Below are 57671 nucleotides of genomic sequence, written 5' to 3' on the forward strand. Positions count from 1 at the left end.
ACGTGCCCCTCGCAGCCTTCAACACCATGTTTTATAAGCAAAATATCTCATTCAGAACAGCAAAATCAGCGGATTACTTGGGGAATGTGGGAAAAAAATCTTGCGGGAATGGAATTCTGACATCGAGAGCTTCGGGTGGGTGTTCTTCGCAAACCCGAAGCATATCCCCGTCTAAGTCTATATGGTATTAGCCATCTGCTCGTCGGTCAGCCAGAAAAGGTCGCTCATGTCACCACTCCATTTTCGAAGCCGTGAATCATGCCGCGCAGTGAATATCAATGCGTCCTGAGCCTAGAACGCTTTTTCGAAGGTTAATCCGATGGTTTCGCGTGATGCGCCGCCGATGTTTTCATGTCTGATGCGGAGCGAGAACAGTTGCAGCGCGTCGTTTGAGCTTGCGTTCCATTCCAGTTCGAGACCGCCACCACAATCCTTACTGGAGGTGTTGGTTTTGAGGTATTCGCAGGTCAGGCTGGGGGTTAGGCGCAGCGTCGTATCGTCGTAGACCCGACTGTTGGTTGCAATGGGGAACAGGAATTCCGGCTCAAAGCTCAGCCGGCCCAGGGATACGCTCCCGGCGTCCAGAGCCTCCTGCAAGGTGCTGGTGGTGGTCACGTTCAGCGGCACGCTGCCGATCTCGGTATGGCCATAGGCAAGGCTGAGTTCGGGGCGCAGATCAAAGGCCCGGTACACCCGGTACCCCGAGACAGCAAGGCCAACCTGATAGGAATAGGTGTCATAGTCGCTGTCGACCTGTGTGGTCGCATCGCTAATATCCAGATTGTTCCGCCCGGCGCTGACCGCCGCGAACCCGTCCCAGAACAGGTTCTCACTCAGCTGATCGACAAAATAGGCCCCCGCGGTCAGGCCATAACCTGTGCCATCGCCCGAGAACGACCCGTCGATGTTGGAATGCGAGGCGTTTGCGCCAATAAAATAGCCGAACAGAGCATCTTCAGACACCAGACGCTCCCACGCAACCCTTGCGGTCAGAAAGGCGGTGACATCACCACCGTCAAAGTGGGTCACATCGAAATCCGCAAAGAAATAGCGACTGCGGGCGTCACCAAGACCACGCGTGCCAGAGATCTGGCCCGCCAGATTGGCCATCTCTGCGGTGGCATTCAGGTCCCCGGCAAGGCCCAGCGGGGCCTGGTTCCGGCTTGCGGTCTGACATTCCGTTTCCAATTCGGCCAAGGCGGAAGGTGACAGGTCATCCCGTTCGCGCAGGTTGCGACACCGGGAATACTCTGCAAACCGGTCCCGCGCATTCCGGGTGATCCGCCGGTTTGTCTGCAACTCGGCCCTCAGATCCCGCACAGCCTGCTGCACGATGATGTTGCGGATCTCTTCGCGCTGCGCCTCGGTCAGGGCACCTCCCGCGATCGTCAACACCGCCGAGGCTGCGTTCATCGCCCCCGATGCGGCCGTCGCTACATTGGCGGGCAAGGACACGGTGACTTCGGCACCAGGGGTCGAGGGCGTCACCAGGATCGTGTAGACACGCGGACTGACCATCACCAACCGCGACGCCGTCCCGTTGCCAATCACAAAATCCCCAACCGAAACCCCCGAAACCGCCTCGGAAAACCGGGCCGTAACCGTGAAAGGACCAGCCTGAACACCGTCAGGGCCCGACAACTCAACCGTCGGACCCACGGCAGGCGGAAGCGCATAGCGTACAATAACTATGCCTGAACCGCCGTCGCCGCCATTGGTTGTGCGGGCGCCGCCGCCGCCACCACCGGTGCTAGCTAGCCCGTCCGTTGGAGGGATTTGAAGCGCAGTAGTTGGTGCACCAGACGGGTTCCCGGACATTGTTCCACCCGTTCCACCTCCTCCAGATCCACCATTGCCCCCTACGTTTCCACAAACCGCCCGTCGACCGGCGCTAGCTCCACCACCGCCGCCGCCAAAAATCCGCAATGAACCAGTAATGCTGGATGATCGTCCTGGTCCTCCATCTCCGCCATCCGTTACCAAACCGTTGTTACAGGCTTGAGTTGTCGGATCAGGCGTTTGCAAACCGGGTCCACCAGCCCCTCCTCCTCCGCCTCCAGAGCCACCCCCACCAATCGCAGAGTTAGGGTTGTTGCCTCCACCAAAACCCTGACCAGCGGTACCTGTCCCAGCAACACCAGCGAAAGACCCTCCACCGCCGCCGGAACCTCCCGCCAGACCGTTGTTTGCAACTCCACCGAAACTGGCACCGCCACCGCCGCCACCGCCTATTCCCGTAACAGTTCCAAGTGTTGAAGCTAAAACACTGTCTTGGCCATTCTGACCTGTCATCCCAGTGGTAGCGCCATTCCCACCCATCCCAACGGTCACTGTGATTGATTGCGCGGTTACGTTTGCGAATGCGCCCTCTAGAACGCCGCCACCGCCGCCACCGCCGCCGCCAAAATTGAAGGGACCAAGGTTACGGCCACCGCCACCTCCACCGCCAACGACCAAATATTCCAAGTTGGGAATCCTACCCGTGACATTGAGGGTTCCATTGGTTGTGAAGGTATGAACACGGAATTGCTGGCCAGCGACGGAGATGTCGCTCACCGTACCGCCGGTTGCAGAATAGCTTTGTGCAAATGCAGCGTGCGCAGAAATCAGAGTTACGACTGCACCCATAGCCACGAAAAAGGTTCGGGGAGCAAGTCCACTGAACGAGTTGGTGCGGCGCACTACGTGGGCACCATTTCTAATGGTCTCCAACAATCCCCCGATCATACCGCTCTCCCTCATGCACGAAATACTTCTTAGCCGACATTCCCCAAGTAGAACGCCGTTCGTTCCATGTTGCAGCCGTTCCTCGCACCGATCAAGGTTCTTGGGCCCATTGTGCCGTAGTTCTGGCAACGGACGCAGGAACTGAGCATGATTTATGGCCTCGACGGCCGGATTGATCCAGGTTTGGTACGGATTGGCACCCCATTGAACAGACCAGTCCAGCCGCTTTCCGGTGGGTTTTGCCGCTGACGTCATCATGATGGAACCGGTGGCGGACGCAACTGCTGAATGGCCGCGAAAATACGTCGGAACACGCCGCCGCTGACGGCAACCTCGGCAAGCTGGAAGGTGATCTTGCGGGCGTGTCGGACAACCCTTGCGCCAATCTTGATGAGCCGGGCCTGCAGGCTGGTCAGAGACCAGTCGGCCATCTCCTCTGGCAAGTCGGCACGCTGCAGGAAGCTGCCGAGATTGTAGGCCAAGGCGTGCAACTGAAGCCTGACCTCATTGTCGCGGAACCGCTTGCAGGACAGCCGTGTCCAGTTGATCGCCTGCTTGCCCTCCTTAATGTGCTGCTCGGCGGTACCGCGCTGATTGTAGAACTGGATGATCCACTCTGGATCCATCGGCAGATTGGTGACATAGAAATACCCTTCCGCTTCCAGCATCTCGTATAGCTCCGGAATGGCAAAGGCAGCGTCGGCCCGGAAGAAACGCAGCAGGTCACGGGGCTTGTACCGGGCAATGACGGGAGCCAGAACGTCTTTCCAGCCGTCGGCGCTGTGCACATTACCGGGCCGAAGGGCACAGCGCTCAAGGTGACCAAACTGATTAAAAACAAAGAGCGGGTGATAGCACATGCAGCCGAAATGACCGTTCCATGCGGTGCCCTCCTGAGCGCCGTGGGTCGGGCTGACCGAACTGTCCATGTCCAGTGTGATCCATTTGGGCGGCACCGCGGCATGAACCCGGTCGATCCAGTGCCCCGACAGATCAGCCAACGCAGCGCGATTGCCGGGTGTCGCCAGCACCTCGGTCTCGAACCGTCCCATCTGGCTGGCGGAGGCGGCATTGGCGTCAACGGCCCGTCCTCCCACCACCTGCCGCATCACAGGGTCAACCGCCAGCCGATCTGCGTCATTCACATCCTCGTATCCGGCCAACCGACCGAAGACGGACTGACGCAACAGGCCAACCAGAGAATGCAGTAGGTTATGCCCTGTCCGCGTGTCGCGCAACACACCGCCCGCAAGGTCATGCAGGCCGAGCACCTCATCCAGTTCCCGGAACAGCAGCAGGCCGCCGTCCGAACTGATCTTCGAGCCATGAAATTCCAACCGCACCCGACGGTCAAAACCAAGCCGAACAGCGCCCAGTTCGTCTGCACCCTTCAGGTGATCCATGAAGCCCCGCTCCCGACCGCTTTAACATGCTGAAAAATAACACGTTACCGAGCATTAGGGGCGAAAAAGTGTCAGGTTACTTGGGGAATGCGGGCCAAAAAATATCAAAAAATAACGGAAAATCCGCTATTTGCGAAAGCGCAACACAATTTGATAAATGTAGTTTTCTTAATTGGGCCATCTTGACAAATAACGCACTTGGAAGCGTTCAGATGTGATGTCTTGAAAACCCAATACGCTTTCAAACAGTTGGTCGTAGTGTGGGGCAACGCGGCGGGCGCTATTTTGGTCTGTGGACACAGCGTTGGGCCTGATTGTGGGGGGGATAGAGCGGAGCTGCTATTCGACCCGCATCTTGTGTGATCTACGCATCCGGATTTTGGTCAAACGTCCACTCGTGTTCATCAGTCTCAAAAAGGTGCCAGCATCGTAACATCGGTCGACCGAAAAGACACACAGCTCGGGCAGGCAATAAGTATGAACCTGATCGAACAACTAATAGTCGAAATTCTAACCCGATGTGGATTTCTTGGTAGGCCGTATTTCGGGGGGAAGAGGGGAAAATTAGGAATGTCGGTGTTGGATTCGTAGGACAACGTGACACTCAACAACCGCTAGGGTAACCTTTGCGCACATAAAGGTTTCCGATACACATGTGAAAGTGGGATTAAATGGTACGGAAATGGTACAATTGGCGCCACTGAGGTGCGTGCGAACCTACGGCATCTTCAAAGACTGTGTTCTTAAGGGGGAAATGGTAGCGGAGGAGGGACTTGAACCCCCGACACGCGGATTATGATTCCGCTGCTCTAACCAACTGAGCTACTCCGCCGTGAGTGAGAGGCGATGTAAGCGAGGGGCCGGGGAGGGTCAAGAGGGAAATCGCCCTAACCGGGGAATTCTTTCACGGGCTCTTTCACCGGGTCCTGCAAGGGCGTCTGACGGAATATCGTGGTGTCCACCGTTCTGCGGATAAACGCGGCGCATATCTCCGGTTCTGTGATCAGGATCATATGACCCAGACCGTCAAGCTCTTCATAGCTCAGACCATATTCGGTCATCGGCGGCCCGTGAAGGGCAGGGGACAGAAGCGCATCCTGACTTCCATACAATATCCCGCCGGGGACCGACAGCTCGGGGTATCTGGCCACCAGCGCATCGCAACTGGCATCCAACCCGATAACGTCCTGCGAGGCCGTGACAAAGGCCGACGGGCGCAGCCCGAGTGCACCACCCGCACGGTCCAGAAAGTCATTTGGTGGGGTTTCAGGATCAAATGCCACGCCCAGACTGTGCGGCGCCGTTATTGAGGCCATGGGCACTGCAATCGTGTTGGCAATCAGGCTGCGCAGCCATTTGGTCCGGATCTCGAGCGGTTTGAAGATCACCGGTGTTTCAGGCACCCTGTGCGTTACTGGTGCCAACAGAGCGAGGCCGGATACCCGCTCGGGGTGGTCTAAAGCCAGCGCCAGCGACACCGCACCTCCCAAAGAATGCCCCACCAGCACAACCTGATCCATACCCTTGGTTTCAAGAAACTCAGCAATCATCGCGGCCTGCTGCGGCAATTGTGCGAGCTCTGCCGTATCCCGGGTTGAATATCCGCAACCGGGGCGATCCAGCGCGATGACGTGGAAATCCTGGGCCAGTTGATCCGCCAACGCATAGGTAAAATGCTGTAACTGCCCAGCCAGACCGTGAATCAGAACGACCGTCTGCGCGTCCGGATTGCCCTTTTCCACATAGTGGATGCTGCCGCCCCGTACGGGCACGATCTGGCCCATCTGCGGCACGGTTTTTAGCCCCTGACGGGTTATCCGCCGGGTCCACAGAGCCATGGCCAGAAGAAAGACGGCAAAGGCCGCAATCAGGCTAAGAAAAAATGTCATCTAGCTGTCTCCGGTCCTTACGGGGTTGTATTGCTCCAATCCCGAATGTGACATGCGTTTCTGAAATTCGGCAACTGTTCCGGGCCAAAGCGTCGTGTTTTTCCCGTCCGCATCAATGTACCAGGATGTGCAGCCTCCGGTCTGCCAGACACTGTCCGCGTGACGGTCCTGCATTTCCTGTGTAAAGGCCGCCTGTTTCGCCGCATCGGGGGCGATCACCGACAGTTCCTTGCGTTGCATCTCGCTCAGAACCCGGCCGATATGCCCGACCTGGGCTTCGATCATCAACACGACCGAATTATGCCCAAGCCCGGTATGAGGCCCCAGAAGGATGAAGAAGTTGGGAAAACCGGCTATCGCCGTGCCCAGATGAGCAGACATCCCGTTTGTCCAGGCCGACCGCAGCGTTAGCCCATCTGTGCCAGTAATATCCAACCTCTCTACGACATTGGTAACCTGAAACCCGGTGCCCCAGATCAGCGAGTCTGCCTCTGCCCTGGTGCCATCTGACGCGAGGATGCTGTTGCCATCGATACTGGCCACGCCGTGCGGAATGACGCTGACATTGTCGCGGGCCAGCGCCGGGTACCAGTCATTTGAACTGAGAATGCGTTTGCACCCAATTCGATAGTCCGGGGTCAGAATGCGCCGTTCTTCGGGGTCGGCAATCGCGCCTTCCAACGATTTTCGCCACATCTTCAGAGCAAAGTTCATCGCGCGTTCCTCGCCCCTGAACACGCGGTGACGAAACTCGAAGAACATGAAAATCAGTTTGCGCCGGATGCGCGGAAGCAGGGGAAGGTAGGCATATAGTTTGCGCACCCAAGGTGCGATCGGGCCGTCAGGGCGCGGCATGACGTAAGGCGCGCTGCGCTGAAAAACGGTGACGTGGCCCGCAACCTTGGCAATCTCGGGCACGAACTGAACGGCTGACGCCCCGGTGCCGACAACAGCCACATGCTTTCCGGTCAGATCGACGGTGTGATCCCATTCGGCCGAATGAAAACAGGGGCCGGGAAAACTGCCCGCGCCAGGAATGTCCGGAATGCTGGGATGATGCAGCGCGCCGATGGCCGAGACCAGAAACCGGGCCGACCAGAACTGGCCATCCATGGTTTCGACCTGCCAAAGCGTGCCATCCCATTTTGCCGATTTCAGCGCCTGCCCAAAGTGGCAAAGATCATACAACCCTTCCTGATGCGCGACATTTTGCAGATATTTCTGTATCTCTGCGCCACCGGCATAGGCGCGGCTCCAGTGCGGATTAGGGTGGGTCGCCATGGAATACAGATGCGAAGGAACATCGCAGGCGACGCCAGGATAGGTGTTCTCGCGCCACGTGCCACCGATATCTTCGGCCTTTTCCAGAATGGCGATATCTTTGATGCCACGCTTGCGCGCCTCAAGCGCCATCGTCAGCCCCGAGAACCCGGCACCGATGATCAGCATCTCTGTCGTGTGGTGCATTGAAGCGCCCCTCCTGAAACAACTTTATGGATATCTGTTGCAGATGTCTGCACGTGATTGGCAGTGAAGTAGGTCACACAAGGTAAATTGACCGAACGACCTTACGTGAACAGACATGGCGAAAAACCGTCATCAGGGCGGTGTCGCTTCCTGCAAACACATATCGCAATCAGAGAGGTGAACGCGGCGTAATTCCGCCAGTCTGATTCAAAACAGGAGGATTGCCCCTTGTCGACCCGTACTCTTACACGCGCTGGTGGGCGTTCCGCGCGCCGCGCTCTTCGCACTGCGCCGAATTTTGACATGCTGCCGGGGCTGACACGCGGCATCCCGCATTGCGAAGTTATGGACGGAAGTCAGGTTGAGCTTATCGACAAGGCCGCCATGGATATTCTGGAGAACGTCGGTGTCCAGTTCCGCGACCCGACCGCAGTGGAAGACTGGAAGAAAGCGGGGGCAAAGGTCGAAGAAGAGCTGGTCTTTCTGGACCGCAACATGGTGCGCGAGCTGATCGCGACCATTCCGGCGCAATTCACCTATCACGCGCGCGATCCGCAAAAGAACCTCGCTCTCGGCGGCAAGCACTCGATCTTCGTGCCGATGACCGGCGCGCCGTTTCTTCGTGATCTTGACGACGTGCGCCGGAACCCGACGCTGGACGATCTGGCGATGTTTCACAAACTGTCGCACATGATGCCCGCATTGCACAGCTCGGCCCATCATATCGTCGAACCTTACGACCACCCGATCAGCCAGCGGCACCTGCGCATCACTTATTCGTCGATGAAATACTCGGACAAAACGTTCATGGGCATGACCACCTCGCCCCGGAATGCCGAAGACGTGATGGACATGTGCGATATCCTTTTCGGCCAAGGGTTCATTGATGACCACCCGGTTACAACGGGCAACTGCAATGGCAACAGCCCGCTGGTCTGGGATGAAACCATGCTGGGTGCAATGCGCGCCTTCTGCCGCCGGAATCAGCCGGTTTTGTGCTCGCCCTTCGTTCTGGGCGGTGCCAATACGCCCGCATCGGTACCCGCAACCGTGGCACAGCTAACCGCCGAGGCGCTTTCGGCACTGGCTTATACGCAGGTGATCCGCAAGGGCTGTCCGGCGATTTGGGGGCATTATCTGTCAACCGTTTCGATGAAATCCGGTGCGCCGATGGCAGGGACGCCTGAAATCAGTCTGATGAATTTCATGATTGGTCAGATGGCGCGCTTTTACGATGTGCCATGGCGCACCTCGAACACGCTGGGCGGGGCCAAGACGTTTGACGCGCAGGCCGGGTACGAATCCGCCACAACTCTGGGCGCTGTTCTGCATGCAGGGGCCCACTACATCTGGCATTCGGCAGGCTGGAACGAGGCGGGGATGCATTGTTCGGTCGCCAAGTTTGTTGTGGACGCGGAACAATGCGCGATGGCCTATCGGATGGCGGAGGGGCCTAAATGGCATGATTTTGACGAAGGCTTGGCCGCAATTCCGGATGTGGGTCCCGGCGGGCACTATTTGGGGCATCCGCACACCCAGGAGAATTTTCAGACGGCTTTTTTCATGCCCGAACTGTTTGACAACAACTCGATCGAACAATGGGTGGCGGAAGGTGAAGTTGAAATCACCGAACGCGCTCTGAAATACGCGAGGAAGCTTTTAGCCGAGTATCAGGAACCAAAGTTGGACGAGGCCAAGAACGACGCCCTTCTGGACTATATCGCCCGCCGTGAGAGGGAAATTCCGGCAGCAGATGAGCTAAACCAGACATACTGATGCAAACTCCCCGTGCTGGCCTGCCCGAAACACCGGGCGGGTTCTTTTTCGTTCAAGACCAAGAGACCAAAATGAAGATCGCCGAATTGCACATCTACAGCCACGACCTGTCGGTCAAAAACGGACCCTACACCATGGCCAATGCACAGGTCTGGTCCTTGGATACCACGCTGGTGAAAGTTGTGGCGGACAACGGTCTGGTTGGCTGGGGGGAAACCTGCCCAGTTGGGCCAACATATGCCGAGGCGCACGCAGCAGGTGCCCGCGCAGCGCTTGCCGAAATGGCCCCTGGCTTGATCGGGGTCGAGGTGCTGCCCCTGTCCCTGCATCGCCGGATGGATAGGCTGCTGAACGGGCATGCCTATGCTAAGGCGGCCATCGATATCGCGGTGCATGACCTGCTGGGCAAGCATCTGGGCGTTCCGGTCTGTGACCTGCTGGGCGGTGCGACCACGAACAAGGTACCATCCTACTACGCCACTGGCGTCGGCGCGCCCGATGACATTGCCCGGCTGGCAGGCGAAAAGCTGGCAGAAGGCTACCCCCGTCTGCAGATCAAAGTTGGGGGTCGCCCGGTCGAGATCGACATCGAAACCATCCGAAAAGTCTGGGATGTGGTCAAAGGAACAGGCATGCGACTTGCCGTCGACGGCAACCGGGGCTGGACCACGCGCGACGCCCTGCGTGTTAGCCGCGAATGCCCCGAAATCCCGTTCATCATGGAACAGCCCTGCAACACCATCGAAGACTTGCAGAAGATCCGGCCTCAGGTCGCACACGGTATATACATGGATGAAAACAGCACCAGCTTGAACATCGTGATTTCGGCAGCGGGCACCGGTTTGGTCGATGGGTTCGGCATGAAGGTCACCCGCATCGGCGGTCTGCATCCGATGCGCGCTTTCCGCGACATCTGCGAGGCGCGCAACCTGCCACACACCTGCGATGACAGCTGGGGAGGAGACATCATCGCTGCCGCCAGTACTCATATCGGTGCCACCGTTCGGCCCGACCTGCTGGAAGGTGTCTGGCTGGCTGCGCCTTATATCGAGGGAAACTACGACCCTGAAAACGGCATCCGGATCAAAGGTGGGCATATTGAACTGCCAACCGGGCCGGGGTTGGGCGTGGTTCCTGATGAAGGCCAATTCGGTGCTCCGGTTGCATCATTCTAACAATGGATGACTTTATGAACCTGAATGGAAAATCGGCTCTGGTCACTGGCGCAGCCGGTGGTATCGGGGCGTCAATCGTTCAACGCCTGCGCAAGGCGGGGGCGCGGGTCGCCGTCGCAGACCGGTCGGTCGGTGGCATCGAGGCTGAGGCACATCTGCCCGGCGATTTACTTGATCCCGCCTATTCTGATTGCTTACCTCAGGCTGCGGCTTCGGCGCTGGGTGGGCTCGATATCGTGATCAACAATGCAGGCGTCATCACGCGCGGGTCGGTCACGGAAACGTCTGATGCGGATTGGTCTCTGTCACTGGGGGTCAACGTTGAAGCGCCCTTTCGTATCTGCCGTGCCGCGATTCCAATCATGGCCGAAGCAGGGAGTGGGGCCATCGTCAACACCGCGTCCTGCTGGGGGTTGCGTCCGGGCCCTAACCACGCCGTGTATTGTATGACCAAAGCGGCCATTGCGTCCTTGACCCAGTGCATGGGCATGGACCACGCCCATCAGGGCATTCGCATCAACGCAGTATGCCCGAACGAAGTGAATACTCCGATGCTGCGCTCGGGCTTTGAAAAGCGGGGTTTTGATCCCGATTCCGCGGTGGCTTCTCTGGGCCAAACCGTACCGCTGGGCCGGATCGCCGAACCGGAAGACATCGCCGACGTGATCATGTTCCTTGTCTCGGACGCATCGCGCTATGTTTGCGGTACGTTGGTCGAGGTCAACGGAGGGAAGCCCGTTTCATGAGGCGTTTCGATGGAAAAGTAGCGCTGGTCACCGGCGGGCGTAGCGGCATCGGTCAGGCCATCGCCCGACGTTTGCAAGACGAAGGTGCACAGGTCTTTACCGCCCAACGCGGCGAGGACAGCGAATTCCATGGAATCGCTGCTGATTTCACCAATCCCAACAGCCCCGAGCAGGTGGTCGGCAATGTGATCGCTGAAGCCAAGCGTCTGGACGTGTTGGTCAACAACGCCGGCATGATGCAGGAAGCCTCGGTCGAGGAAATGAGCCATGAGGACTGGCAGCGTATCCTGACGGTCAACCTCACCGCACCGTTCCTGATGATCAAGGCCGCACTGCCCTACTTGCGCAAAACCAAAGGCACCATCGTCAATACCGGATCCATCGAAGGTTTGGGCAGCAATCCCGGCCACGCCGCCTACTGCGCGTCCAAAGCAGGGTTGCACGGCCTGACCCGCGCCGTTGCCGTGGATCACGGGGCCGAAGGCATCCGATGCAATGCGGTTGCGCCGGGATGGGTCGATACCGAGCTGAATGAGGATTTCATTGAATCCATGCCCGACCCGGCTGCATTCCGTCGCGACATTGCCAAAATCCACCCTGTCACCCGGACGGGACGTCCTGAAGAAGTTGCGGCGCTCGTCGCGTTTCTGGCATCAAAGGATGCAGCTTTTGTCACCGGGCAGGTCTATACGGTGGATGGAGGGCGCATGGCGAAGCTCAGCTTGCCTTGACCTCATTCCTTGCCTGACCGCCATTCTTTCCAGATCAGATAGCTGTTTACTCCAAACGAGGCGAACGGCTCGGGTGGCAAACGCGGCAAGTCCGGTTGCGCCAGAAAATGATCGGCGATGTCAGACTGCTGGTCCAACAACAGTTCAGCGATGCCCATGCCTTGCAGTGTTCCCCGTGCAATGCCCAGACCGTTCTGACAACAGGCTGAGTAGACACCGTCCTCAAGCTCGCCGAACGCAGCCGATCCATTGCGGCTGAGGCAAAGCATCCCGGCCCAGCGATGTTCCATCTGCACATCCGGCAGATGCGGGAAGCGTTCCCTAAACTTTCGGTCATGCACCCAGCCTGCATTGCGCAGTCGCATTGGACTGGTCTCGATTGTTGGATGAAAGCTGGAGCAGGTGCGGATCAGGATGCGATCCCCATAGCTGCCGGAAATGCGCCGTACTGACGTCCCCATCGGGTTCGCTGGCGTCACCGACCAGCGCGACTTCCCGCCTAGTGTCTTGATCTGCGCCTCGTTCAGCGGGGCTGTGAGCGAGGCGTAAAGGCAAATGTGCATCAATTGCCGCTGGTAGAACCCAAAGCTCTCCAGGTGGCCGTTATTGGCCAGAATTATCCGCCCGGTGCTCACCTTGGCCTTGTTGGTGCTGACCACCCAGCCTGCGCCTTGTTGTTCCAAACCGGTGACGGGTGAATGCTCGAACACTTCGATCTGCCCGGCCAGACGGGCGGATAGCGCACGCACATAAGCCGCAGGCTGAATCATCACTGTCCCCGGCGCATAAAGTCCCGAGGTATAGTGCGGGCTGCCCGTGACCTCTTGCATCTGCTGCTGATCTAAAAGCTTATGCGGCTCGCCCAGTTTGGTCAGGTGCGCGGCAAAGGCGCGGTTTTGCGCGTCGCCCGCTTTGGTGGCGGCGGCATTGTATTTGCCGCAAGGGTCGAACATTTCCTGTGGCAGCCCGCAATCGGAGGCCACTTCGGTCGCAAAGGCAATGGCCTTGCGGTTCAGCGCAATGGTGGCGCGATCTGCCTCTGATCCCTTGCCTGCGTAGTTGTCCGAGGCCAAGTCATGGGGCAGGTCGATCATAAACCCGGAATTTCGGCCTGCCGAGCTGTCCGCGAAGCGGCCGGCTTCCAGCAGAACGATTTTCAGGGAAGGATCCAATTGATGCAGCCGCCGTGCCGCGCTGAGCCCGGCAAACCCGCCGCCAACTATTGTGATATCCGCGGTAAGGTTCCGTTCCAGCACCGCCAGAGGTGTTTGGGGCGGCAGAATCGCGTTCCATCCCGACGGACCTGTCTGCCGGGGTAGCCTTTTGGCGTCATGTCGGCTCAACCGACAGCCTCATCCGCGTCATCGGCCAGATCGATCCAGATGGTTTTCAACTGGGTGTACTGATCATGCGCGTGTATCGAGTTATCACGACCCCCAAAGCCCGATTGCTTGTAACCACCGAAGGGTGTCGTGATGTCACCTTCGCCGAAGCTGTTCACTGTCACGGTGCCTGCGCGGATCATCCGCGCACCTCGAATGGCGCGTTTGACATTGGCCGTGAAGATCGAGGCACATAAGCCATAGTCGGTGTCGTTCGCGATCTGGATCGCTTCATCGAAGCCCGAGACTTCAATTACCGACAAGACAGGGCCAAAGATTTCCTCGCGCGCCAATGCAGCGTCGTTGCCGGGCACTTCGACCACGGTGGCCTCGACAAACCCGTTGTCTGCCTTGCCACCGATCACCACGTTCTCGGCCTGATCCAGATAGCCACAAACCTTGGTGTAGTGGTCTTCGCTCACCAGTGCGCCCATGCGGGTTTCGGGGTCGAGCGGGTCGCCGGTGTTCCATTGTTTGGCGTGATGCGCGATGCGCTCCAGCAGCTCGGCCTTCACTTTCTTATGCACGATCAGGCGTGACGAGGCCGAGCAGTTTTCACCCATGTTCCAGAATGCGCCATTGACGATATGCGCCGCCACCCTGTCCAGGTTTTCGGCATCGTCCATCACGATGGCTGGGTTCTTGCCGCCCATCTCCAAGACCACCTCTTTGGCGTTGCTTTCCGCCGAATAGGTCAGAAAGCGTTTGCCGGTCACGGTTGAGCCTGTGAAGGATACCATGTCGATATCCATGTGCCGCCCAATGGGTTCGCCCACCTCGGCCCCGCCACCGGGAACGATGTTCAATACTCCGCGTGGCAAACCTGCCTCCATCGCCAATTCAGCAAGGCGCAGGGCCGTCAAAGTGGTTTCAATCGCCGGTTTCACAACAACAGAACAGCCTGCCGCCAGTGCTGGCCCTATCTTCCATGCCAGCATCAGCAGCGGAAAGTTCCACGGCAGCACCAGACCGACGACGCCGATTGGCTCGCGCACCACCATAGCGATGTGATCGTCGCTGGCCGGCGAAACCTGATCGTAAATTTTGTCAATAGCCTCGGCGTGCCACTTCAGGCAGTGGATCGTCTCGGGCACATCAACAGTTTCGCAGTCAAAGATGGTCTTGCCGCTGTCGATGCTCTCCATCACGGCCAGTTCACGGGCGTTGCGGGTTATCAGCTTGCACAACCTGATCAATATATCCTTGCGATCAGACGGATGCAGCTTGCTCCAGCGGCCATCGTCAAACGCCTCACGAGCTTTCGCGACCGCAAAATCCACATCCGCCCCATCGCAGGATGCGATATCGGTCAGCTTTTCACCGGTTGCAGGGTTCTCTGTCGCAAAGGTCTGGCCCGAGAACGACGGACGGAATGCGCCGTCGATAAAGGCGCCTGTCGGCAGGTTCAGACCTGCGGCGATGGATTTGTATTCGTCCTGTGTCAGCAGATCCATGTTTGTCACCCCTCAGCCACGATGTCAGCGATTGTCTTCCTCAGCACGCGCGTCACCTGTTCCAGCGCGCGCTTGTCATCTTTGTTCAGGCCCTTCAGTGGAGGCCGCATGATACCCGCGTCGATCCCGTTCATGGTGACGCCATGCTTGATGGTCTGGATGAACTTGCCACCCTGTTCCAGCACCCGCATCAGCGGCATCATCGCAGACATGATCCGGCGCCCTTTGGCAAAGTTGCCTTCGATCACGCAGGCCTGATACAATGCCACATGTTCTGCTGGCAGGAAGTTCGAACCGCCGCAGACCCAGAATGGTGCGCCCCAGGCGAAAAACTCCAGTGCCTGATCGTCCATGCCACAGCCCAGCTGGATATGCGGATAATCCCGCGCCAACAGATGCACCCGGTTGATATCGCCCGAGCTTTCCTTGATGCCGCAGAAATTTCGGCTCCGACCTACGCGGTCAAGGAACTCTTCCCCCATCATTGTGCCGGTACGGTGCGGATAGTTGTAAAGCATCACCGGCAGGTCGGCGGCCTTGTCGATGGCCAGCGCGTTCAGCGCGTTTTCGCGATCCGTCGGTACCGAATAGGGCGGGCTGGCCAACAGGATGGCGTCCGCGCCGATGTCGCGCGCGCCCGCGGCCAACGCAATCGAGTCCGAAGTCAGCATCGCGCCCGTGCCAACCACCAAGGGCAACCGCCCTTTCAGGCGCTGATGCGTGAATTTGGCCAGTTCCAGCCGCTCCGCCACGGTCTGGGAATAATTCTCACCCGTGGATCCGCCGGAAATCAGGCCGTGCACACCATTTTCGATCAGGTATTCGATCACGTCGGACAGGGCGTCCCAGTTCACGCTTCCATCGTCGTGATAGGGGGTGACCACAGGGGTATATATCCCTTCAAACTTGAAAATCGGGTTCATTCCGTCCTCATGCGGGTTTCGAAAATGGTGGGATACCCATCGGCACATCCAGCGCGTCAGGCATCACGAACATCCCGATCTGATCCCGGGACAGGTTCCAGTGATCCTCGGCCAGTTTCGCCGCCGCGGCTTCATCGCGTGCCTCGATGGCTGCGATGATCGCGTCATGCTGTTGGCTGGCCAGCGACAGGTTTTCGGACATTTCAACTGTCTGTGGCCGGTAGAACGTCATGCCAATCCGTGCATGATCGATCAGCAGCCGGTTGAATGACGGCAGCAGGTAGACATTGCCGGACATCTCTCCGGTCACGTCATGAAAACGGTTGTTGGCAAGTGCACGATCTTCGGCCGACCCTGAACGAAGGGCAGCTTTGAATGCTTGCTGAGCCGCTTTCAGTTCTTCGATTTGCGCGTTAGTCGCGTTCACTGCCGCCAGACGCAGGATGGCCCCGTAAACCATCGGCGCGGCAAGGAAGAAATCTCGCAGCGTGGTGTAGGACATTTCCGAAACACGGGCGCTGCGGTTTTTCCGTAGATCCAGATAGCCTTCGCCAGCCAGTTGACGAAACACTTCGCGCAGAGGCGTGCGCGACAGGCCGAATTCATCGGACAAATGCGCCTCATCCAGATCGTCACCTGGACGAAGGCGCAGCGTCAGGATGGACATCTTCAGGTGTTCTCTGAGCGCATTTTTGCGCGACTTGGCTTCGTCTTTCATCCTTTGGCCTCACTATGTCCTGTGGCCGCTGCGTTCGAATCGCGGAGGTCACAGTTTTGTATTTCTAAAAAATACAACTTGTATACAAAAAAATCTCGTGCAGCATGGGTGTCTGCAAAATAGACTCACGTTCGGGCGTCGGCCCAGTTTGGAAATGGTCCTGCTCATGCCTCAGACGCAGCACTTCGCCTTCATTCTGGTCGAGGAGTTTTCGCACCTCGCCTTTTCCTGTGCGGTCGAGCCGCTGAGAATCGCCAACCTTGTAAGTGGCGAAGAGCTGTATCGCTGGTCATTTGTATCCGAACAGGGCGAGCAGGCCGTGTCTTCCAATGGGTCCGTCACCCTCGTGCATTCCGGACTTGAGGAACTGTCCAAGTGCGATCAGCTCTTTGTTTTGTCGGGCATTCACATGCGTGACCACGTGACCCGTTCCCTTCTGGCCACACTGCGGCGCGAACGAGCGCGTGGAACGCGGATCGGGGCATTGTGTTCCGGCGCGTGGCTGCTGGCCGAGGCCGGGTTCCTCAATGGTATGCAGGCGGCGATCCATTGGGAATACCACGACGCGTTCATGGAAGCCTTTCCGGATATCAATCTGGTGCGCAGCGTCTTTGTCGCCGACGAAAAACACATTACCGCATCAGGTGGGACCGCGACCGCAGACCTGATGCTGCATCTGATTGAACGCGACCATGGCGAAGAGCTGGCCACCGATGTTGCGGATCAAATGGTCTATAACACGGTGCGTAATGCGACCGCCAAGCAGCGCGTTTCGCTGCAATCGCGCAATGGAATGCGCAATGCCCATCTGGCAAAGGCGATAGACATTATGCAGGACAGCCTGGAAACCCCAGTTTCCCCATCCTTCATTGCAGACAAATTGGGTATTTCCACCCGTCAACTTGAACGGTTGTTTGGCAAATACTTAAACACTTCCCCTAAAAGGTACTTTATGGAAATGCGGCTGGAACGGGCCCGGAAGCTGCTTTTGCAAACCGAGGCGTCGGTCACCGAAGTCGCCGTGGCCTGCGGCTTCGAAAATCCGGGTCATTTCTCTAGGGTGTACAGATCCAGTTTCGGCATCACGCCGCACGCGCAACGCAACAAGATCAACTGAAAAAGATGGGTTGCTGGTTCGCGCTTACCGGCGGGGGTGCCGCGATCTGTTGGCCTCGAACTGGCCTGATCTGGCACCCCCTGATCCTGCCGGGATACCCCCTCGTTAAAAACTGGACTAGTCAACAGACCGGCAGGATTACCCACCAATAAATCTCGATATAGGCATAAGTATATCAAGAACTTGTCATCCAGAGATTTGTTGTGCCCTGTTTCGTTAATCTACCGTTAATTTAAGGCTCAGATTGAGGCTTTGATTGTGGGTAATCTGCAATATCGACATGCGGTCGCCGCAATCTGTTCAACCTGATGGCGTGTCGTGATTTGTGTCAGGCCTCAGAGGTTTCTAAAAGGAATCTGTTTCACGGTTCAAAACAAGTAGTGAACATATCACTGAGGTTTGGTCGACCCACGCTCGGACAACGCGCCTGCCGATCATCTTTGAAGGCAAAAAACGAACGAATCCAATCCAGGTCAGAATCAAGACAGCATTCGACGGGCAACTTGACGGGTTGTGAGGAAACCCAGGTCAAGATTGCGCGCCGTTGGAATATGGCTTTGAGGCCGTAGATTGTACGTATCTGGCATGCTGCGCTGACGACACTGATATCCAGTACGACCAGAAGCGATCGGAAGCCGTCAGTCCAGATGATAGGACAGAAACCGTTCTGTCCCGCCGGTACTATACCCCCACTGTGCTTTGACACCGAAAACTTCTGAAACGGTTTCCAAAGACAGGGCATGTTCGGGCGGGCCAAGAGAGACCAGCCGCCCTTTTGACAAAACAGCCACCCGGTCACAGGCCATCGCCTGATTCAGATCGTGCAGCGCCATCACTGTCGTCACTTTTAGAATTCGAACACAGTTCAGGATCGACAGTTGGTGATGAATGTCCAGATGGTTGGTCGGTTCGTCCAAAAGCAAGAGTCCCGGTTGCTGAGCCAAAGCGCGTGCGATGTGCAGTCGCTGGCGCTCTCCTCCCGACAATGTCGCCCATTCTCTGTGTGCCATATCGGCCATTTCCACGGTTTGCAGGGCTTTGTCGACTTGCCAGGTGTCCTCGGCGCGCCACGGCCGTAAGGCCGACAGCCAGGGCGTGCGGCCCAGTTCGACCACGGATCGTGCAGTCACGCGTTCGGCCGTATCAGCCTGTTGTTCAACGATGGCAATCCGTTGGGCAATTTGTCTGCGCGACAAATGCGAAACGGGATGACCCGCTATGACGACTTTTCCTGAAACCGGACGTACCAACCCCGCCAGCAGGCGCATCAGCGTTGATTTCCCTGAACCGTTAGGTCCGACCAAAGCAAGTGTTTCGCCGGGCTCCACGACAAAGGATACGTCTGACAGCAAAGTCTTGCCGCGAACGGAATATGTCAGGTTTTGCGCCTCGATCTTCATCGGGCGCTCCTCTGGCCGCGCACCAAAATTACGGCAAAGGCAGGCGCACCGATCAGAGCGGTGACCACCCCAATCGGCAGAACCTGACCCGGGATGATGATGCGCGACACGATATCTGCGCCGATCAGGAAGACCGCTCCGATCAAGGCGGAGGTTGGGATAAGCCTGCGATGCCCCGGTCCCACAAGGAACCGGGCAGCATGAGGGATGACCAGCCCGACAAAGCCAATGGATCCGACGATAGAAACCATGACAGCTGTCGTGAGCGCGGTCGCAAAGATCAGGGTTGCCTGCACCCGACGTACCGATATGCCCAGCGAGGCCGCTGAATCAGAGCCGAAAATAAAGGCGTCCAGTGCTCTGGCGTGAAAGCGGCAAATGAGCCAACCGACAAGGGCCACCGGAATGGCCAGATACACATCCGGCCAGCGCACGCCGCTGAGGTTTCCCATCAGCCAGAACATGATCCCGCGCGCCTGATCGGCATTGGCGGATTTGGCGATGATGAAGGCCGTCAGCGCATTGAACAACTGAGACCCGGCAATTCCCGCCAGGACGATCTGTGCCGTCGCAACCCGTCCGCCCCCTGCGCCAGCGGCTCGGGCCAGCAACGCGACAAAACCAAAAGCCAAAAGCGCGCCATTGAACGCGCCAAAAGACAGCGACAAAGCCCCCCCACCCAAACCAGCGATGGTTACAGCCACGGCACCCGTCGAGGCCCCGGCAGAAATGCCCAAAATGTAAGGGTCGGCCAACGGGTTTCGCAGCAAAGCCTGCAACACGACCCCTGCGACAGCCAGACCGGCACCGCAGGACGCAGCGACCAGAGCGCGAGGAATCCGGTAGCTCCAGATAATACCCTGATCAATTGGGTCGACAGGAAAGTCCGCTCCGGCCAGCTTGTTGGCCAGAACGGAGAGAACCAAATCGGGCGACAGAGAGGTTTCCCCGATCATCGCGCCCGCAAGAACCGCCGCAATCAACAATGGCACGGTAAGGCACGCAGCCTTGAAACCCTGCCGTAAGATTGCGGCGACCTCGTTCACAGGTTGTTTCCGATGGTATCCAGCTTCTCGGCCAGATCCTCCAGCGCCGGGATTGCGCGGATGGTGGCGTCCATGGCCTGCGCATCCATAATGACGATCCGGTCATTCTTGACCGCATCCATCTGGCTGGTCACCGGATCAGTGCGCAGGAACTCCAGCTTTTTCAGGTAGTCGTCCGCAGCAAAGCGACGGCGGTCCATCTTGGCGATAACAATCACCGTCGGATTGGCCTTGGCAATGGTTTCCCAGCCCACTGTTGGCCATTCTTCATCCGTCTCGACGACGTTGCGGATACCCAATTTACTCATCATGTATCCCGGTGCGCCTTTCTGTCCGGCCACAAACGGGTCGCTTTCCATTTCAGGAGAGGAAAACCAGAATACGGCTGACACATCGTCCAGCTTCACGGTTTGCGCCTTGGCGACGGCTGCGGCTTCGCGGGCCTTGTACTCGGCAACCAAGTCCGTGCCGCGTTCGGATACATCAAAGGCTGCCGCCAGTTCTTCGATACCCTGATACAGCGTATCGGTCGAGAACGCTTGCAGGCGGGTGCCATCGCCGCCGACTGTATTGTCTTTGCCGATGCAATCTGCAGGCATTACGTACGTTGGAATGCCCAGTTCGTGAAATTGCTCACGCGTGGCGACGATGCCCTCGGGTCCGACATGCCACTCATATTGCGCTGCGACCAGTCCCGGCCGCTTGGCAACAACGCTTTCAAAGCTGGGATCATTGTCTGCCAGACGCTCTACCTTGGCATTCACCTCGGCATATTCAGGCAGCACCTCGTTGAACCAGACCGAGGTTCCAAGAACCTGCTCGCCCAGACCCAGCGCATAAAGCACCTCGGTCGCGGCTTGGCCGACCGTGACTGACGACGTCACTGGCGCGTCAAACGTGACCGAGTGACCGCAGTTTTCGATAGTTAGGGGAAAGTTTCCTTCGGCGGCAGCGCTGGTAGCCAGCAAGGAAAGGCCAATCAGGCCAGTGCGTAGAAACATGACAATCGATCTCCATGTGTCAATGACCAGAGAACGGGTGAATGGGCATTTACCGAAGCAACAGACGCTTTACTGCCTGCCGTGAGCGCAGGGTAGAAAATAGACCGCCCGGCGCGTTTCTTCGGCAACCTCCCCGGACAACCCCGCCCGGTGTGTTTCGGTTTCATACCGGCAGGTCTCCTGACTGACGGGTCTTTGTCTGTCCTGTCTTCCCAGACCAAAATGGCCCAGTGACGGAAATGGACAGCGCTCGCCGCCTACAGTTGCGGGGGCAGTTCCGGTTGGCACCAAAAGGCACCTCGGATTCCCTCTTAGCCACATCGGGACCGGTAAAACGCGGGTACCTTAACACTTACCCTGCGGCAAGAAAAAACTCCGGGGTCTTTCCTATTTTCTCGCAAGAGCATGCACCTGCGCGTCTCAACATGGCGCTGATATCAGAAAAGCCGCTGAGAACGCGCCAAAATCCGGACCTAGATTCATAGTGTGTGATATTAGGGAAAATCATGGCTGGGGTGGTAGGATTCGAACCTACGATACACGGTACCAAAAACCGCTGCCTTACCACTTGGCTACACCCCAACGGTGAGCGGCTATCTACGATTGTTGATGGCAGGGTTCAAGAGCGTTTTGCAAAAAAAACGAGCGCCGTAAAATTTTTTTGAGGGCCTCTCATTTGGTGTCGATCAACACCGCTCCGGTACGGTTGCCTTCCTGTACCATCGCATGGGCGGCAGCGCATTCTTCCAGTGTAAAGACCTTATGTACGGGGCAGATCAATGCGCCATCAGCCAGTGCCTTGTGGAGTGTCTTTATTGCGGCGGCGCGCAAGTCTACGGGCAGCAGGTAGATCAGGACCGCCTCGAGTGTCACTGCCTTGAACATCATGGGTCCAAAGGGAAAGACGGGTGTCATATTCCGGGCAGATCCATATGCGTTGATACGGCCGTTTTCGGCGATGACGGCAATGTTGGTGTCAAGGTTCTGTCCAAATTCGACATCGACGATTCGACCAATTGCACGTCCATCATTTGCGTCGAGAATCTGATCCGAAAGGTGTTCACCGGAGTAGTCGAGAACGACATCTGCACCAGCTGCCTTGACCCGGTCAAAGCTGCGGGTGCTGGCCGTTGCGATCACTTTGGCTCCGGCCCATTTGGCAAGCTGGACAGCCAGATACCCGACAGTACCCGCCCCACCATGGATCAAAATGGTTTGCCCGCGCGGCGTGCCGCCCGAGAACACTGCGTGGCTTGCGGTAAGGCCCGGAATTCCAAGAATCGCTCCGGTTTCAAGTGACACCGTCTCGGGCAGTTCTACAGCCTGAGATTCAGGCAGGGTGATGTGGCTGGCAGCTGTACCGAACGCGCGTTGCCATTGCCCGTTCCAAATCCACACGCGCTGACCAATCCGCGTCGCGGGTACGCCATCGCCAACCGCTGTGATGACTCCAGCCCCGTCGCTGTGCGGAACGATCAGCGGAAACGGAGGTTCTGTGACACCCGGTCGGGTTCCCGCGCGGGCCTTGACGTCCGAGGGATTTACGCCGGAATAAGACAACTCGACCGTGACTTCACCCGGTCCAGGCGGAACTGGGGGAATATCCTGTATGCGCAAGACATCGACAGCGTCTCCGAAGGCTGAATAGGTGACTGCGCGCATAGGGTCCTCCGTTTAGGTCGAGTTAAGCGGCGATTGGGCCGGTAACTCAAACAGCTTGTCGCGCTTTTTCGGGGCGATGCGCAACCGCGGATACCGGAAATTGTCTTTCGCCTATTCCCGAATTTCGGAAGAATCGACGCCCCAAAGGTTCGATTTCAGTGTCCAGCCACGGTATCCGCCGGCGGTGATCCTGCACCAGTCCAGCGAACAGGCTCCAAGGCGCGCCACCACTCCGGTCTCGAAATGGGCATTCACGGGCGAGGTCGGGTCGGGGCGGGCATAAACAGGCAGCATCTCGGATTCGATCAGCACCGTTCGGACGCCAGACAACAAGGCATAGTGAACCCAGCCACCCGCGCCGTCGCGGTCTTGGACCTTGCGCCAGTTGCCGTATTCGGCAGTGACCTGCAGCGGCATGCCACGCCTTTTGAATACCCAATCGATTCGGTGGGTTAGGGATGGTCCGCGCCGCACGTTCCCTTCGGCTGCCTTCATCGACACATATCGGGGCAGGGGCAGGTTGGTGACCGATCCGCGTTTGACTTCGGCATGTGCGGCGTAGGCACCGAACATGACCAGAAATGCGGAAACTACCGCCAGAAATCGGCGTTTTACCGGTCGAATACCACTCACTGACTGCCCGCTCTTATGCCTGTTGATCCGGTTTTGAAAAAAGGTCGACTCAATGCCATTGGGGTTCTTGTGCCCCGCCTTATCCTGCGCCACGATGCCATGGCGCGCGTCCGTTTGCAAAGCAGTGGGAGAGCCGAGGTGCCAAGAGAACGTTTAAGTGTTGTTGTTACGCGACGGTTGCCTGAGGCAGTAGAAACCCGGTTAAGCGAATTGTTTAACGTGCGCCTGCGCGACGACGACACCCCAATGACGCGTGAGGAATTAGTAGCAGCGGTGCAGGATGCCGATGTGCTGGTGCCCACGGTGACCGATACCATTGATGGCGGGCTATTGGGTCAGGCGGGTGAAAAGTTGCGGCTGATCGCCAATTACGGGGCTGGTGTCGACAATATCGATGTGGCGACGGCGCGGCAGCGCGGCATATTGGTGTCCAACACGCCCGGCGTGCTGACCGACGACACGGCAGATATGACCATGGCCCTGATTCTCGCTGTGACACGGCGCATTCCCGAAGGGTTGAGCGTCATGCAGCAAGGCGACTGGACCGGGTGGGCACCCACCGCGTTTCTGGGTGGTCGCATTGGCGGGCGGCGTTTGGGTATTCTGGGCATGGGCCGGATCGGACAGGCCGTGGCCCGCCGCGCCAAGGCGTTTGGTATGCAGATCCATTATCACAACCGCCGCAGATTGCGCCCAGAGATTGAGCAAGAACTAGAGGCGACCTATTGGGAAAGCCTGGATCAGATGGTGGCGCGTATGGACGTGATATCAATCAACTGCCCATCGACGCCGTCGACCTTCCACCTGATGAACGCGCGCCGCCTAAAGCTGATGAAACCCTCGGCGGTGATCGTGAATACTTCGCGGGGTGAGGTTATTGACGAGAACGCTTTGACCCGGATGATCCGCGCGGGTGAAATTGCGGGCGCGGGGCTGGATGTCTACGAACAGGGAACCGGTGTGAACCCGCGCTTGCGGCAGTTGCCCAACGTGGTTCTGCTGCCGCATATGGGGTCGGCCACGCTGGAGGGCCGGGTTGAGATGGGTGAAAAGGTCATCATCAACATCAAAACCTTCGAAGATGGCCACCGCCCACCGGATCAGGTTGTGCCTGCGATGCTCTGACGCGTCGGAAAGGATCATGGATGGACGTGTTTGAAGGGGGATGCCGTTGTGGAAAACTGCGCGTCACGGCTTCGGGTTGTCCTCTTCGCGTCGGGATTTGCCATTGTCTGGACTGCCGCAAACACCACGGCGCGTTGTTTTATGCGGTGGCTATTTTTCCGGCGGATGCGGTTAAGATCACCGGAAATGTGAAAGGTTATTCCGACCGGTACTTTTGCCCTGATTGCGGATCTCCGGTATTTGCCCGAAGCGGTGCCGAAGTCGAAGTGCATCTGGGCTGTCTTGACGCGCCTGACCAATTCATACCGACATATGAATGCTGGACCAAACGGCGCGAGGCGTGGCTACCCGAATTTGCCGAGACAACCCGCTATGATCAGGATCGTCGCGCCGAAGAAACCGAACCGTAGGGGAAATGGCGAAACTTCGCTGTGATAACACGCTGCCATGCCTGATCGTTGCAGAGGGGGCAAAATCCTTACAGGATTGAAAATAAAGATTGTATTGGAGGGTTAGAACAGATGAGACATGTTTCAGCACTGCTGCTTACTACCGCACTTGCTATTTCGACACCGGGGTTCGCGCAGGAAACAGCCGATGCCGTTGCACCCGAAGCCGCGACAGAAGGGCAGGTTCAGGCGATGACCGACGAGGTTATTGCGGCCCTCGAAGCCAAGCTTGAGGGAGTCCCGGTCACATCCGAAAACTGGATGATAGCTGCGGCCAATCCGCTGGCGGTCGAGGCCGGGGCCAAAGTGCTGCGCGCGGGCGGGTCTGCCGCGGATGCGATGGTTGCCGTGCAGGTCGTGCTGGGGCTGGTCGAGCCGCAATCTTCTGGTCTGGGCGGGGGTGCGTTTCTGGTTTGGTACGACGCGGCCAGCGGGCAGATGACAACGCTGGACGGGCGCGAAACGGCCCCCCTTGCCGCTACCCCGACGCTGTTTCAGGATGAAAACGGCGAGCCGCTGAAATTCTTCGATGCGGTGGTGGGCGGATTGTCGGTGGGTACACCGGGTACGCCTGCACTGCTGGAAGAGGCGCATCGAAGATGGGGGCGCGCGTCTTGGCCCGGACTGTTTGCCGACGGAATCCGATTGGCGGATGAAGGGTTTCTGGTTTCCCCGCGTCTGGCCAGCCTTGTAGAAAACGATGCTGACCGCCTGTCGCGCTTTCCCGAAACAGCCGCATATTTCCTGCCTGACGGTCAGCCGTTGCAGCAGGGACAGCGGTTGATGAACCCGGATTATGCCGAAACATTGCGCATGCTGGCCAGCGATGGCGCTGCCGGTTTTTACGGAGGTGAGATCGCTGCGGATATCGTGCGAACAGTCCGAAACGCCCCCGGAAATCCCGGCGTTCTTGCGGGGGTGGATCTGGCGCTCTACCAGGTGATCGAACGAGAACCGGTTTGTGCCGATTACCGCGCCTACGAGGTTTGCGGCATGGGTCCGCCGTCGTCGGGTGCCCTGACCGTCGGGCAGATTCTGGGGATGTTGAACAGCTATGATCTTGCAGCAATGGGCGCCGAAAGTGCCGAGGCATGGCGCCTGATCGGCGATGCTTCGCGCCTCGCCTTTGCGGACCGTGGGCGGTACATGGCAGATAGCGATTTCATACCCATGCCCACCAAGGGGCTGGTTGATCCGGGTTACTTGTCCCAGCGGGCGGCGTTGCTGGAAAGCGAAGTGGCCTTGTCCGAGGTCGCACCGGGCCAACCGGAATTTGACCATGCTTTGATTTGGGCGGACGACGTGTCGCTGGAACTGCCGTCAACCTCGCATATCTCGATCGTGGACAGCTATGGCAATGTGTTGTCGATGACGACGACGATCGAGAATGGTTTTGGGTCGCGCCTGATGACAAACGGGTTCCTGCTGAACAACGAGCTTACTGATTTCTCGTTCAAGACACACAGCGACGGCGTGCCGATTGCCAACCGGCTGGAGCCGGGCAAGCGTCCGCGCTCATCCATGAGCCCGACCATCGTGTTGCAGGATGGCGAGCCGGTTCTGGCTATCGGGTCTCCGGGCGGCAGCCGGATTATCGGCTATGTCGCCAAGTCCATCATCGCCTGGGCCGATTGGGGAATGGACGTGCAGCAGGCGATTTCCCTGCCTCATCTGGTCAACCGGTTCGGAACATATGATGTCGAGGCAGCGACTTCGGCGGAAGGATTTACAGACGCGCTTGCTCAGTTGGGTTTTGAAGTCAACGCACGCGACCTGACTTCGGGGCTGCACGCCATCGAAATCGGTGACGGGCTGAGCGGTGGTGCCGACCCGCGCCGCGAAGGAATTGCGCTGGGCGAATAGACCCTCGGTATTAGTGGGGATTGCCTGCTTTCAACGGGCCTTTTAGTCATAGGCTGAAAGGCCTGAAGTGCTTTGGGGCAGGGGAGGATGACAATGGTGCAGGCAACCGCATTGCCAAGGAATGAAGCTGGTATTGAAACCGTCATAAGCATTCTCAAGCAGCGCTTTGGCGACAGGTTGCAAACGGGTGCCGCTGTCCGTGAACAACATGGGCACACCACGACCTGGATCGAAAACCAAAGCCCCGATGCCGTGGTTTTCCCGCATTCGACGCAGGATGTTTCGGACATCGTCAAAACCTGCGCGGCGCACCGGGTGCCAGTGATCCCGTTCGGAACAGGAACATCACTGGAAGGGCATGTAAATGCGCCGGCGGGGGGCGTCTCGGTCGATCTGACACAAATGGATAGTGTGCTTGCAGTTCATGCCCAGGATCTGGATTGTGTCGTGCAGCCCGGTGTCACGCGCGAAGCGTTGAATACCCATCTGCGCGATCTGGGCCTGTTCTTTCCGATTGATCCCGGGGCGAATGCGTCGCTGGGTGGAATGGCTGCCACTCGCGCGTCGGGCACCAATGCGGTGCGCTATGGGACGATGAAGGACAACGTTCTCAGCCTTGAAGCCGTGATGCCAGACGGTCAGATCATCCGTACCGGGCACCGGGCCAAGAAATCTTCGGCCGGCTATGATCTGGCCCGTCTTCTGATCGGGGCGGAAGGCACGCTGGGAATCATCACCGAGCTGACATTGCGGTTGCAGGGTATCCCCGAAGCGATCAGTTCGGCCCGGTGTTCCTTTCCGACTGTCGATGCCGCGTGCCGTGCGGTGATGATGACGATTCAGTATGGCATCCCGGTTGCCCGGATCGAGTTGCTGGACGAGTTGTCGGTTCAGGCCGCCAACGCCTATTCCGGGCTGAGTCTGCCGGATACACCGTTGTTGTTGCTGGAGTTTCACGGCTCGGAAAGCGGTGCCACAGAGCAAGCTGAAACCTTTGGTCAGATCGCCGAAGAGTTTGGCGGCACGGATTTTGCAGCGACTTCGACCACCGAAGAACGGAACAAACTTTGGCAGGCACGGCACGATATGTATTGGGCGTGTCTGCAACTGCGCCCCGGTGCGCGGGGCATCTCGACCGATGTCTGCGTACCGATCTCGCGTCTGGCCGAATGTGTGACCGAAACGCAGAAAAAAGCTGCCGGCCTCGGCTTGTTGGCGCCCATCGTGGGCCATGTGGGGGACGGCAATTTCCATACGCTGCTGCTGATCGACATGGAAAACGTTGAAGAAGTTGCCAAGACCGAGGCGTTTGTCGGCTGGCTGAACGACATGGCGATATCCATGGAAGGCACGTGTACCGGTGAACATGGCATCGGGCAGGGAAAGAGACCGTATCTGACCAGGGAACTGGGCGCCGCCACGCGATACATGGCTGCGATCAAGGCCGCGCTGGACCCAGACAATATCATGAATCCCGGCAAGATCTTGTCGGATGACACGTAGCCATATTCACCCCCTGGTCCGTATTTGCGCCCTCAAAACGTCCACATGTCATGGTTTCAAAGGGTTGATGACAGAGGATGGTCGACATGAGCGTAAAATATCTGGCGGGGTTTGTAGCCATCTGCGGGTTGGCCGTTGTAGGGCTGGACTATGTTCAGCAAGCCAAAGCATCGGAAAGTGGTTTGGGCGTGAAAGAATATCTTGCCTCGGTCTCCTCGCGTGTCGGTCTTTCTGACGGCTGGTTCACGGCAGAGGCGCAGCCTTCGCCATCACAGGAACCGGCGGTGAAGAATCCCTCGGAAGAGAGTGGCAAATTAGTTTGCGTCTCGGTCGGAACAAGCAAACGTTGCCGTTCCGGTGGTTGAGGGCAGCGGTCCAACGAATGAATTGCGACCCGCTTTCGATATTCGGGTCGTTTTTTTCATATCACTGGTCGGATGAATGTCGCGCTTTCCCCCTTAAGTGCGCCATATGGTGTCAACTGATTTCAAGGGGAGACGCCCGGTTATGAAAACCCAAGTCAAAGCATTGGTCGTAGGCGGCGGCGCCGTCGGGACCTCGATTGCCTATCATCTGGCCAAAGCGGGCTGGGACGATGTGATGTTGATCGAACGGGACGAACTGACGTCCGGGTCCACCTGGCACGCCGCGGGCCTGTTGCCGCTGTTCAACATGTCCTATGCGACGACCCATATCCACAAGTATTCGGTGGATTTCTACAAGACGCTTGAGGAAGAAACCGGCCTGAATGCAGGCTTCGCGGTTGTGGGCAACCTGCGCATGGCACAGACGCAAGAGCGTATGGACGAATACATGCTCTATGCCTCGACCGCCGAAACCTGTGATGTGAAATACGAATGGCTGACCCCGGACCAGATCAAGGAACGCTGGCCGCTGATCGAGACATCGGATCTGAAGGGCGCGATCTATCACACCGAGGACGGTTATATTAACCCTGCCGACGTGACCCAAGCGATGGCCAAGGGGGCCCGTCAGCGTGGCGTCGAAATCGTGCGCAAGATGCAGGCTGACGCCTTCCATTGGAACGGCACGCACTGGGAAGTGACCTGCACCAAGATGGTCGAAAAGGGCGGCAACCTGGTGCCTTCCGACGAGCAGGTCGTAATCACCGCCGAACATGTTGTGACCGCGTCGGGCAACCACGCGCAGCGCACTGCCAAGATGCTGGGCATCAAAATGCCTGCAATCCCGGTCGAACACACCTTTATCGTCATGGACAAAGACCCCGAGTTGGTCAAATGGCGCGAAGCAGGCAACCCAGAGCACCCCGTTGTCCGCGATGCCGACAACGAATCCTATGCACGTGAAGAACGCGGTGGCTGGATTCTTGGTATCTACGAACACGGCGCCCCTGCGCAGTTCGAATTCGGCGTTCCGGACAGCTTCCGCGCCGACCTGTTCCCGCTGGATCTGGACCGGATCGCCGAGCAGTATATGGCAATGGCCGAGCGCGTGCCGTCCTGTGCCGAATCCGGCCTGAAGGACGATTTCAACGGCCCGATCTGCTATACACCGGATGGCAACCCGCTGGTTGGTCCGGCTCCGGGTTTGCGCAACATGTGGCTGGCCGAGGGTTTCAGCTTTGGCATCACCGCTGCGGGTGGCACCGGCTATTATCTGGCACAGATGATGGTCGATGGCGAAGCCGAGATCGACATGGCATCGCTGGACCCTAAACGTTACAGCAGCAACTGGATGACCACCGAGTTCGCGGCACGCAAGAATGAAGAATGCTACGAGCATGTCTACATCCTGCACCACCCGGATGAAGAGCGTGAAGCCTGCCGTCCGCTACGGACCGTTCCGGCCTATGATCGCCAGAAAGCCCGCGGTGCTCAATTCGGCTGGGTCAATGGCTGGGAACGCCCGAACTATTTCGGCCCGCTGGACGCGCCCGAGAATTTCGACAAGGAAGCACGCTCGTTCCGCCGTGGCGGCTGGTGGCAATATGCCGTCGAAGAGGCCAAGGCGATCCGCGAAGGCGTTGGCCTGATCGACGCATCGGCCTTCACCAAGCATGTCGTCAAAGGCCCCGGTGCCACGCAGTTCCTGGATTGGTTCACCTGCAACAAGCTGCCCAAGGTCGGTCGTATCAACCTGACCTACGCGCTGACCTCGAATGGCACCACCCGCACCGAATACACCATCGTCCGCAATGGCGAGAACAACTACTACATCGTCTCTGCCGGTGCATGGACCGAGTACGACGCCGACTACCTGCGTAAAGCGGCCGAGGACAAGATGGAGGAGTTCGGTTACATCGAAATCCAGGACGTGACTACGCAATGGGGCGTTTTCGCCATCGCCGGACCCAAGTCGCGTGACGTTCTGAAAGAAGTCATCAAGGACGCCGATCCGGAAACCGCGCTGTCCAACAAGCGCTTCCCGTGGTTGTCGGCCCGTCAGATCGAACTGGGCATGTGCCCCGTGAACGCGATCCGCGTGGCCTATACCGGTGAGCTGGGCTGGGAACTGCACCATCCGATCGAGATGCAGAACTACCTGTTCGATTTGCTGGATAAAGCCGGTGAAAAGCACGGCATGAAACTGGTCGGTGCCCGTGCCCAGAACTGGCTGCGTCAGGAGAAATCCTATCGCGCCTTTGGCACCGAACTGGGCCGCGATGCGACCCCGCTGGAAGCCGACCTGCCGCGCTTTGTCGACCTGTCCAAGGACTTCCACGGCAAGGCCAAGCTGGAAGAGACCGGTGTGCGCGTCAAGTGCTGCACCTTGCTGATCGACGGTCCAGCGGATGCTGACCCGTGGGGCCGCGAGGCGCTGTATACGCCGGAAGGCGAGCGTGTAGGTCGACTGACCTCGGGCGGCTATTCTGTCGCGTTCGAGAAGTCGATCGGCATGGGCTATGTGAGGCCTGATCTGGCGGTCGAAGGCACCAAGCTGAAGGTCAAGATGCAGGACAAGTTGTGGGATGCTGTCGTGACATGCGACAGCCCCTATGATCCGAAAAACGAAACCATCCGCAAGGACGGCTGATCAATCTAAGGCCCCGGAATTTCCGGGGCCTTTTCTGTTGGTTACGCGGATAGTTCGTCGAAACATTCCAACGCCTTGGCAGCATACATCATGGCTGGTCCACCACCCATCTGAATAGCCATACCCAAAACGTCGGACACCTCTTCGCGCGTTGCGCCCGCTTTGACCAGCGCATCGGTGTGCAGGGTAATGCAGGGCTCGCAGCGGAGCGACACCGACATGCCCAACGCGATAAATTCCTTGGTTTTATAGTCGAGCGTTCCGCCTTCCTTCACAGCCTTCCCAAGCGCGCCGAATGCGCGCGAAGTGTCGGGAATGGCCCCGTTGAGGTTGCGCAAACTGGTGCGCGTCGCCGAGAGCTTTTCTTGCCAAGCCATATTGAGTGCCTTTTTCATATAAGATAACGGGAATATGTGCAGGCAGTGGTAATTTGACTTTGATCTCGATCAGTTGGCCGGGCGCTCGGAAACAAATGCAAGGTTATTTGCGGGCATGTCGATGGTTTTCAGCACGCGCAACCCTACGTCCTGAAACAGGCCAAGCATATCTTCGTCGTTCTTGTATCCAATGTCTGGATCTTGCCCGATCAGAGCCTCGTGAAACCTTTTGTCCCCGTCGCTTGTCAATTGGCCCGAGCGTTTGAATGGGCCGTACAAAACGAACCTCCCATTTTCAGTCAGGGACTGAGCGATTTCGGCGAAAATGGTTCTGGTGTCCTGCCAACTGATCAAATGTATCAGGTTGATCAAGACGATCAGGTCCTGCGAAGGAAAGCGGGTATGCCAGCCCGAATTCGTTGCGTCCAGATGTTCGGCGCCTGCCACGTTGGGTAAGGCGCTGGCATAGGCGTCGATGCTATTGCGGCGCTCAGGGTCAGGTTCGGTGGGATGCCACGTCAGATCGGGCAACAAATCAGCAAATCCACAGACATGCTGACCGGTTCCGCTTGCAATCTCCAGCGCGTGCCCGCGGCGCGGTGCCCAGTCTTGTAGCAACGCACAAAGCGCATCCAAGTTTCGCGTCGCTGCCGGGGCCACCAGTTTTCCATCCTCACCCGCGTTGGCGACACTCGCAGAGGGCGGTAGATTGCGTTTTATCATCTGTTCAACCTGTTTGGGGTCAGCGACTTAACACTGTCTGGATCCAGCACCGGCGTGTTTCCAACCACCAGATCACACAACAACTGCGAAGCTGCCGGTGCTGTTTGGAAACCATACCCGCCTTGACCCGCAGACCAGATGAACGATGGATCAATCGGGTCAGGCCCAAGCACCAAGGTTCCATCTGGTGCGAAACTGCGCAATCCTGCCCAGTTTGTTTCGACGCGTGTTACTGGTTCGGTCATCAATTCTTCATAGCGCGCCAGACCTTCGGCCAGCACCATATCGTCGGCATAGGCGTCCTGAGGTGGTACCGGGTCGGCTTCGGCAGGCGAAACAAGCAGCTTGCCCGCGTCCGGTTTGGCGTACCATGTTTCACCCGTGCCCAGCATCATGGGCCATCCGGATACATCATGGCCTCCGGGGGCGGGCAGCCGCGCCATGGATCGGCGGCGAGGAGTGATGCCGATAGGTGGTATCCTGGCAAGCATGGCGATCTCGTCCACCCATGCACCGGTCGCATTCACCAAATTGCGGGCTTCGAAGATTTGCCCGGCCTCGACCAGCCAATGCCGCTCTTTTCGAATACCGGTTACTTTGCTTTTCGTTGCAACGGTTCCTCCGTTCTGGCGAATGGCCCGCGCGAAATCCTGCAACAGGCGATCGGTATCGATGTCAAACGCAGCTTCACTGATAGCCGCGAAACCCACCTTGGCCGGGTTCAGGATCGGAACGCTCGAAACCGCCTGATCGATGGGAATTCTTTCCATGTTCAGATCCTTGCGGTCGGCTTCGAAAACCTCGCTTTGGTCAAACGAACCGATCAACATCAGTCCGCGCCGTGTCAGGTACCCACCGTTCTGTGTGTGCAGGAACGCGGCCCCAGCCGTGTTCAGCGCCACCACGGATGGCGGACCATAGCTTTGCTCAAACAGGGCTGCCGAGCGACCCGACGCGTGATACCCCAAGGCGTCTTCGGCCTCCAAAACCATCACGGTTCCATGTTCCGACAAGCGCGCGCCCGCACTCAACCCGGCAATTCCGCCCCCGATGACGAGGAAATCGATCATTATTTGTGTTCCTTCCGCAGCAGGTTCGCCACAAGTTTTCTGGGTTTCATTTAGCTCTCTGGGTCAAGCACTTGGCATTTCGAAGAATCTCCAAAATATATGCAGCCTTGAATTTGGGCTTCAACCCGTTCAAAGAAGTATCAAAACGAACAGGAGGGCAAGGTGACCGCAGCAGATCTTCATCCAATGGCCACTGGGCACATTCCCCGATACGTCGTCGCAGCTGACGGAAGCGATTACCTTTTTTCGGCTATGGTCGTCTTCTTTGTCATTCTCGTGGTGCTGATCGGTGTTGGGTACCTGACGCTTCATTCGGTTCCGGAAAAAATGGCGCACGAGAACAACCATCCGCAATTTCAGTTGGTGGGCATTCTGGCACTGCTGGCCCTGTTTACACATAACGGGATATTCTGGATTGCCGCTGTACTGGTCGCAGGATTCCAGTTTCCGGATTTCGCCTCCCCACTTAGAAACATCGCCGATGCCATTCGTTCTCTTGGAGGTGCAATTGCTCCGGAACCGGTGCCCGAGGCACCTGCTCCAACCCCTGGCGTTTCAGAAGTCACCGACGTGCAGGAGCAAAACACATGATTGAGACTCTGCTTTGCGCCCTGATCACGGTGCTGCCCGATTATCTGTTCCGCCGGTTTGTTCAGGGCAAACGTATCGGTCACGAGATCACCCTTTTCACCATGTGGTACGAATTGCGCTGGGGCCTTACGACCTGTGCCATTCTGGCGCTGACGGTAATCACCACGCTGTTCTATTTTCACCCAGCCAGTAAAACCGCAGCGTCCTATTTTCGAACCGTGACGATCCTGCCGCAACTTGGCGGGCGCGTTTCGGAAATATTCGTCAAGAATAACGAGTTGGTAACCGCTGGTCAGCCGATTTTCAGGATCGAAGATTTCAGCCAGGCAGCGCAGGTTCAGGCGGCAAATGCACAGATTGCACAGGTTCAGGCCTCGCTGCGCGTGGCTGAAACTGATCTGGCCGAGGCTGATGCCGGTATTGCCGGTGCCAAGGCGGCTTTGGCGCAGTCCTTGGACGATCTTGAAAGAAATACGACCCTGCGCGACCAAGGTTCAAGCGCTGTCCGACTGACCGAGATTGAGCGGTTGGAAAACCTTGTTGCCGAGCGTGAGGCGCAGGTTGTTGCGGCCGAATCCAGACGTGCGGCAGTTGAACAGCAGATCGAGGAGCTGATCCCCGCGCAACTGGCCAGTGCCATTGCACAGCTGGACGCCGCGCAGACCGAGTTGGACAAAACACTGATTGTCGCCGGTGTTACCGGACGGGTCGAGCAGTTTAGCCTGCAAGTCGGTGATTACGTGAGCCCCTTGTTGCGCCCTGCTGGCATCCTCGTTCCATCGCATACCGGACATGACCGTTTTCAGGCGGCTTTCAACCAACTGTCTGCTCAGGTGATCAAGCCAGGTATGATCGGTGAGTTGGGCTGCATGACCAAGCCTTTCACCGTTATCCCCACTGTGGTGGTCGAGGTGCAGGATGTCATACCGTCCGGCCAGATCCGTCCATCAGATGAATTGCGGGATGTACAGAACAATACTAATCCCGGATCAATTCTGGTCTTTATGGAGCCGCTGTATAAAGGTATGGCCGATGACATTCCTCCAGGCAGCAACTGTCTGGCCAATGTCTACACCGACAACCATGACCGTCTGGAACACGAGGATTTGGGCTTTTGGCAAGCTGCTTTCCTGCATGTGGTTGACACAATTGGCGTGGTCCATGCGGCAGGTTTGCGTTTGCGCCTGATCCTGATGCCGGTCAACACTCTGGTACTGACCGGGCATTGATCCGGCACCAGTAGAACAGTTCTTAAAGCGCCCGGCAGGTTCCTTGCCGGGCGCTTGTTTTTTTACAGTGCTGCTTTGAACAGCTGTGTCAGGTTTTCTTTGGTCAACTCAATCGGGTTCCCGCCGCATGAAGGGTCGATGATTGCGCCTTCGACGAGGGTTGGGACTGAGGTTTCGGTCACGCCGAGGTCTGCCAGCTTTCGCGGGATACCAAGGCTGTCGTTGAATTCCTGCACAAAGGCGCGGAAGCCATCGAACCCTCCGTTGATGCCCAGATAGGCGGCAGCGTTCTGGAACCGGTCGGCGATGGCGGGGGCGTTAAAGTCCAGCACGGCAGGCATACAGACCGCGTTTGTGGTGCCGTGATGGGTGTTAAAGTGCGCGCCAACCGGGTGGCTCATGGCGTGGATCGCACCCAGTCCCTTCTGGAACGCGGTCGCGCCCATGGCCGCCGCGCTCATCATCTGGGCGCGGGCCTCAATGTCGCTGCCATCTGCGTAGGCGCGCGGAAGATAGTCTTTCACCAAACGCATGCCTTCCAGTGCGATGCCCTGGCTCATCGGGTGATAATGCGGGCTCGAATAGGCTTCGACACAATGCGCGAAGGCGTCCAGGCCGGTGCCTGCGGTGATGAATTTGGGCATCCCAACCGTCAGTTCAGGATCGCAGATCACCACCGTTGGCAGGACCTTGGGGTGGAAGATGATCTTCTTGGCGTGGGTCTCGGAATTGGTGATGACACTGGCACGACCAACCTCGGACCCGGTCCCCGCAGTCGTTGGAACCGCAATGATCGGCGCGATTGCATCCGCGTCGGCGCGGGTCCACCAGTCACCGATATCCTCAAAGTCCCATACCGGGCGCGTCTGGCCGCACATGAAGGCGACCATCTTGCCCAGATCCAGCCCCGAGCCGCCGCCAAAGGCAATCACACCATCGTGCCCACCGGCCTTGTATGCCGCAACGCCCGCGTCGAGGTTTTTCTCATTTGGGTTTGGGTCCACATCACTGAATACACCGCGGCCCAGACCGGCCGCCTCCATGATATCCAGCGTCGCCGATGTGATCGGCAGATCGGCCAACCCTTTGTCCGTGACCAGCAGGGGTTTCTTCATCCCGGCTGCGGCACAGGCTGCGGGCATTTCCTTGATGCGCCCGGCACCAAATTTGATTGCGGTCGGATAGGACCAGTTTCCAACAAGTGACATGTCAGGTTTCCTTTGTGATTTGAGACCTGCTCGGGCGAGGGGGTCAGACCCGAGCAGGCCGTCGTCCTTAGCCCGTGACCTTCTTCAGGTGGTAGGATTTTGGACGGGTGAGATTGTGATAGCCGATGACCGAAAGACCACCGCCGCGTCCGGTATTCTTGCAACCGGTCCAGCACAGGCCAGGATCCAGATAGTCGGCCCGGTTCATGAAGACGGTGCCGGTCTCGATCTGGTCGCCCACACGCGCCGCTCGGTCCACATCGCGGGTCCAAAGGCTGGCAGTCAGGCCAAATTCGCTGTCATTCATCAGCGCGATGGCCTCGGCATCCGAGGACACTTTCATGATGCCCACCACCGGGCCAAAGCTTTCGTCCCGCATCAACCGCATATCATGGGTGACATTGGTCAGGATCTGCGGCGTCAGATACGCGCCGCCATCATCCTCGGGGAAGGGGTCGATATGTGCGACCGCGCCGGCCTCAACCGCTTCGGCAATTTGTGCGCGCACCTCGTCAGCGAAACGCACATTTGCCATTGGGCCTATCGTGGTTTCGGTGTCCAGCGGATTGCCCAGCTTGTATCCCTTCACGATGTCTACGGCCTTGGCGACAAAGTCGTCATAAAGGCTTTCGTGAACGTAAATACGCTCGATCCCACAGCAGCATTGGCCTGAATTGAACATTGCGCCGTCGATCAGCGTGTCAACCGCCGCGTCCAGATCGGCGTCGTCCATAACATAACCCGGATCCTTGCCGCCCAGTTCAGTTCCGACGCCCGTAAAAGTCCCCGCCGCCGCACGCTCCATGGCCTGACCGCCACCAACCGAACCGGTGAAGTTCACAAAGTCGAACGCGTTGCCCGCGATCAGATCATTGGTCACGTCGTGGCTGAGGAACACGTTCTGGAACACGTCTTCAGGCACACCCGCCGAATGGAACGCCTGCGCCATCCGCTCACCAACCAACAAGGTCTGGGTCGCGTGTTTCAGAACAACGGTGTTGCCCGCGATCAAAGCGGGGGCCACCGTGTTGATCGCCGTCATGTAGGGGTAGTTCCAGGGCGCAACTACAAAGACCACCCCATGCGGAATGCGCTTGATATAGCGTTTGAAGGTTTCATCCTCGCCCACGGCAATATCTGCCAGTGACGTCTCGGCGATCTTTGCCATATGGCTGGCGCGTTCGTTGAATCCCCCAAACTCGCCGCCATAGCGCACCGGGCGGCCCATCATATGGGCCAGTTCCGGAACAATCTCATCATTCATCGCGCCGATGGCCGCGACGCCCGCCATCACCAGATCAATCCGCTCCTGCAACGGACGCGCTGCCCATCCGGCCTGCGCCGCCCGCGCACGGTCAGCAATTTCAAACGCAGCATCCCGAGACAGTACTTCTCGTTCGGCAAATACCGATCCATCGATCGGCGAGACACATTGCAACATCTGCCCCATAGTCACTCCATCTCTAAAGAGAGCAGGATCCCTGCTTCATCTGGCCATAAATATCCCGGGGTGCGCGAGGGGCCGGCCCCTCGCTTCCTCCATCTCAAGCCCGCTCAAACCCGCGGGCAATTTCCCAATCGGTTACCACGCGTTCGAATTCCTCGATTTCGACCTCAGCCGCGCGGGTATAGTGATCGACAACGTCATCGCCCATGGCCGCGCGCAGCATCTGTGATCCGTGCAAAGCGTTGCGTGCATCCTTCAAAGTACCCGGGATCTTTCCCGTCTCTCCCTGATAGACATCGCCTTTGGTCGGCGGCTGCAACTCCAGCCCTTCTTCGATCCCCGCGATCCCGGCCGCCAGCATCCCTGCAATCGCCAGATAAGGGTTCATGTCCGATCCCGGAATACGGCACTCGACCCGTATCGCCTTGGTGCCATCCCCGCACAGGCGGTACCCTGCCGTACGGTTGTCTACCGACCAGATGATCCGCGTCGGCGCAAAGGTGCCCTTCATGAACCGCTTGTAGCTGTTGATGTACGGCGCCATGAAATACGTGTAATCAGCGGCGTATTTCAGCAGGCCGGCCATATAGCTTTTCATCAGCGCCGACATGCCCAGTTCATCCCCGGCATCATAGAAGGCAGGTTTGCCATCCGCCCAAAGCGACTGATGCACGTGCGACGAGCTGCCAACCCTTTCATGATGCCATTTCGGCAGGAAGGTCGCCGCATGACCCTGCTGCCAGGCGATCTCTTTCACCGCGTTCTTGGCGATCGAGTGATACTCTGCCGTGTCCATCGCAGGCGCGTATTTGATATTCAGTTCTTCCTGTCCGGCCTCGGCTTCACCTTTGGTGTTCTCGACCGGAATACCCGCATCCCACAGGTGGTTCCGGATCGGACGCATCACATGCTCTTCCTTGGTGGTCTGCAGAATGTGATAATCTTCGTTATACCCCGAGATCGGCTCCAAATCGCGGAACCCTTCCTTGCGGATCGCATCAAAGCTTTTCGCGAACAGGAAGAATTCCAGCTCGGTGGCGCACATCGCCTCATACCCCATCGCCTTCAGGCGGTTCACCTGCTTTTTCAGGATCGAGCGCGGCGCATGTGGCACTTCCTCATGGGTGTGGTGATCCAGCATATCGCACATCACCATCGCGGTGCCCTCCAGCCAGGGCACCGGGCGCAATGTGCTCAGGTCTGGCTTCATCACATAGTCGCCATAACCCCGCTCCCAACTGGTCGAGGCATACCCATCCGGCGTCGCCATCTCGAGATCCGTGGCCAGCAGGTAATTACAGCAATGGGTCTCTTCCCACGCGCCAGCCACAAAATGACCTGCATGAAAACGCTTGCCCATCAACCGACCCTGCATGTCAACCATGCAAACCAATACAGTGTCGATCGCGCCGTCTGCGACAAGCGATTTCAGGGTTTCGAAAGTCAGAGTTGCGGTCATGAAACAAACCTCATGCGTTGAGTAGGGGCGCCGCATGACAGCGCCCCTGTTTTGATATCAATCGAATGTGTAAGGAGCGCCGGCCTGGTTGATGACCGAGTTGTACTCACGGAAGATGCCAACGATCTTCTGGTGAATTTCGCCTTCCTGTGCGACCTCGTCCCAGAATTCGATAGCGGCATTTTCCACTTCTTTCCATTCTGCCGCCGGAACCTGTCGCAGCTGCAGTTTGTCACCATTCGCGCGCAAGGCCGCTTCGCCGCCCCAATACCACTGGTTACGATAGGTGTGGCCTGCTTCGACACCTGCCATCACAACCGATTTCAGGTGGTCAGGCAACTCGGCCCAGCGTTCCTGGTTTGCAAACCAGGACCCGATCCACGCGCCTGAGATGTTGTTGGTCAGGAAATAGTCGGTCACATTGGCCCAGCCAACAGTGTAATCTTCAGTGATGCCCGACCAGGCCATTCCGTCCAACTCACCGGTTTGTACCGCCACTTCCGCGTCTTCGTAAGGGATATTGACCGGCACAACACCAAACTTGGCCAGGAAACGCCCGGCCGTCGGGAAGGTATAGAGCTTCAGCCCATCCAGGTCGCCAAGGCTCTTGATTTCCTTTTTGGTGTTGAAGTTGCAGGGGTCCTGACCCGCTGCCGACAGCCACGTCACGCCAACCTTCTCATATTCCGAGCGCCAGATATCAGCCAGACCGTACTGGTTGAACAGCACCGGAACGTCCAGAATATGCTTGGTGGCGAAGGGGAAATAACCACCGAACTGACGCAGCGGAGTAGGCGAAGCCATGGAATCGTCGTCTGAATGCACACCGTCAATCGTGCCGCGTTGCAGGGCCTGGAACAGTTCACCTGTCGGAACGATCTGGTCCGCATAGAACAGTTCGATCTCAAGTTCGCCATTGGCATTGGCGTTGATGTAATCGATGGCTGGCTTGGTCACATGTTCGCCCAATGCGCCACCGGCATAGGTCTGGAACCGCCACTTGATGGCGGATTGCGCTTTGACGATCGCAGGAGATGCCAGTGTGGCGGCCCCCGCCAGACCGGCGGAACTTAGAAATCTGCGTCTTGTAGTCATTGTCTTTCTCCTCTGTTTAGTCTTGCTGAACTTCGCCCCTTGCCGGGGTCTTGTGACTTAATTTCCATAGACATAATTCGGCAGCCAAAGCGCGATTTCAGGAAAGATGATGATTATGGCCAAGGCGCAGACCATCACCAGAACAAAAGGAACGATCGAACTGTAGATATCGCGCAGCGAAATCTCCGGGGGGGCCATCGCGCGCATCAGGAACAGGTTATAGCCGAATGGCGGCGTCATGTATGCGATCTGCGTGGTGATCGTATAAAGCACGCCGTACCAGATAAGATCAAAACCAAGCGCACCCACCAACGGAACGTAAAGCGGCGCGACGATAACCAGCATGGCAGTATCGTCCAGAAACGTACCCATCAGGATAAAGCTGAGCTGCATGAGAACCAGGATCATCCACGGGGAAAGACCCAGTTTTTCGGTGAACAGGCTTTCGATTGCCTTGACCGCACCCAACCCGTCGAAGACAGCGCCAAAAGCCAGAGCCGCTAGAATGATCCACATGAACATACACGAGATGCCGAGGGTGTGCCGAATTGAATTCTCGAAAACCGTGCGTGTCAGCCGTCCTTTCAGAAAGGCAGCCAGCATGGCCGTGGTGGCGCCGATGGCGGAGGATTCCACCAACGAAGTCCAGCCGTTAACAAAAGGGACCATCATCACCATGAAAATGCCCAAGGGTAACAATCCGGCTTGCAACAGCAGCAGCTTTTCTCGCAACGGAATGTCGCGGTCTTCCGCGGGCAGGACCGGGCCGAGCGACGGGTTGATGCGGCAACGGATGACAATGTAGATGATGAACATGGCCGCCATCATCAGCCCGGGTATCACTCCGGCAAGCCATAGCTGGCCAACGGGTTGCCGCGCGATCATGGCATAAAGAACCAGAACAACGGATGGTGGCACCAGAATCCCAAGGGATGATCCGGCCTGAATGACGCCGGTCACCATGCGCTTGTCATAGTTCCGGCGCAGCAATTCCGGCAAGGCGATCGTAGCGCCGATTGCCATTCCTGCAACGGACAGCCCGTTCATTGCCGAGATCAAAACCATCAGCCCGATGGTTCCGACAGCCAGACCACCGGACAAGCCGCCCATCCAGACATGGAACATCTTGTAAAGGTCATCTGCGATCCGACTTTCGGAAAGGATGTATCCCATGAAGATGAACATGGGCAGTGTCAGCAGCGGGTACCACTTCATGACTTTGATCGCAGCGGCAAAACCCAAGTCGTAGCCGCCCCTATCCCCCCATAGGAACAAGGCTGAAACCACAGCGACACAGCCGATTGCACCAAAGACGCGCTGGCCGGTCAGCATCATAAGCATCATTGATGCGAACATCAGCAAGGCAATCATCTCGTATGACATCAGATTACCTCACGCGGGATATCGTCGCCGCACAGGCGCAAGATATCCTTAAACAACTCGGAAACGGCCTGCAGCAACATCAGGAAGATGCCGATAACCATGATCAGCTTGACCGGCCACAGGTAGGGCCGCCAGATCGTCGCGCTGCGCTCTCCACCATATTGGAATGAATACATCAGGCTGTCCCATCCACCCCACAGCAAGATGAGCAGATAAATGATCAGGAATACAACCGTGAAGGCATCCGTCCAGGCCTTGCGGCGATGAGACCATTCACCATAAAGCAGGTCCATTCGCACGTTCGACCCCATCTGGATCGAATAAGGGCCACCAAGCATGTAGTAGGCCACCATGGCGAACTGAGCCATCTCGAGCGTCCAGAGCGACGGCACGAAAAAAGTTTTCGAGACCGAAGACCAGAACAGAATACCCATCATGACGAATATGCCGTACATGACGACGCGCCCGATCCAGCGGTTCGTTCGGTCAATGACCGCCACGTAGCCCCGCAAGAACTTCATCTCGTTACCTCAACTCTCATTGTTTCGCCTCTGTGTGCGAATACGCATTAATGACCGTTTGCAGGATCGGCGTCAGGATCCCGGCAATGCGGTCTACTCCCGTTGGAGTGTCGATGAGATCGTTTCGAACCTCGACCATGACATTCGGAAGCCCCCGACTGATCGCATGTTCCTGCAACGTATGCGTGACGCCATCCGTGGCAGAGTAAGGTTCGTTCAACGCGGCTTTCAGACCCGAGCCCTTGGCACAGCGCAGCATAAGTTGGGCCGCCCTGTCGTCTTCGTCATGAAGAATGCCCAGTTCGACTGATCGTGTTTTTCCGTTGTAGACGGGCGTGAAGCTGTGCATTGTGACTACGACAGGCGGTCGGTCCCGCGCGTCCAGAGTAGACGACAACAGTTGTTTGAACGGCTCATAAACCTCGCGGATCCTTTGGGCACGTTGAGCGTCCGTCAGGTTTTCGTTGCCGGGAATGGAAAATACTTCGCTTACCTCCGGCATTGCATCTGCACGTTCAGGTGAGCGGTTGCAGTCGTAAACAAGTCGGCTGATGCCGGAATGAACCAGCGGTGCGTCCAAGGCCCTCGTCAGTTCGACCGAAAGCGCCAATGCGCCGATATCCCAAGCGGCATGAGACAATGCGGCGTCCTCAGTCAGGCCCAATCCGTTCAGTGACGCTGGGATGAATCGGCTAGCATGTTCGCATACCAAAACGCATTGTGCCCGACCGTTGGCGTTCTGCACGCGGGCTGCCGGAGCTTCGGTTGGTAGTAGCATTGATGTCTCGGAATCGTGGTGCATAGGTAGCATTTGTTACAGCAACCTCAGACCTGTCAAGAAAATTACTGTAGACAAAATTACAAACGAACATATCCTGTAGAAAATTTGAGAAACGAAGGTGCCGATGGCCACCGTTGCGAAACTTGTCAAACAGCGGATCCAGGAAGAGCTTGACGATCTGACACGGTCAGAACGGCAGCTGGCCTCGGTACTTTTGCAGGATTACCCGATGACCGGCTTGCAATCGATCACCAAGCTGGCCGCTGCGGCGCAGGTCTCGACCCCGACGGTCATACGTATGGCACGCAAGCTGGGTTTCGACGGTTTTCCCGCCCTGCAGGATGCCCTGCGAGAAGAGGTTGCGGCACAGATCAAAAAGCCGATCTCGAAACGGGATGCCTGGGTTGTGGATGACGAGGCGGAACATCCCACAACGCGGTTTGCGCAGGCCGTTTGGACAAATATGCGCCACACGCTGGAACGTCTGGACAAAGAGATGTTCGACACCGTTGCCCAGCTTCTGGCAAACACGGATCGCCATCTTTACGTCGTGGGCGGGCGTATCACACGTTCAAATGCGGACTATCTGTTCAATCACATGCAGATTATTCGACCCAATGTGACGATGCTGGGCAATTCGGCAAACGTTTGGCCGCAGTACCTGCTTGATATGGATGAAACCTCGGTTCTGGTGATTTTTGATATCCGCAGATACGAGGCCTATCTCGAGAAGCTGGCGCAGGTCGCGTCCAACCGCGGTGTGACGGTTATCCTGTTCACCGACCAGTGGGGATCACCGATAGGCAAGACCGCCAATTACACCTTTCACGCACTGGTCGAGGCACCATCCAGCTGGGATTCAACAATTGCATTGCAGCTGATATCGGAAACCCTGATCGCTGAAGTGCAAGAGGCACGGTGGGAAGAAAGCAAGGAACGCATTGAGGAACTTGAGCGGTTTTTCTCCTCGACGCGGATATTCCGCAGTCACGATTGAAGGCCGTACATCCACCGGGAAATATCACGGTTTTGGTCGCGCGAATTTTCACACTTCCCGCTTGACGCGCCCCGGCGCATGACTTAACCAGCGCAAACCATTTGCGGGTATAGCTTAATGGTAAAGCCCCTGCCTTCCAAGCAGGCTATGTCGGTTCGATTCCGTCTACCCGCTCCAATCCCCACTGATTTCTGCGTCAAATGGCCCTTATGGCTGGCTGTTTTTGGCAGGAATGCTTGACCGGAACGACGGCTGAGGCCAAGAAAGCGTTCACTTTGTAGCGTTCAATTCACAAGGGCCGGACATGGCAAGACAGACCGCCAATAAACCAGCACAATCAGCGGCTCCTGGCGCTAGCGAAGAGCGGGCCCGCTCAAGGAAAATCGGGGTGCTGGGGTCGCTCTGGCCCTTTATGAAGCCTTACAGGTTATTGATGATCGGGGCGACACTGGCTCTGATCCTGACGGCCAGCATGACGTTGACCCTGCCATTGGCCGTGCGACGCGTGGTTGACAATTTCCGCATTCAGGACGGTGAATTGCTGGACTGGTACTTTTTGGCAGCGTTGGGCATTGCCGCTGTTCTGGCTGCGGGAACCGGTATCAGATATGCGTTGGTCACACGGTTGGGGGAACGTGTGGTTGCCGATATCCGCAAGGCTGTGTTCGATCGCGTGATCGGCATGAGCCCCGAATTCTACGAACGTATTATGACCGGTGAAGTGCTGAGCAGGATTACCACCGACACGACCCTCATCCAATCGGTTCTTGGCTCATCTGTTTCCATCGCGCTGCGCAATATGCTGATGTTTATCGGCGGGCTGGTTCTGATGCTGTTGACCTCGGCCAAGCTGACCGGGCTTGTCTTGCTGCTTATCCCCGTGGTGGTGGTGCCGATATTGATTCTGGGTCGGCGTCTGCGCGTGATCAGCCGCGAAAACCAGGATTGGATTGCGGCGTCATCCGGAAACGCGGGCGAGGCATTGGGGGCGGTACAGACGGTGCAGGCCTTTACCCACGAACAAGCCAGCCGCCAGCAATTCGATGAGATGACCGAGATGTCCTATACTGTTTCACTGCGTCGGATTCAGACCCGTGCAGTGCTGACGGTGATTGTGATCTTTCTGGTATTTTCAGGTATCGTCGGCGTTCTGTGGATGGGTGCAAATGACGTGCGCAACGGTGTGATGACCGAAGGCGTTTTGATTCAATTCGTGATCTACTCGATCATCATGGCGGGTTCTGTTGCGGCCCTGTCCGAGATTTGGAGCGAGCTTCAGCGCGCAGCCGGAGCCACCGAGCGTCTTGTCGAATTGCTGAATGCCGAAGATACGGTTTCGGACCCCGTTAACCCCGCTCCTTTGCCAAAGGACGTCCGAGGCGAAATCCGGTTCGAAGATGTCAGTTTTCGCTATCCCGCGCGCCCTGATACAATCGCGCTGGATCACTTGTCGCTTCAGGTAAACCCGGGCGAGACCGTTGCCTTTGTCGGACCGTCAGGGGCGGGCAAGACGACGATCATTCAATTGATTCAACGGTTTTATGACCCGAACTCAGGCCGGGTGATGTTGGATGGCCATGATCTGCGGGAATTGGATCGCACAGATTTCCGGAAGTATATGTCTTTGGTGCCGCAGGATCCGGTGATCTTTGCCGCCTCAGCCCGCGAAAACATTCGCTTCGGTCGTCTGGACGCAACGGATGCCGAAGTAGAAGCCGCAGCCCGTGCCGCCATCGCACATGATTTCATTGCCGCCTTGCCCGATGGGTATGACAGTTTTGTCGGCGAACGCGGTGTCATGCTGTCGGGTGGGCAAAAACAGCGTATCGCAATCGCTCGCGCCATTTTACGCGACGCACCTGTGCTGCTGCTGGACGAGGCGACCTCGGCCCTTGATGCGGAGAGTGAGCGTGCGGTGCAGGGCGCCGTGGATCAGATGCGTGCCGGCCGCACGACCCTGATTGTTGCGCACAGATTGGCGACCGTAAAGAAAGCCGACCGTATTGTCGTGCTGGAAGAAGGCCGTATCGTGGCGCAGGGCAGTCATGATGATCTGGTGTCCCAAGATGGGCTATATGCACGCCTTGCACGACTGCAGTTCACAGATGGCGTTGCGGCAGAATAGGAGTGACGCGCGGGCATTTGTCAATTCGCCGTAGCGTCATTCTACATTTTACCCCCTTTGAAGGCTAAGGCCTCGCTTGCGCGAGGGTTGTTTTGCTTCCATCTTGGTTGCGAACAACAAGCTCGTGCAAAAACACGGGAGAAAAACGGGAGGAACCACATGGCCTTTGTGGGATTGGAAGACAAGACGCGCATGGAACAGGAAATGTCGTGGGAGGATCGGGATCTGCCTGTCACCTTCCATCAGCTCCTGTCGCGCACGGCGGGGAAGTTCCCGAACCACAATGCCATCAGTTTTCAGCTTTTTTCTGGCCCCAATGACAAAGCCGAAACCCTGACCTGGTCTGAACTCCTGGGCAAGGTCAATCAGGCGGCAAACCTGTTTCGTTCGCTGGGTGTGGGTGAAAAAGACGTGGTGGCCTATGTGCTGCCAAACTGTAACGAAACACTGATTACCATGATGGGCGGTGCAGTTGCGGGGATTGTGAACCCGATCAATCCGCTGCTGGAGCCCGAGCAGATTGCGGCGATCCTGCGTGAGACAGGCGCCAAAGTGGTTGTTACATTGAAGTCTTTCCCGAAAACGGATGTTGCCCAGAAGGTGGAAGAGGCGGTGCGCCACGCGCCCAAGGTCAACACCATTCTGGAAATTGACCTGAATCGGTACCTGACGCCGCCCAAATCGTGGCTGGTTCCCTTCCTGCGCCCCAAGATGGGCGAAAAGGAAAAACTGGCACATGCGGACTACAAGAGTTTCAACAAGGAACTCGCTAAGCAACCAACGACGCTGACATTCGAGGACAGCAAGGACGATCGCGTTGCTTGTTTCTTCCACACTGGTGGGACCACCGGGATGCCCAAGGTGGCGCAGCATAAATACTCGGGCCTGATCTACAACGGCTGGCTGGGCAAAACACTGTTGTTTGACGAGAATGACGTCATCATGTGCCCGCTGCCGATGTTCCACGTCTTTGCAGTGCATGTGATCGTTATGGCCGCCGTGTCGTCGGGTGCGCATGTGATATTCCCGACACCTGCAGGTTATCGCGGTGACGGTGTATTCGACAATTTCTGGAAGCTGATCGAGCGCTGGAAGGTGAGCTTTATCATCACTGTTCCAACCGCGATATCAGCCAAGATGCAACGCCCGGTGGACGCAGATATTTCAAGTGTGAAAACCGCCTTTTCGGGTTCGGCGCCGCTGCCGGTGGAGTTGTTCCGCCGCTTCGAAGAGGCGACGGGCGTCACCATCGTCGAAGGCTACGGCCTGACCGAGGCCACCTGTCTGGTCTCGTGCAACCCCGTGGATGGCGAGAAAAAGATCGGTTCGATCGGTATTCCGTTCCCCTATACGGATGTCAAAATCCTGCTGGATGGGCCGGATGGGCCGACAGAGTGCGGCACTGATCAGATTGGTGAGATCTGCATCTCGAACCCCGGTGTGTACGCAGGCAACACGTATACTGAGGCCGACAAGAACATTGGTCTTTATCACTTTGACAAATACCTGCGTACGGGCGATCTGGGACGGTTTGACGAAGACGGCTACCTTTGGATCACTGGTCGCGCCAAGGACCTGATCATTCGCGGTGGTCACAATATCGATCCTGCCGAAATCGAAGAGGCGCTGCTGGGTCACAATGCGGTTGCCTTCGCGGGGGCGATCGGCCAGCCGGACGCGCATTCGGGCGAAGTGCCCTGCGCCTATGTCGAATTGGTCGATGGGGCGTCGGTCACTGAAAATGAGCTGCTGGAATATTGCAAGGTTCACGTGCATGAGCGTGCCGCGCAACCCAAGCACATTACCATTCTTGATGAGTTGCCGAAAACAGCCGTCGGCAAGGTGTTCAAGCCGGACCTGCGCAAACAGGCCATCACCCGCATATACAATGGCGCTCTTGAAGCTGCGGGCCTCGCTTCGCGGGTTGTTCTGGTGATCGACGATAAGAAGCGTGGCCTTGTCGCGCAGCTTGACGCGAACGGATCTTCGGAAGACGATGTCGCGAAAGTCCTGGGCGCATATACCCGACCCTGGGAGTGGTCCGAATAAGTTGGAGGAACAATGGACTATGAACGCCTGATCGACGAAGAAACCTGGGCGTTCATACGCCGCACGGCTGAAAGCTATCCCGATGATGCGGTCGATTTGTCCATCGAGGACCAGCGTCGCGTCTATGACGCGATGTGCAAGAAATTTCGCCAACCGCGCCCTGCCGGTGTCGAAACTCAGGACCTGTTCGCCGATGGGGTGCCGGTCCGCCATTATACATCCGGGCAACCGACCCGAACGATCGTCTATTTCCACGGCGGCGGGTTTGTTGTTGGCGGGCTGGACAGCCATGATGATGTCTGTGCCGAGTTCTGTGCCCAAACGGGATACCGCGTCGTTTCAGTTGACTACAGGCTGTGCCCTGAACATGTGCATCCGGCGCAGTTCCGAGATTGCTGGACGGCTGTGAAATGGGCGGTGGCTGAGTATGGCGACCCGCTTGTCCTGGCCGGGGATAGTGCGGGAGGAAATCTGGCAGCAGCTATCGCCCACCATGCGCGCGGGCGGCTGGACAATATACTGGGGCAGGTGCTGATCTACCCCGGTTTTGGCGGAGACCAATCGCGCGGTTCATATCTTGACCACGCCCATGCTCCTTTACTGACACTGGACGATATTAAATTCTACGAAACCGTCCGATACGCAGGTACCCCGCCTCAGGGCGATCCGACTTACGCGCCCTTACAGGACAATGATTTCTCGGAACTGCCGCCTACTGTTGTGATTACCGCTGATTGTGATCCGCTCCGTGATGACGGGAAGGTCTATTGCGAGCGGATCAGTGCAGCTGGTGGTCTGGCCCATTGGATCAACGAACCTGGCCTTGTCCATGGGTACCTGCGCGCGCGAACCTCGGTAAAGCGCGCAGCAGACAGTTTCGAACGGATTTCGATCGCAATCGAAGCGCTTGGGCAAGAAATCTGGCCCTACGACTGACGCCAGCCAGTTACTTCAGGAAAGGCTTAGCCTTCATCGTCTCTGCGAGGGGCGCACCCAAACGGTTCAGAATGGTCGGGGCCAATTGGACCTGATCTATCACGGTTTCAGCGTCAGGCCCGTCGGCATCACCGAAGTAATACAGCGCGGTTTCCTGTTGCAGTGGGCTGCGCCCACCGTGGTGTCCGCGCTCGTCCTGACCGTGATCGGCGGTGACGATCACCTCATACCCTAGTTGGCGCCAGCGTGGGATGAACGGGGCCAGCATCTCGTCTGCAACAAAACAGGCATGATCCATTTCCTCGCAGTCGTGATAGAAACGGTGACCCATGCTGTCCAGTGTGCAGGTGTGCAGGATGCCATAGTCCAACCCAAAGCGCAGACACAGATTGGTCAGGGTCGCAAACAGATCGACGTCGGACGGGGTCATCTGATTGTCTTTGCCGTAACCGGTCATGCTGTGAAAGCGACCGTGATTGATGGTCTGGCTCTCTGGCTCGTCATATTCGACGTCGCGGACATAGTCGAACGGGTGGCGGTTGAAGAACTGCGACCAAAAACTGTGCGTTACTGCCCCTGTCACGCCGCCGGCCTCACGTACCTGGCTAAAGATATCCTTGTGGCTCAGGCGAAAAACGTTGCCGTTTCCGGTGCAGCCGTGTTCTTGCGGGGTTACGCCCGTATGGATCGATGCATAGCAACTGGCCGAAGTTGAAGGCAGCACCGCGCGGTGCTTCCACACCCGAGCTTCGCCGCTGTCGACCCAGCCTTCGAGGTTGCCGAACAGGCGGCGGAAATTCCGGTATGGTACTCCGTCCAGGATGATCAATAGTAGTTTACGGTCCATGGTTCGGCCTTTTGATCTGAGTATTTCATGCGGACGATACGCGAGTTGAAACCATGCGCCTGCCAAATCGCGTCCCAAATAATAAATTCCCGACGTCAACCAAGATGCAAAACGCCGGGAATCCATTTCTTCAAAGTGATGTTACAGGCGCAGAGATCAGTTCCCCGCGCTTTCCATTTTGCGATGGGCAACGACCTCTTCCAGCCAGCCCAGATGCATCTCGGGCACCGAGCTCAGCAGAAGGTCTGTATAGTCGTCGAATGGCGGGCTGAGCACCTGGCTCTTTGGGCCATAGCGCGCCACGCGTCCCTGATACATCACCGCAATGCTGTCGCTGATCGCCCGAACCGTCGCCAGATCGTGGGTGATAAACAGGTAGGCCACATCCTCGATCTTCTGCAAATCCAGCAGCAGCTTGAGGATACCGTCCGCCACAAGCGGGTCGAGTGCCGATGTCACCTCGTCACAAATGATCATCTTGGGCTTGGCCGCCAAAGACCGCGCGATACACACGCGTTGCTTCTGGCCACCGGACAACTCGGCTGGGTAACGGTCGATGAACTTCTCGCCCAACTCGATCTCGTCCAGCAACTCGACAACCCGTTTGCGTTTTTCGGCACCGCGCATGTTGAAGTAGAACTCCAGCGGGCGCCCGATGATCGTGCCGACGGTCTGGCGCGGGTTCATTGCCACGTCAGCCATCTGATAGATCATCTGCAACTCGCGCAGGTCCTCGCGGGATCGTCCGGCAAGATCAGGCGAAAGCTTGCGTCCGGCAAACGTAATCTCGCCATCGCGCGGCGGCAACAGGCCGGTGATCACCCGGGCGAGTGTCGACTTACCAGAACCGGATTCGCCCACAACTGCCAGCGTCTGCCCCGGATGAAGCTCGACATTGACGTTGTGCAGCACGTCGAAATTCAATCCCTTGTAGCGCGCGGTGATACCGTCTACGCTCAGCAGCGGTTCCGCTGTGGGCTGTTTTTCCTCGTGCTCGATCGAACGGACCGAGACCAGAGCTTGCGTGTACTCTTCCTGCGGGTTGTTGATGATCTGATCGGTTGACCCGTATTCAACCGTATTTCCCATCCGCAGAACCATGATTTCGTCGCTGACCTGCGCCACGACCGCAAGGTCGTGCGTGATGTAAAGAGCAGCAACACCGGTATCGCGAATGGCTTCTTTGATCGCCATCAGCACGTCGATCTGCGTGGTCACGTCCAGCGCCGTGGTAGGTTCATCGAACACAACCAGATCGGGTTCGGGGCACAGCGCCAGCGCAGTCATGCATCGCTGCAACTGTCCGCCTGAAACCTGGTGCGGGTAGCGGTCACCGATATTATCCGGGTCGGGTAGGCCTAGTTTGGCGAAAAGTTCCCGCGCGCGGCCTTCGGCCTCTCTTCGCGAAAACTTCTTGTGCTCGACCGCAGCTTCGACAACCTGATCCATGATCTTCTTGGCCGGGTTGAACGACGCGGCAGCGGATTGCGACACATACGCAACCTCACCCCCGCGCAGATTGCGGATATCGCCATGTGACGATTTCAGGATATCGCGCCCATTTACCCAAACCTCGCCGCCGGTGATTTCAACACCACCCCGGCCATAGGCCATGGAAGCGAGGCCGATGGTGGACTTACCGGCACCGGATTCTCCGATCAGCCCCAGCACCTTGCCGCGTTCGAGGTCAAAACTGACCCCGTGCACGATTTCGATGTCATGGGGTTTTTCACCCGGTGGGTAAACGGTTGCACCGATCTTGAGGTCACGGACCTTGAGAAGGGTATCACTCATCCCCGGCCTCCTTTCAGCGATGTGGTTCTGTTCAGGACCCAGTCAGCAACAAGGTTGACCGAGATCGCCAGCGTCGCGATGGCCACAGCCGGGTACAAAGCTGCGCCGATGCCATACACGATGCCGTCCTTGTTTTCCTTCACGATGCCGCCCCAGTCGGCCAGCGGTGGCTGAACGCCCAGCCCCAGAAACGAAAGGGTCGAGATGAAGAGGACCATAAAGATGAACCGCAGCCCAAACTCGGCCACCAGCGGTGACAGGGCGTTCGGCAGGATTTCACGGAAGATGATCCAGGCACGGCCTTCGCCGCGCAATTTGGCGGCCTCGACATAATCCATCACGTTGATGTCGACAGCAACCGATCGCGACAGACGATACGGGCGTGTCGCGTCCAGAAGGCCCATCACCAAGATCAGGATCGGGACCGTCACCGGGACGATGGCCAGAATGACAAGTGCCAGGATCAGCGTCGGGATCGACATGACCAGGTCAACCGCCCGGCTGAGAACCTGATCAGCCCAACCGCCCAGAACCGCAGCCAGCAAACCCAGCGACGTGCCGGTTACAAAGCTGAGGATCGTAGCCGCAGCCGCAATGAAGATCGTCGTGCGCCCGCCGTAGATCATGCGTGTGAGCAGATCCCGTCCAATATTGTCTGTGCCCAACAGATGTTCTGCGCTTGATGGCTCCCACACATCGCCAACCACTTCGGCCATACCGTATGGTGCAATCAAAGGTGCGGCCAAGGCGACAAAGAAATAGAGACCTGTGAAAAACAGACCGATCATCGCCGAAATTGGAATATTCTTCATCATTTCGGATGCCTCAGTCTTGGGTTGGCCAGGATCGATACGATATCGGCCACCATGTTCAGCCCGATATAGACGGCGGCAAAAACCACACCACACGCCAGCACGACCGGCACGTCACGCTTGGTCACCGAGTCCACCAAGTATTGTCCCATGCCGGGATAAACGAACACCACTTCGACCACGACAACACCCACGACCAGATAGGCCAGGTTCAGCATCACCACGTTTACAATGGGTGAGATCGCGTTCGGAAAGGCATGTCGCGCAATGACCTGAAAGTTCGACAACCCCTTCAGTTCCGCCGTTTCGATATAGGCCGACTGCATCAGGTTGAGGATCGCTGCGCGGGTCATGCGCATCATCTGCGCCAGAACCACCAGTGTTAGCACGAATGCGGGCAACGCGATCGCATTGAGTTTTTGCCCGAATGACATCGAGTCATTGATCATCGCAAGCGAGGAAAACCAGCCCAGCTTTACCGAGACATAGTAGATCACCACGTAACCGATCAGAAATTCGGGGATCGAAACCGTCGTCAATGTGATGGCAGAGATCAGCTTGTCTGGCCAGCGGTTGCGGTAGCGGACCGCCAGCAGGCCCAGAAAGATGGCAAGCGGAACCGAAACCACGGCTGCGGCACATGCCAGAAACAATGTGTTGCCCAACCGTTTGCCAATGCTTTCAGCAATGTCGAGCTTGTTGGTCAGGGACTGACCCAGATCACCCTGAACGATACCACCCAGCCATTCGAAATAGCGGGTCAGGGCAGGCCGGTTCAGGCCCATTTCTTCGCGCAGGTTTGCAAGGGCCTCTGGGGTTGCGGACTGCCCCAGGACGGCTTGCGCTGCGTCTCCGGGAAGGGCTTCGGTCAGGCCAAAAATCAGAGCCGAAGCGCCAAACAGCAATAGGAGTCCCAGCGCAAGGCGCTGGGAAACCAGTTTGATGATAGGATGCATGATCCGTGGCCCGTTTTAGACGAACCACATTTTGCGGGACATGTTGCCGTTCATCATCTCTTGGTTCGGGTCTGATTCCCAACCATCCAGCTGATTACTGACGCCTTCAACAAAGTTGTTGAACATCGGGCAAATCAAGCCGCCTTCGTCGCGGACCATACGGCCCATCTGGCTATAGATGCCTTTGCGCTTTTCTGCATCCAACTCTGCACGCGCCGCAAACAGCAAGTCGTCAAAGGCCTGAACTTTGAAACGAGTGTCGTTCCAATCCGCAGTTGACAGGTAAGCTGTAGTATACATCTGGTCCTGTACAGGGCGACCACCCCAGTACGACGCACAGAAGGGCTGGACGTTCCAGACTTCGGACCAGTAGCCATCGTTGGGCTCACGTTTGATTTCCAGTGGAATACCGGCCTGCGCGGCCGTCTGCTGGAACAGGGCAGCGGCGTCCACCGCACCTGGAAACGCGCCATCTGCGACACGAAGGATGATCGGCGAACCATCATGGCCGGACTTCTTGTAGTGCTCGGCTGCTTTTTCGATGCTGAATTCGCGCTGCTCGATTGTTTCGTCAAACAGTGGGTAGGCCGCGTTGATCGGCATATCATTACCGATCGAACCGTAGCCTCGCAGAACCTTGTCTACCAGGTCTGCCCGGTTGATGGCGTATTTCAGCGCGGTGCGCAGTTCATTGTTATCAAACGGTGCCGTGTCGCAATGCATGATGAAGACGTAGTGACCGCGACCAGCGGTTGAATGTACGGTCAGGTTGGGTGCGCGGCCCAACAGGTCGGCAACTTTGGGTTCCACGCGGTTGACCGCATGGACCTGTCCGGATTGCAGGGCAGCGGTACGCGCAGTTGCGTCGTTGATGACGATGACTTCGACACTGTCGAAATTGCCGTAATCGCTGTTCCAGTGGTTTTCGTTCTTTGTAAACAAGTGACGCACACCGGGTTCGTCAACTTCCAATTTGTACGGTCCAGTCCCGATACCTGCCCCCGGATTATCCATACCGCCATCAGGCTGAATGATCAGGTGGTAATCGGCCATCAGATAGGGCAGGTCGGCGTTTGGCTCGGTCAGGGTGACCTGGAAGTTGTCGCCGTCAGCTTTCATTGACTCAATGCCCTTCATGATGCCCAGGGCACCGGACTTGGAGTCTTCGTTCGAGTGGCGCTGCATGGTTTTCAGCACGTCTTCGCTGGTCATAGTCTTGCCGTTGTGGAATTCGACACCCTGACGCAGCTTGAAAGTCCAAACCTTAGCGTCGGCGCTGCCTTCAACGCTTTCCGCCAGACGCGGCTCGATCGAGCCGTCTGGTGCAACTTCAACAAGCTGGTCACCAAACTGTTTGCCGTTCTGGAAGGGAACCGAGCTTGCGTAGGTCGCTGGGTCCAGAGAGTTAGTGGATTCACCACCCTGAAGACCAAATTTCAAATCACCGCCCTTTTTCGGCCCAGCAGCCCGAGCGGCGTCCGCGAACATTGTGCTGGCCATCGCAGCCGAAACACCCAGAGCCGCGGCTTTCCCCATGAATTCGCGGCGGGTCATTTTTCCGGCTGTGACCTGACCGGCCATATGCGTGATTTGTTCGTTCATCGATTATTCTCCCTATCGAGTGGTTTTAACCCTTTTCGGGTTTTTGTTGACGCATGAGTCAACGTTGGCTTATTTCGGCGGACCGGGCAAGGGTATTTCTCCTAGATGCCGAAGGCCGAAGCGCAAGTAACCTTGTTTGGCGCGATGCCCTTTCCACAAGAATACTATGATACAATTCTGTTTCAGGCCAGTTTCCGAGCCTTTGCGGTACGGCGCGGTGCGATATGCGTCAATTCATCCACGTATTGCGACAACCAGGTCCATGACATTGGTGCCGGTTGGCCCGGTTGTCAGCAAGGCTTGGGCTTTTTCCAGAAACGATCCGCTGTCAGCATTTCGAAGGGCGGTTATCCCGCTTTCGCTCCATGTTGCGCCGGTAATGATTCCCCCTGCCGCATTGGTCGGCCCGTCTGTGCCGTCCGTGCCGCCGACAACAACTGTAAGGTTTGGCTGCCCGGCAATCTCCTGCGCCAGTGCAAGTGCCAGCGCCTGGTTTCGCCCACCGCGCCCAGGGTGATCGGGCAAGACCACTGTCGGCTCTCCGCCGAAGACCATCACGCCCTTTTCCATGCCGCGCAGCAGTTGGCCGAGATGTGCGGCAACCTTCAGATAGTCGTCATGCAGCGCCTCTTCATCGGCCCAAACCTTTAGCCCAGCCGCTTCGGCGGCTTGTACAACCGCACTGCGGGCATGGGCGTTCGAGGCCACGATCCGCGTGACGGCCTCAAATGTGTGGCTGGAAGGCAAAGCGCCGACACCCGATCCAATGACATTGAGGTCGTCGCCCGGTACGTCCGAGATGGCCAGAACGGTCGCGCGCGCGCCCGCAAAGTGCGACAGCAACCCCCCGCCTTTGATGCGGGACAGTTTGCGCCGCTCAGCGTTCATAGCGCCGATGTCCATTCCCTCTGACAGTAACTTGCGGTTCAACGCTTCAAGATCGCTCAGCGATTTTCCGGGCAAAAGGTCCTCGGCCAACGAAGACGCGCCACCCGACACCAGAAGCAGCACATGTGATCCGGGTTCCATCTGCTCCAGCGCAGCACGCAGAGCGCGCCCGCCTGCAAGGCTGCGGTTGTCCGGAACCGGGTGCGAGGCTTCGATCACCTCGACAGTGTCCGGCAAGTCACGGCCGTGATCGTCCTTGGTCACAACAAGCGTGGGAATCGTGCCGAACCGCGCCAACGCCGCCCGTGCCATGGCGGCGGCGGGCTTGCCTACGGCCAGAATACGGTCCGGTTTCGGGATGTCGTGCAGGGCGGCCTCGGTGGCGGTGTATCCGTCAACGGCCTCAACCCCGGCGCGCCAAAGTTGAACGGCTTGCTTTTCAGTATCCATCAAGTCTCCACCCAGATTGTGACCGGTCCGTCGTTGACAAGTTCAACGGCCATGTCGGCCCCGAATTGTCCAGTTTCCACCGCTACACCTTGCGCAGCAAGGTAGTTTGCGAAGGTATTATACAGATGCTCGCCAAGTTCGGGCGGTGCTGCAGTTGAAAACCCCGGCCTGTTACCGCTTGTTGTATCTGCCGCCAATGTAAACTGGCTGATCACCAAGGCTGACCCTTTTACATCCAGAAGCGAGCGGTTCATCTTGCCCGCATCGTCCTTGAAAATCCTGAGTCTGGCGGTTTTCCGGGCCAGTTTTTCAGCCTGGGCTTCATCGTCCCCCTGCATGGCGCAGACAAGAATCAAAAGCCCCGGACCGGATGCGCCAATGACATTGCCATCGACCGATACTTTGGCTTGCGAAACTCTTTGCAGCAATGCGCGCACGCGGTTCCCCCCCCTTGGCGATTATCTTGCCTGAGCGATGGTTTAGCCGCGCCAGTCGACAAAGTCACCCAGCGCGGCACGATCTGTGCGAAAGTTATTTGCGGGATGCTTTCTGTCTGAATACCCAAAGGAAATCGCGCACAGGATCAGACGGTCTTTCGGGATCTGAAAATATCTGTGCAGGAACGGGCCATACGCAGCTAATGCGGCCTGAGGAATGGTTGCCACGCCCAACGCCTGCGCTGCCAGCGAGAAAGCCGTAACAAACCCTCCGCAATCCATTGCGCCATATGGCCCAAGTTCCGCCGGGCTTGAGACGATGGCGCAATGCGGTGCATCGAACAGAGCGAAATTGCGCATCATTTGTTGGGCCGATCCTGCCCGGTCCCCGCGTTCCACACCGACTGCTTCATAGAGCGCCCAACCGCACGCGCGGCGGCGGTCTTGATAGACGCCTGAATATGACGCGGGAAACGGAAGATCGGGGGCCGGTGCGCCTGTTTCAGCTTCGTTTTGCATCGCCGCGCGGAACCTGTCGGTCTCTGCGCCGCTTGTGATCACCAATTGCCACGGCTGCGCGTTACACCAGCTTGGGACCCGGGCCGCGCTGGCCACGATTTGTTCGATCTGCTCCTTTGGTACAGGGTCGGGCAGGAAGGCCCGGCAGGATTGGCGTTTCTCCAGAAGGT

At 57.6% G+C, this 57671-nt stretch carries 47 protein-coding genes, 3 tRNA genes, 1 pseudogene and 1 riboswitch (1 of these 52 running past the window's edge); of the genes and pseudogenes, 18 read left to right on the plus strand and 33 right to left on the minus strand.

Annotated features, from left to right (window positions below; all coding sequences use genetic code 11):
- Positions 1–291: 291 nt before the first annotated feature.
- From ACR0M9_RS06230 to ACR0M9_RS06250, 5 genes are all read right to left on the minus strand, one after another.
- Complete coding sequence (locus ACR0M9_RS06230; protein WP_480773117.1) at positions 292–2556, minus strand: glycine-rich domain-containing protein; 2265 nt, start codon at positions 2554–2556, stop codon at positions 292–294.
- Positions 2557–2981: 425 nt separating this feature from the next.
- A complete protein-coding gene (locus tag ACR0M9_RS06235) occupies positions 2982–4130 on the minus strand; it encodes an IS1380 family transposase (protein ID WP_480773118.1) in 1149 nt (382 codons plus the stop codon).
- A 755-nt stretch (positions 4131–4885) separates the two neighbouring features.
- Positions 4886–4962: transfer RNA gene (locus tag ACR0M9_RS06240), tRNA-Met, on the minus strand.
- 55 nt (positions 4963–5017) lie between these two features.
- Positions 5018–6019 (minus strand): alpha/beta fold hydrolase, encoded by a 1002-nt coding sequence (locus ACR0M9_RS06245; protein ID WP_480487708.1) that lies wholly within the window; start codon positions 6017–6019, stop codon positions 5018–5020.
- Positions 6020–7486 carry a flavin-containing monooxygenase gene (locus tag ACR0M9_RS06250; protein WP_480773119.1) on the minus strand — a complete coding sequence of 489 codons (1467 nt, stop codon included), beginning with the start codon at positions 7484–7486 and terminating at the stop codon, positions 6020–6022.
- A 228-nt stretch (positions 7487–7714) separates the two neighbouring features.
- Between ACR0M9_RS06250 and ACR0M9_RS06255 the strand changes: the two genes are divergently transcribed.
- The 4 genes from ACR0M9_RS06255 (at position 7715) to ACR0M9_RS06270 (ending at position 11914) form a co-directional block, all read left to right on the plus strand.
- Entirely contained in the window at positions 7715–9262 is a 1548-nt protein-coding gene (locus tag ACR0M9_RS06255) for a trimethylamine methyltransferase family protein (protein ID WP_480482094.1), read from the plus strand.
- 71 nt (positions 9263–9333) lie between these two features.
- Positions 9334–10437, plus strand: coding sequence for a mandelate racemase/muconate lactonizing enzyme family protein (locus ACR0M9_RS06260; RefSeq protein WP_480773255.1), 1104 nt, complete (start codon positions 9334–9336; stop codon positions 10435–10437).
- 14 nt (positions 10438–10451) lie between these two features.
- A complete protein-coding gene (locus ACR0M9_RS06265; RefSeq protein ID WP_480773256.1) occupies positions 10452–11183 on the plus strand; it encodes an SDR family NAD(P)-dependent oxidoreductase in 732 nt (243 codons plus the stop codon).
- A complete protein-coding gene (locus tag ACR0M9_RS06270) occupies positions 11180–11914 on the plus strand; it encodes an SDR family NAD(P)-dependent oxidoreductase (protein WP_480773120.1) in 735 nt (244 codons plus the stop codon). The genes ACR0M9_RS06265 and ACR0M9_RS06270 overlap by 4 nt, the downstream gene beginning before the upstream one ends.
- 2 nt (positions 11915–11916) lie before the next feature.
- Here ACR0M9_RS06270 and ACR0M9_RS06275 read toward each other — a convergent pair whose 3' ends face one another.
- From ACR0M9_RS06275 to ACR0M9_RS06290, 4 genes are read right to left on the minus strand one after another with little or no spacing between them, the layout of a single operon-like run.
- Positions 11917–13257, minus strand: coding sequence for an NAD(P)/FAD-dependent oxidoreductase (locus ACR0M9_RS06275; RefSeq protein ID WP_480773121.1), 1341 nt, complete (start codon positions 13255–13257; stop codon positions 11917–11919).
- Entirely contained in the window at positions 13254–14750 is a 1497-nt protein-coding gene (locus tag ACR0M9_RS06280) for an aldehyde dehydrogenase (protein WP_480773122.1), read from the minus strand. The genes ACR0M9_RS06275 and ACR0M9_RS06280 overlap by 4 nt, the downstream gene beginning before the upstream one ends.
- Before the next feature lie 5 nt (positions 14751–14755).
- Positions 14756–15673 carry a dihydrodipicolinate synthase family protein gene (locus ACR0M9_RS06285; protein ID WP_480773123.1) on the minus strand — a complete coding sequence of 306 codons (918 nt, stop codon included), beginning with the start codon at positions 15671–15673 and terminating at the stop codon, positions 14756–14758.
- A 7-nt stretch (positions 15674–15680) separates the two neighbouring features.
- Positions 15681–16391: a GntR family transcriptional regulator gene (locus ACR0M9_RS06290; protein WP_480557693.1), complete on the minus strand. Its 711-nt coding sequence runs from the start codon at positions 16389–16391 to the stop codon at positions 15681–15683.
- Between the two features lie 166 nt (positions 16392–16557).
- Between ACR0M9_RS06290 and ACR0M9_RS06295 the strand changes: the two genes are divergently transcribed.
- Positions 16558–17508, plus strand: a complete 951-nt coding sequence (locus tag ACR0M9_RS06295; protein ID WP_267365279.1) for a GlxA family transcriptional regulator — start codon at positions 16558–16560, stop codon at positions 17506–17508.
- Between the two features lie 890 nt (positions 17509–18398).
- Here ACR0M9_RS06295 and ACR0M9_RS06300 read toward each other — a convergent pair.
- The 6 genes and pseudogenes from ACR0M9_RS06300 to ACR0M9_RS06325 all read right to left on the minus strand — a co-directional run.
- A pseudogene (locus ACR0M9_RS06300) lies at positions 18399–18908 on the minus strand (ABC transporter ATP-binding protein); the annotation flags it as partial.
- Complete coding sequence (locus ACR0M9_RS06305; RefSeq protein WP_480538224.1) at positions 18905–19936, minus strand: FecCD family ABC transporter permease; 1032 nt, start codon at positions 19934–19936, stop codon at positions 18905–18907. The gene ACR0M9_RS06305 and the pseudogene ACR0M9_RS06300, both read right to left, overlap by 4 nt.
- Before the next feature lie 14 nt (positions 19937–19950).
- Positions 19951–20955 (minus strand): ABC transporter substrate-binding protein, encoded by a 1005-nt coding sequence (locus tag ACR0M9_RS06310; protein ID WP_480773124.1) that lies wholly within the window; start codon positions 20953–20955, stop codon positions 19951–19953.
- A gap of 153 nt (positions 20956–21108) precedes the next feature.
- A riboswitch (cobalamin riboswitch) is annotated at positions 21109–21301 on the minus strand.
- A 161-nt stretch (positions 21302–21462) separates the two neighbouring features.
- A tRNA-Gln gene (locus ACR0M9_RS06315) sits at positions 21463–21537 on the minus strand.
- Between the two features lie 90 nt (positions 21538–21627).
- Positions 21628–22617, minus strand: coding sequence for an NADPH:quinone reductase (locus ACR0M9_RS06320; protein WP_480773125.1), 990 nt, complete (start codon positions 22615–22617; stop codon positions 21628–21630).
- Between the two features lie 111 nt (positions 22618–22728).
- Positions 22729–23190 (minus strand): SH3 domain-containing protein, encoded by a 462-nt coding sequence (locus ACR0M9_RS06325; RefSeq protein ID WP_480486491.1) that lies wholly within the window; start codon positions 23188–23190, stop codon positions 22729–22731.
- A gap of 198 nt (positions 23191–23388) precedes the next feature.
- Here ACR0M9_RS06325 and ACR0M9_RS06330 point away from each other — a divergent pair, with 198 nt between their 5' ends.
- The 6 genes from ACR0M9_RS06330 (at position 23389) to ACR0M9_RS06355 (ending at position 31205) form a co-directional block, all read left to right on the plus strand.
- Positions 23389–24375, plus strand: a complete 987-nt coding sequence (locus ACR0M9_RS06330) for a 2-hydroxyacid dehydrogenase (RefSeq protein ID WP_480773257.1) — start codon at positions 23389–23391, stop codon at positions 24373–24375.
- A gap of 20 nt (positions 24376–24395) precedes the next feature.
- Positions 24396–24785: a GFA family protein gene (locus tag ACR0M9_RS06335; RefSeq protein WP_480773126.1), complete on the plus strand. Its 390-nt coding sequence runs from the start codon at positions 24396–24398 to the stop codon at positions 24783–24785.
- Positions 24786–24896: 111 nt separating this feature from the next.
- On the plus strand, positions 24897–26687 hold the full coding sequence (ggt, locus tag ACR0M9_RS06340) for a gamma-glutamyltransferase (protein WP_480773127.1): 1791 nt from the start codon (positions 24897–24899) through the stop codon (positions 26685–26687).
- Positions 26688–26780: 93 nt separating this feature from the next.
- Positions 26781–28190 carry an FAD-binding oxidoreductase gene (locus ACR0M9_RS06345; RefSeq protein ID WP_480773128.1) on the plus strand — a complete coding sequence of 470 codons (1410 nt, stop codon included), beginning with the start codon at positions 26781–26783 and terminating at the stop codon, positions 28188–28190.
- A gap of 86 nt (positions 28191–28276) precedes the next feature.
- The gene (locus tag ACR0M9_RS06350; RefSeq protein WP_480482071.1) at positions 28277–28555 is read left to right on the plus strand and encodes a hypothetical protein; all 279 of its coding nucleotides are present in this window, start codon (positions 28277–28279) and stop codon (positions 28553–28555) included.
- A gap of 142 nt (positions 28556–28697) precedes the next feature.
- Positions 28698–31205: a GcvT family protein gene (locus ACR0M9_RS06355; RefSeq protein WP_480773129.1), complete on the plus strand. Its 2508-nt coding sequence runs from the start codon at positions 28698–28700 to the stop codon at positions 31203–31205.
- A gap of 41 nt (positions 31206–31246) precedes the next feature.
- On the opposite strand, the gene ACR0M9_RS06360 is transcribed toward ACR0M9_RS06355, so the two are convergent.
- The 3 genes from ACR0M9_RS06360 to ACR0M9_RS06370 all read right to left on the minus strand — a co-directional run bounded on the left by ACR0M9_RS06360 (position 31247) and on the right by ACR0M9_RS06370 (position 33375).
- Entirely contained in the window at positions 31247–31582 is a 336-nt protein-coding gene (locus tag ACR0M9_RS06360) for a carboxymuconolactone decarboxylase family protein (RefSeq protein WP_209504659.1), read from the minus strand.
- A gap of 69 nt (positions 31583–31651) precedes the next feature.
- On the minus strand, positions 31652–32305 hold the full coding sequence (locus ACR0M9_RS06365) for a DUF938 domain-containing protein (RefSeq protein ID WP_480773130.1): 654 nt from the start codon (positions 32303–32305) through the stop codon (positions 31652–31654).
- A complete protein-coding gene (locus ACR0M9_RS06370) occupies positions 32302–33375 on the minus strand; it encodes an NAD(P)/FAD-dependent oxidoreductase (protein WP_480773131.1) in 1074 nt (357 codons plus the stop codon). Before ACR0M9_RS06370 ends, ACR0M9_RS06365 begins: the two co-directional genes overlap by 4 nt.
- 186 nt (positions 33376–33561) lie before the next feature.
- Here ACR0M9_RS06370 and ACR0M9_RS06375 point away from each other — a divergent pair, with 186 nt between their 5' ends.
- A complete protein-coding gene (locus tag ACR0M9_RS06375) occupies positions 33562–33966 on the plus strand; it encodes a hypothetical protein (RefSeq protein WP_480773258.1) in 405 nt (134 codons plus the stop codon).
- Positions 33963–35195: an HlyD family secretion protein gene (locus ACR0M9_RS06380; RefSeq protein WP_480506169.1), complete on the plus strand. Its 1233-nt coding sequence runs from the start codon at positions 33963–33965 to the stop codon at positions 35193–35195. Before ACR0M9_RS06375 ends, ACR0M9_RS06380 begins: the two co-directional genes overlap by 4 nt.
- Positions 35196–35257: 62 nt before the next feature.
- Here the strand turns inward: ACR0M9_RS06380 and ACR0M9_RS06385 are convergent, their stop codons facing one another.
- The 7 genes from ACR0M9_RS06385 to ACR0M9_RS06415 form a co-directional block, all read right to left on the minus strand.
- Positions 35258–36403: an iron-containing alcohol dehydrogenase gene (locus ACR0M9_RS06385; RefSeq protein WP_480773132.1), complete on the minus strand. Its 1146-nt coding sequence runs from the start codon at positions 36401–36403 to the stop codon at positions 35258–35260.
- Between the two features lie 67 nt (positions 36404–36470).
- Positions 36471–37853 (minus strand): aldehyde dehydrogenase family protein, encoded by a 1383-nt coding sequence (locus ACR0M9_RS06390; protein ID WP_480773133.1) that lies wholly within the window; start codon positions 37851–37853, stop codon positions 36471–36473.
- 94 nt (positions 37854–37947) lie between these two features.
- Positions 37948–39309: a glutamine synthetase family protein gene (locus tag ACR0M9_RS06395; protein ID WP_267364712.1), complete on the minus strand. Its 1362-nt coding sequence runs from the start codon at positions 39307–39309 to the stop codon at positions 37948–37950.
- A 57-nt stretch (positions 39310–39366) separates the two neighbouring features.
- Entirely contained in the window at positions 39367–40404 is a 1038-nt protein-coding gene (locus tag ACR0M9_RS06400) for a TRAP transporter substrate-binding protein (protein ID WP_209504652.1), read from the minus strand.
- Between the two features lie 57 nt (positions 40405–40461).
- Positions 40462–41787 carry a TRAP transporter large permease gene (locus tag ACR0M9_RS06405; protein ID WP_267367377.1) on the minus strand — a complete coding sequence of 442 codons (1326 nt, stop codon included), beginning with the start codon at positions 41785–41787 and terminating at the stop codon, positions 40462–40464.
- Positions 41787–42308: a TRAP transporter small permease subunit gene (locus tag ACR0M9_RS06410; RefSeq protein WP_480475706.1), complete on the minus strand. Its 522-nt coding sequence runs from the start codon at positions 42306–42308 to the stop codon at positions 41787–41789. Before ACR0M9_RS06410 ends, ACR0M9_RS06405 begins: the two co-directional genes overlap by 1 nt.
- 16 nt (positions 42309–42324) lie before the next feature.
- On the minus strand, positions 42325–43110 hold the full coding sequence (locus ACR0M9_RS06415) for an N-formylglutamate amidohydrolase (protein WP_480773134.1): 786 nt from the start codon (positions 43108–43110) through the stop codon (positions 42325–42327).
- Between the two features lie 103 nt (positions 43111–43213).
- Here ACR0M9_RS06415 and ACR0M9_RS06420 point away from each other — a divergent pair, with 103 nt between their 5' ends.
- From ACR0M9_RS06420 to ACR0M9_RS06440, 5 genes are all read left to right on the plus strand, one after another.
- A complete protein-coding gene (locus tag ACR0M9_RS06420) occupies positions 43214–44086 on the plus strand; it encodes a MurR/RpiR family transcriptional regulator (protein ID WP_267364875.1) in 873 nt (290 codons plus the stop codon).
- Positions 44087–44189: 103 nt separating this feature from the next.
- A tRNA-Gly gene (locus ACR0M9_RS06425) sits at positions 44190–44263 on the plus strand.
- 127 nt (positions 44264–44390) lie between these two features.
- Positions 44391–46211: an ABC transporter transmembrane domain-containing protein gene (locus tag ACR0M9_RS06430; protein WP_480773135.1), complete on the plus strand. Its 1821-nt coding sequence runs from the start codon at positions 44391–44393 to the stop codon at positions 46209–46211.
- 159 nt (positions 46212–46370) lie between these two features.
- Complete coding sequence (locus tag ACR0M9_RS06435) at positions 46371–48260, plus strand: acyl-CoA synthetase (protein ID WP_480773136.1); 1890 nt, start codon at positions 46371–46373, stop codon at positions 48258–48260.
- Between the two features lie 12 nt (positions 48261–48272).
- Positions 48273–49196 carry an alpha/beta hydrolase gene (locus ACR0M9_RS06440; protein WP_480773137.1) on the plus strand — a complete coding sequence of 308 codons (924 nt, stop codon included), beginning with the start codon at positions 48273–48275 and terminating at the stop codon, positions 49194–49196.
- A 10-nt stretch (positions 49197–49206) separates the two neighbouring features.
- Here ACR0M9_RS06440 and ACR0M9_RS06445 read toward each other — a convergent pair whose 3' ends face one another.
- The 8 genes from ACR0M9_RS06445 to ACR0M9_RS06480 all read right to left on the minus strand — a co-directional run.
- Positions 49207–50043: an alkaline phosphatase family protein gene (locus ACR0M9_RS06445; protein WP_267364868.1), complete on the minus strand. Its 837-nt coding sequence runs from the start codon at positions 50041–50043 to the stop codon at positions 49207–49209.
- A gap of 156 nt (positions 50044–50199) precedes the next feature.
- Positions 50200–51837, minus strand: coding sequence for an ABC transporter ATP-binding protein (locus ACR0M9_RS06450; RefSeq protein WP_480506186.1), 1638 nt, complete (start codon positions 51835–51837; stop codon positions 50200–50202).
- Positions 51834–52649 carry an ABC transporter permease gene (locus ACR0M9_RS06455; RefSeq protein ID WP_480475720.1) on the minus strand — a complete coding sequence of 272 codons (816 nt, stop codon included), beginning with the start codon at positions 52647–52649 and terminating at the stop codon, positions 51834–51836. The genes ACR0M9_RS06450 and ACR0M9_RS06455 overlap by 4 nt, the downstream gene beginning before the upstream one ends.
- Positions 52649–53605, minus strand: a complete 957-nt coding sequence (locus ACR0M9_RS06460; RefSeq protein WP_209504642.1) for an ABC transporter permease — start codon at positions 53603–53605, stop codon at positions 52649–52651. Before ACR0M9_RS06460 ends, ACR0M9_RS06455 begins: the two co-directional genes overlap by 1 nt.
- 15 nt (positions 53606–53620) lie before the next feature.
- Positions 53621–55207, minus strand: coding sequence for an ABC transporter substrate-binding protein (locus ACR0M9_RS06465; RefSeq protein WP_480506188.1), 1587 nt, complete (start codon positions 55205–55207; stop codon positions 53621–53623).
- A 234-nt stretch (positions 55208–55441) separates the two neighbouring features.
- Positions 55442–56545, minus strand: a complete 1104-nt coding sequence (locus ACR0M9_RS06470; RefSeq protein ID WP_480482035.1) for a glycerate kinase type-2 family protein — start codon at positions 56543–56545, stop codon at positions 55442–55444.
- Positions 56545–56982 carry a D-aminoacyl-tRNA deacylase gene (gene dtd / locus ACR0M9_RS06475; RefSeq protein WP_480475727.1) on the minus strand — a complete coding sequence of 146 codons (438 nt, stop codon included), beginning with the start codon at positions 56980–56982 and terminating at the stop codon, positions 56545–56547. Before dtd ends, ACR0M9_RS06470 begins: the two co-directional genes overlap by 1 nt.
- Before the next feature lie 42 nt (positions 56983–57024).
- A protein-coding gene (locus tag ACR0M9_RS06480) for a nitroreductase (protein WP_480482033.1) crosses the window boundary here: on the minus strand, positions 57025–57671 show its 3' portion. Its footprint extends 22 nt past the window's final position; 647 of the gene's 669 nt are visible here — the last part of the coding sequence; its start codon lies beyond the right edge, outside the window — the gene reads right to left on this strand; its stop codon occupies positions 57025–57027.

The sequence above is a fragment of the Ruegeria sp. CH2 genome (genome assembly GCF_056537065.1).

Bases quoted from the DNA above. Each gene is read 5' to 3' on its own strand.
- ACR0M9_RS06235 (WP_480773118.1), bottom strand. From the start codon at position 4,130: ATGGATCACCTGAAGGGTGCAGACGAACTGGGCGCTGTTCGGCTTGGT.
- ACR0M9_RS06245 (WP_480487708.1), bottom strand. From the start codon at position 6,019: ATGACATTTTTTCTTAGCCTGATTGCGGCCTTTGCCGTCTTTCTTCTG.
- ACR0M9_RS06250 (WP_480773119.1), bottom strand. From the start codon at position 7,486: ATGCACCACACGACAGAGATGCTGATCATCGGTGCCGGGTTCTCGGGG.
- ACR0M9_RS06260 (WP_480773255.1), top strand. From the start codon at position 9,334: ATGAAGATCGCCGAATTGCACATCTACAGCCACGACCTGTCGGTCAAA.
- ACR0M9_RS06265 (WP_480773256.1), top strand. From the start codon at position 10,452: ATGAACCTGAATGGAAAATCGGCTCTGGTCACTGGCGCAGCCGGTGGT.
- ACR0M9_RS06270 (WP_480773120.1), top strand. From the start codon at position 11,180: ATGAGGCGTTTCGATGGAAAAGTAGCGCTGGTCACCGGCGGGCGTAGC.
- ACR0M9_RS06280 (WP_480773122.1), bottom strand. From the start codon at position 14,750: ATGGATCTGCTGACACAGGACGAATACAAATCCATCGCCGCAGGTCTG.
- ACR0M9_RS06285 (WP_480773123.1), bottom strand. From the start codon at position 15,673: ATGAACCCGATTTTCAAGTTTGAAGGGATATATACCCCTGTGGTCACC.
- ACR0M9_RS06290 (WP_480557693.1), bottom strand. From the start codon at position 16,391: ATGAAAGACGAAGCCAAGTCGCGCAAAAATGCGCTCAGAGAACACCTG.
- ACR0M9_RS06295 (WP_267365279.1), top strand. From the start codon at position 16,558: ATGCCTCAGACGCAGCACTTCGCCTTCATTCTGGTCGAGGAGTTTTCG.
- ACR0M9_RS06310 (WP_480773124.1), bottom strand. From the start codon at position 20,955: ATGTTTCTACGCACTGGCCTGATTGGCCTTTCCTTGCTGGCTACCAGC.
- ACR0M9_RS06320 (WP_480773125.1), bottom strand. From the start codon at position 22,617: ATGCGCGCAGTCACCTATTCAGCCTTCGGAGACGCTGTCGATGTCTTG.
- ACR0M9_RS06325 (WP_480486491.1), bottom strand. From the start codon at position 23,190: ATGTTCGGTGCCTACGCCGCACATGCCGAAGTCAAACGCGGATCGGTC.
- ACR0M9_RS06335 (WP_480773126.1), top strand. From the start codon at position 24,396: ATGGACGTGTTTGAAGGGGGATGCCGTTGTGGAAAACTGCGCGTCACG.
- ggt (WP_480773127.1), top strand. From the start codon at position 24,897: ATGAGACATGTTTCAGCACTGCTGCTTACTACCGCACTTGCTATTTCG.
- ACR0M9_RS06345 (WP_480773128.1), top strand. From the start codon at position 26,781: ATGGTGCAGGCAACCGCATTGCCAAGGAATGAAGCTGGTATTGAAACC.
- ACR0M9_RS06350 (WP_480482071.1), top strand. From the start codon at position 28,277: ATGAGCGTAAAATATCTGGCGGGGTTTGTAGCCATCTGCGGGTTGGCC.
- ACR0M9_RS06355 (WP_480773129.1), top strand. From the start codon at position 28,698: ATGAAAACCCAAGTCAAAGCATTGGTCGTAGGCGGCGGCGCCGTCGGG.
- ACR0M9_RS06360 (WP_209504659.1), bottom strand. From the start codon at position 31,582: ATGGCTTGGCAAGAAAAGCTCTCGGCGACGCGCACCAGTTTGCGCAAC.
- ACR0M9_RS06365 (WP_480773130.1), bottom strand. From the start codon at position 32,305: ATGATAAAACGCAATCTACCGCCCTCTGCGAGTGTCGCCAACGCGGGT.
- ACR0M9_RS06370 (WP_480773131.1), bottom strand. From the start codon at position 33,375: ATGATCGATTTCCTCGTCATCGGGGGCGGAATTGCCGGGTTGAGTGCG.
- ACR0M9_RS06375 (WP_480773258.1), top strand. From the start codon at position 33,562: ATGGCCACTGGGCACATTCCCCGATACGTCGTCGCAGCTGACGGAAGC.
- ACR0M9_RS06380 (WP_480506169.1), top strand. From the start codon at position 33,963: ATGATTGAGACTCTGCTTTGCGCCCTGATCACGGTGCTGCCCGATTAT.
- ACR0M9_RS06385 (WP_480773132.1), bottom strand. From the start codon at position 36,403: ATGTCACTTGTTGGAAACTGGTCCTATCCGACCGCAATCAAATTTGGT.
- ACR0M9_RS06390 (WP_480773133.1), bottom strand. From the start codon at position 37,853: ATGGGGCAGATGTTGCAATGTGTCTCGCCGATCGATGGATCGGTATTT.
- ACR0M9_RS06395 (WP_267364712.1), bottom strand. From the start codon at position 39,309: ATGACCGCAACTCTGACTTTCGAAACCCTGAAATCGCTTGTCGCAGAC.
- ACR0M9_RS06400 (WP_209504652.1), bottom strand. From the start codon at position 40,404: ATGACTACAAGACGCAGATTTCTAAGTTCCGCCGGTCTGGCGGGGGCC.
- ACR0M9_RS06405 (WP_267367377.1), bottom strand. From the start codon at position 41,787: ATGTCATACGAGATGATTGCCTTGCTGATGTTCGCATCAATGATGCTT.
- ACR0M9_RS06410 (WP_480475706.1), bottom strand. From the start codon at position 42,308: ATGAAGTTCTTGCGGGGCTACGTGGCGGTCATTGACCGAACGAACCGC.
- ACR0M9_RS06415 (WP_480773134.1), bottom strand. From the start codon at position 43,110: ATGCACCACGATTCCGAGACATCAATGCTACTACCAACCGAAGCTCCG.
- ACR0M9_RS06420 (WP_267364875.1), top strand. From the start codon at position 43,214: ATGGCCACCGTTGCGAAACTTGTCAAACAGCGGATCCAGGAAGAGCTT.
- ACR0M9_RS06430 (WP_480773135.1), top strand. From the start codon at position 44,391: ATGGCAAGACAGACCGCCAATAAACCAGCACAATCAGCGGCTCCTGGC.
- ACR0M9_RS06435 (WP_480773136.1), top strand. From the start codon at position 46,371: ATGGCCTTTGTGGGATTGGAAGACAAGACGCGCATGGAACAGGAAATG.
- ACR0M9_RS06440 (WP_480773137.1), top strand. From the start codon at position 48,273: ATGGACTATGAACGCCTGATCGACGAAGAAACCTGGGCGTTCATACGC.
- ACR0M9_RS06445 (WP_267364868.1), bottom strand. From the start codon at position 50,043: ATGGACCGTAAACTACTATTGATCATCCTGGACGGAGTACCATACCGG.
- ACR0M9_RS06450 (WP_480506186.1), bottom strand. From the start codon at position 51,837: ATGAGTGATACCCTTCTCAAGGTCCGTGACCTCAAGATCGGTGCAACC.
- ACR0M9_RS06455 (WP_480475720.1), bottom strand. From the start codon at position 52,649: ATGAAGAATATTCCAATTTCGGCGATGATCGGTCTGTTTTTCACAGGT.
- ACR0M9_RS06460 (WP_209504642.1), bottom strand. From the start codon at position 53,605: ATGCATCCTATCATCAAACTGGTTTCCCAGCGCCTTGCGCTGGGACTC.
- ACR0M9_RS06465 (WP_480506188.1), bottom strand. From the start codon at position 55,207: ATGAACGAACAAATCACGCATATGGCCGGTCAGGTCACAGCCGGAAAA.
- ACR0M9_RS06470 (WP_480482035.1), bottom strand. From the start codon at position 56,545: ATGGATACTGAAAAGCAAGCCGTTCAACTTTGGCGCGCCGGGGTTGAG.